Source organism: Streptosporangium sp. NPDC023963 (assembly GCF_040639135.1).
In the GTDB taxonomy this organism is placed as follows: Bacteria; Actinomycetota; Actinomycetes; order Streptosporangiales; family Streptosporangiaceae; genus Streptosporangium.
Genome location: NZ_JBEZZK010000012.1, coordinates 114,961 through 171,165, shown reverse-complemented (window position 1 = coordinate 171,165; position 56,205 = coordinate 114,961). Strand labels below are relative to the sequence as shown.

General features: G+C 71.6%; 52 protein-coding genes (2 of these 52 cut by a window edge). 20 read left to right on the top strand and 32 right to left on the bottom strand.

Annotated features, from left to right (window positions below; translation table 11 throughout):
• From AB0F88_RS30420 to AB0F88_RS30395, 6 genes are all read right to left on the bottom strand, one after another.
• Window positions 1–891 carry the beginning of a hypothetical protein gene (locus AB0F88_RS30420; protein ID WP_362691642.1) on the bottom strand. It extends 1,413 nt beyond the left edge of the window, so 891 of the gene's 2,304 nt are visible here — the first part of the coding sequence; its start codon is at window positions 889–891; the stop codon falls past the left edge of the window.
• A gap of 4 nt (window positions 892–895) precedes the next feature.
• Entirely contained in the window at window positions 896–3,223 is a 2,328-nt protein-coding gene (locus AB0F88_RS30415; RefSeq protein WP_362691639.1) for an AAA family ATPase, read from the bottom strand.
• Between the two features lie 100 nt (window positions 3,224–3,323).
• Entirely contained in the window at window positions 3,324–4,946 is a 1,623-nt protein-coding gene (locus AB0F88_RS30410; protein WP_362691636.1) for a hypothetical protein, read from the bottom strand.
• Window positions 4,927–8,400: an AAA domain-containing protein gene (locus AB0F88_RS30405; protein ID WP_362691633.1), complete on the bottom strand. Its 3,474-nt coding sequence runs from the start codon at window positions 8,398–8,400 to the stop codon at window positions 4,927–4,929. Before AB0F88_RS30405 ends, AB0F88_RS30410 begins: the two co-directional genes overlap by 20 nt.
• Window positions 8,397–9,767 (bottom strand): hypothetical protein, encoded by a 1,371-nt coding sequence (locus AB0F88_RS30400; RefSeq protein ID WP_362691630.1) that lies wholly within the window; start codon window positions 9,765–9,767, stop codon window positions 8,397–8,399. Before AB0F88_RS30400 ends, AB0F88_RS30405 begins: the two co-directional genes overlap by 4 nt.
• The gene (locus AB0F88_RS30395) at window positions 9,764–10,429 is read right to left on the bottom strand and encodes a VWA domain-containing protein (RefSeq protein WP_362691627.1); all 666 of its coding nucleotides are present in this window, start codon (window positions 10,427–10,429) and stop codon (window positions 9,764–9,766) included. The genes AB0F88_RS30400 and AB0F88_RS30395 overlap by 4 nt, the downstream gene beginning before the upstream one ends.
• Before the next feature lie 537 nt (window positions 10,430–10,966).
• Here AB0F88_RS30395 and AB0F88_RS30390 point away from each other — a divergent pair.
• Window positions 10,967–12,604 (top strand): alpha/beta hydrolase, encoded by a 1,638-nt coding sequence (locus tag AB0F88_RS30390; RefSeq protein WP_362691624.1) that lies wholly within the window; start codon window positions 10,967–10,969, stop codon window positions 12,602–12,604.
• Between the two features lie 48 nt (window positions 12,605–12,652).
• Here AB0F88_RS30390 and AB0F88_RS30385 read toward each other — a convergent pair whose 3' ends face one another.
• The 6 genes from AB0F88_RS30385 to AB0F88_RS30360 all read right to left on the bottom strand — a co-directional run bounded on the left by AB0F88_RS30385 (window position 12,653) and on the right by AB0F88_RS30360 (window position 18,094).
• The gene (locus AB0F88_RS30385; RefSeq protein WP_362691621.1) at window positions 12,653–13,810 is read right to left on the bottom strand and encodes a winged helix DNA-binding domain-containing protein; all 1,158 of its coding nucleotides are present in this window, start codon (window positions 13,808–13,810) and stop codon (window positions 12,653–12,655) included.
• 197 nt (window positions 13,811–14,007) lie between these two features.
• Window positions 14,008–14,316, bottom strand: coding sequence for a transcriptional regulator (locus AB0F88_RS30380; protein ID WP_362691618.1), 309 nt, complete (start codon window positions 14,314–14,316; stop codon window positions 14,008–14,010).
• Entirely contained in the window at window positions 14,313–14,798 is a 486-nt protein-coding gene (locus AB0F88_RS30375; RefSeq protein WP_362691615.1) for a hypothetical protein, read from the bottom strand. The genes AB0F88_RS30380 and AB0F88_RS30375 overlap by 4 nt, the downstream gene beginning before the upstream one ends.
• Before the next feature lie 73 nt (window positions 14,799–14,871).
• Window positions 14,872–15,687, bottom strand: a complete 816-nt coding sequence (locus AB0F88_RS30370; RefSeq protein ID WP_362691612.1) for a helix-turn-helix transcriptional regulator — start codon at window positions 15,685–15,687, stop codon at window positions 14,872–14,874.
• Window positions 15,688–15,812: 125 nt separating this feature from the next.
• The gene (locus AB0F88_RS30365; protein ID WP_362691609.1) at window positions 15,813–17,177 is read right to left on the bottom strand and encodes a HAMP domain-containing sensor histidine kinase; all 1,365 of its coding nucleotides are present in this window, start codon (window positions 17,175–17,177) and stop codon (window positions 15,813–15,815) included.
• Window positions 17,171–18,094, bottom strand: coding sequence for a helix-turn-helix transcriptional regulator (locus tag AB0F88_RS30360; protein ID WP_362691606.1), 924 nt, complete (start codon window positions 18,092–18,094; stop codon window positions 17,171–17,173). Before AB0F88_RS30360 ends, AB0F88_RS30365 begins: the two co-directional genes overlap by 7 nt.
• Window positions 18,095–18,500: 406 nt before the next feature.
• Between AB0F88_RS30360 and AB0F88_RS30355 the strand changes: the two genes are divergently transcribed.
• Together AB0F88_RS30355 and AB0F88_RS30350 are read left to right on the top strand one after the other, a co-directional pair.
• Window positions 18,501–19,424 carry a histidine kinase dimerization/phospho-acceptor domain-containing protein gene (locus AB0F88_RS30355; RefSeq protein ID WP_362691603.1) on the top strand — a complete coding sequence of 308 codons (924 nt, stop codon included), beginning with the start codon at window positions 18,501–18,503 and terminating at the stop codon, window positions 19,422–19,424.
• 83 nt (window positions 19,425–19,507) lie between these two features.
• Entirely contained in the window at window positions 19,508–20,395 is an 888-nt protein-coding gene (locus AB0F88_RS30350) for a helix-turn-helix transcriptional regulator (RefSeq protein WP_362691600.1), read from the top strand.
• On the opposite strand, the gene AB0F88_RS30345 is transcribed toward AB0F88_RS30350, so the two are convergent.
• Entirely contained in the window at window positions 20,366–20,752 is a 387-nt protein-coding gene (locus AB0F88_RS30345; protein ID WP_362691597.1) for a hypothetical protein, read from the bottom strand. The genes AB0F88_RS30350 and AB0F88_RS30345 overlap by 30 nt on opposite strands.
• Before the next feature lie 213 nt (window positions 20,753–20,965).
• Between AB0F88_RS30345 and AB0F88_RS30340 the strand changes: the two genes are divergently transcribed.
• Window positions 20,966–21,157 (top strand): hypothetical protein, encoded by a 192-nt coding sequence (locus AB0F88_RS30340; protein WP_362691594.1) that lies wholly within the window; start codon window positions 20,966–20,968, stop codon window positions 21,155–21,157.
• Between the two features lie 211 nt (window positions 21,158–21,368).
• Here AB0F88_RS30340 and AB0F88_RS30335 read toward each other — a convergent pair whose 3' ends face one another.
• The gene (locus tag AB0F88_RS30335) at window positions 21,369–22,106 is read right to left on the bottom strand and encodes a MerR family transcriptional regulator (RefSeq protein ID WP_362691591.1); all 738 of its coding nucleotides are present in this window, start codon (window positions 22,104–22,106) and stop codon (window positions 21,369–21,371) included.
• A 206-nt stretch (window positions 22,107–22,312) separates the two neighbouring features.
• Window positions 22,313–23,731 carry a serine hydrolase domain-containing protein gene (locus AB0F88_RS30330; protein ID WP_362691588.1) on the bottom strand — a complete coding sequence of 473 codons (1,419 nt, stop codon included), beginning with the start codon at window positions 23,729–23,731 and terminating at the stop codon, window positions 22,313–22,315.
• A gap of 139 nt (window positions 23,732–23,870) precedes the next feature.
• Here AB0F88_RS30330 and AB0F88_RS30325 point away from each other — a divergent pair, with 139 nt between their 5' ends.
• Window positions 23,871–24,032 (top strand): WYL domain-containing protein, encoded by a 162-nt coding sequence (locus AB0F88_RS30325; RefSeq protein WP_362691931.1) that lies wholly within the window; start codon window positions 23,871–23,873, stop codon window positions 24,030–24,032.
• Window positions 24,033–24,174: 142 nt separating this feature from the next.
• Here the strand turns inward: AB0F88_RS30325 and AB0F88_RS30320 are convergent, their stop codons facing one another.
• The gene (locus tag AB0F88_RS30320; protein ID WP_362691585.1) at window positions 24,175–25,032 is read right to left on the bottom strand and encodes a class I SAM-dependent methyltransferase; all 858 of its coding nucleotides are present in this window, start codon (window positions 25,030–25,032) and stop codon (window positions 24,175–24,177) included.
• Between the two features lie 64 nt (window positions 25,033–25,096).
• Complete coding sequence (locus tag AB0F88_RS30315) at window positions 25,097–25,339, bottom strand: hypothetical protein (protein WP_362691582.1); 243 nt, start codon at window positions 25,337–25,339, stop codon at window positions 25,097–25,099.
• Between the two features lie 137 nt (window positions 25,340–25,476).
• Here AB0F88_RS30315 and AB0F88_RS30310 point away from each other — a divergent pair, with 137 nt between their 5' ends.
• Window positions 25,477–26,400 (top strand): LysR family transcriptional regulator, encoded by a 924-nt coding sequence (locus AB0F88_RS30310; protein ID WP_362691579.1) that lies wholly within the window; start codon window positions 25,477–25,479, stop codon window positions 26,398–26,400.
• Between the two features lie 98 nt (window positions 26,401–26,498).
• Entirely contained in the window at window positions 26,499–27,113 is a 615-nt protein-coding gene (locus tag AB0F88_RS30305; protein WP_362691576.1) for a hypothetical protein, read from the top strand.
• 118 nt (window positions 27,114–27,231) lie between these two features.
• Here the strand turns inward: AB0F88_RS30305 and AB0F88_RS30300 are convergent, their stop codons facing one another.
• The 4 genes from AB0F88_RS30300 to AB0F88_RS30285 all read right to left on the bottom strand — a co-directional run bounded on the left by AB0F88_RS30300 (window position 27,232) and on the right by AB0F88_RS30285 (window position 30,091).
• A complete protein-coding gene (locus AB0F88_RS30300) occupies window positions 27,232–27,420 on the bottom strand; it encodes a DUF6203 family protein (RefSeq protein WP_362691573.1) in 189 nt (62 codons plus the stop codon).
• Between the two features lie 194 nt (window positions 27,421–27,614).
• Window positions 27,615–28,511, bottom strand: a complete 897-nt coding sequence (locus AB0F88_RS30295; protein WP_362691570.1) for a cytochrome c biogenesis protein CcdA — start codon at window positions 28,509–28,511, stop codon at window positions 27,615–27,617.
• 36 nt (window positions 28,512–28,547) lie between these two features.
• Complete coding sequence (locus AB0F88_RS30290; RefSeq protein WP_362691567.1) at window positions 28,548–29,183, bottom strand: redoxin domain-containing protein; 636 nt, start codon at window positions 29,181–29,183, stop codon at window positions 28,548–28,550.
• 116 nt (window positions 29,184–29,299) lie between these two features.
• Window positions 29,300–30,091, bottom strand: a complete 792-nt coding sequence (locus AB0F88_RS30285) for a TetR/AcrR family transcriptional regulator (RefSeq protein ID WP_362691564.1) — start codon at window positions 30,089–30,091, stop codon at window positions 29,300–29,302.
• Between the two features lie 76 nt (window positions 30,092–30,167).
• Between AB0F88_RS30285 and AB0F88_RS30280 the strand changes: the two genes are divergently transcribed.
• The 4 genes from AB0F88_RS30280 to AB0F88_RS30265 all read left to right on the top strand — a co-directional run bounded on the left by AB0F88_RS30280 (window position 30,168) and on the right by AB0F88_RS30265 (window position 34,882).
• Entirely contained in the window at window positions 30,168–32,597 is a 2,430-nt protein-coding gene (locus tag AB0F88_RS30280; RefSeq protein WP_362691928.1) for an excinuclease ABC subunit UvrA, read from the top strand.
• A 140-nt stretch (window positions 32,598–32,737) separates the two neighbouring features.
• A complete protein-coding gene (locus AB0F88_RS30275) occupies window positions 32,738–33,193 on the top strand; it encodes an ATP-binding protein (protein WP_362691561.1) in 456 nt (151 codons plus the stop codon).
• A 256-nt stretch (window positions 33,194–33,449) separates the two neighbouring features.
• The gene (locus AB0F88_RS30270; protein WP_362691558.1) at window positions 33,450–34,043 is read left to right on the top strand and encodes a WHG domain-containing protein; all 594 of its coding nucleotides are present in this window, start codon (window positions 33,450–33,452) and stop codon (window positions 34,041–34,043) included.
• Window positions 34,040–34,882 carry an alpha/beta fold hydrolase gene (locus tag AB0F88_RS30265; RefSeq protein ID WP_362691555.1) on the top strand — a complete coding sequence of 281 codons (843 nt, stop codon included), beginning with the start codon at window positions 34,040–34,042 and terminating at the stop codon, window positions 34,880–34,882. Before AB0F88_RS30270 ends, AB0F88_RS30265 begins: the two co-directional genes overlap by 4 nt.
• A gap of 175 nt (window positions 34,883–35,057) precedes the next feature.
• On the opposite strand, the gene AB0F88_RS30260 is transcribed toward AB0F88_RS30265, so the two are convergent.
• A complete protein-coding gene (locus tag AB0F88_RS30260; protein ID WP_362691552.1) occupies window positions 35,058–37,949 on the bottom strand; it encodes an RICIN domain-containing protein in 2,892 nt (963 codons plus the stop codon).
• 728 nt (window positions 37,950–38,677) lie between these two features.
• On the opposite strand from AB0F88_RS30260, the gene AB0F88_RS30255 reads away from it, so the two are divergent.
• Window positions 38,678–39,442 carry a Mut7-C RNAse domain-containing protein gene (locus tag AB0F88_RS30255; RefSeq protein WP_362691549.1) on the top strand — a complete coding sequence of 255 codons (765 nt, stop codon included), beginning with the start codon at window positions 38,678–38,680 and terminating at the stop codon, window positions 39,440–39,442.
• A 331-nt stretch (window positions 39,443–39,773) separates the two neighbouring features.
• Here the strand turns inward: AB0F88_RS30255 and AB0F88_RS30250 are convergent, their stop codons facing one another.
• Window positions 39,774–39,986 carry a DUF4287 domain-containing protein gene (locus AB0F88_RS30250; protein WP_362691546.1) on the bottom strand — a complete coding sequence of 71 codons (213 nt, stop codon included), beginning with the start codon at window positions 39,984–39,986 and terminating at the stop codon, window positions 39,774–39,776.
• Between the two features lie 214 nt (window positions 39,987–40,200).
• Between AB0F88_RS30250 and AB0F88_RS30245 the strand changes: the two genes are divergently transcribed.
• Window positions 40,201–40,983: an SAM-dependent methyltransferase gene (locus AB0F88_RS30245; RefSeq protein ID WP_362691925.1), complete on the top strand. Its 783-nt coding sequence runs from the start codon at window positions 40,201–40,203 to the stop codon at window positions 40,981–40,983.
• Between the two features lie 88 nt (window positions 40,984–41,071).
• Here AB0F88_RS30245 and AB0F88_RS30240 read toward each other — a convergent pair whose 3' ends face one another.
• Window positions 41,072–42,508 (bottom strand): FAD-dependent oxidoreductase, encoded by a 1,437-nt coding sequence (locus tag AB0F88_RS30240; protein ID WP_362691543.1) that lies wholly within the window; start codon window positions 42,506–42,508, stop codon window positions 41,072–41,074.
• 73 nt (window positions 42,509–42,581) lie between these two features.
• On the opposite strand from AB0F88_RS30240, the gene AB0F88_RS30235 reads away from it, so the two are divergent.
• Window positions 42,582–43,499, top strand: coding sequence for an AraC family transcriptional regulator (locus AB0F88_RS30235; protein ID WP_362691540.1), 918 nt, complete (start codon window positions 42,582–42,584; stop codon window positions 43,497–43,499).
• A gap of 118 nt (window positions 43,500–43,617) precedes the next feature.
• Window positions 43,618–44,604 (top strand): NAD-dependent epimerase/dehydratase family protein, encoded by a 987-nt coding sequence (locus tag AB0F88_RS30230; RefSeq protein ID WP_362691537.1) that lies wholly within the window; start codon window positions 43,618–43,620, stop codon window positions 44,602–44,604.
• A gap of 96 nt (window positions 44,605–44,700) precedes the next feature.
• Here the strand turns inward: AB0F88_RS30230 and AB0F88_RS30225 are convergent, their stop codons facing one another.
• Window positions 44,701–46,032, bottom strand: coding sequence for a hypothetical protein (locus AB0F88_RS30225; RefSeq protein ID WP_362691534.1), 1,332 nt, complete (start codon window positions 46,030–46,032; stop codon window positions 44,701–44,703).
• A 169-nt stretch (window positions 46,033–46,201) separates the two neighbouring features.
• On the opposite strand from AB0F88_RS30225, the gene AB0F88_RS30220 reads away from it, so the two are divergent.
• From AB0F88_RS30220 to AB0F88_RS30200, 5 genes are all read left to right on the top strand, one after another.
• Window positions 46,202–46,849, top strand: a complete 648-nt coding sequence (locus tag AB0F88_RS30220) for a glycosyltransferase family 2 protein (RefSeq protein WP_362691531.1) — start codon at window positions 46,202–46,204, stop codon at window positions 46,847–46,849.
• Window positions 46,846–47,508 (top strand): TIGR04282 family arsenosugar biosynthesis glycosyltransferase, encoded by a 663-nt coding sequence (locus AB0F88_RS30215; protein ID WP_362691528.1) that lies wholly within the window; start codon window positions 46,846–46,848, stop codon window positions 47,506–47,508. Before AB0F88_RS30220 ends, AB0F88_RS30215 begins: the two co-directional genes overlap by 4 nt.
• 201 nt (window positions 47,509–47,709) lie before the next feature.
• Window positions 47,710–49,002 carry a molybdopterin-dependent oxidoreductase gene (locus AB0F88_RS30210; RefSeq protein WP_362691525.1) on the top strand — a complete coding sequence of 431 codons (1,293 nt, stop codon included), beginning with the start codon at window positions 47,710–47,712 and terminating at the stop codon, window positions 49,000–49,002.
• On the top strand, window positions 48,999–49,532 hold the full coding sequence (locus AB0F88_RS30205; protein WP_362691522.1) for a hypothetical protein: 534 nt from the start codon (window positions 48,999–49,001) through the stop codon (window positions 49,530–49,532). Before AB0F88_RS30210 ends, AB0F88_RS30205 begins: the two co-directional genes overlap by 4 nt.
• A gap of 323 nt (window positions 49,533–49,855) precedes the next feature.
• Window positions 49,856–50,425, top strand: a complete 570-nt coding sequence (locus AB0F88_RS30200; protein ID WP_362691519.1) for a methyltransferase domain-containing protein — start codon at window positions 49,856–49,858, stop codon at window positions 50,423–50,425.
• Window positions 50,426–50,508: 83 nt separating this feature from the next.
• On the opposite strand, the gene efeB is transcribed toward AB0F88_RS30200, so the two are convergent.
• The 7 genes from efeB to AB0F88_RS30165 form a co-directional block, all read right to left on the bottom strand.
• Window positions 50,509–51,768, bottom strand: a complete 1,260-nt coding sequence (efeB, locus tag AB0F88_RS30195) for an iron uptake transporter deferrochelatase/peroxidase subunit (protein ID WP_362691516.1) — start codon at window positions 51,766–51,768, stop codon at window positions 50,509–50,511.
• A gap of 35 nt (window positions 51,769–51,803) precedes the next feature.
• Complete coding sequence (efeO, locus tag AB0F88_RS30190) at window positions 51,804–52,958, bottom strand: iron uptake system protein EfeO (protein WP_362691513.1); 1,155 nt, start codon at window positions 52,956–52,958, stop codon at window positions 51,804–51,806.
• Between the two features lie 21 nt (window positions 52,959–52,979).
• A complete protein-coding gene (gene efeU / locus AB0F88_RS30185) occupies window positions 52,980–53,876 on the bottom strand; it encodes an iron uptake transporter permease EfeU (protein ID WP_362691510.1) in 897 nt (298 codons plus the stop codon).
• 263 nt (window positions 53,877–54,139) lie between these two features.
• Window positions 54,140–54,793, bottom strand: coding sequence for a TetR/AcrR family transcriptional regulator (locus AB0F88_RS30180; RefSeq protein WP_362691507.1), 654 nt, complete (start codon window positions 54,791–54,793; stop codon window positions 54,140–54,142).
• Window positions 54,783–55,568, bottom strand: coding sequence for an SDR family NAD(P)-dependent oxidoreductase (locus AB0F88_RS30175; protein WP_362691504.1), 786 nt, complete (start codon window positions 55,566–55,568; stop codon window positions 54,783–54,785). The genes AB0F88_RS30180 and AB0F88_RS30175 overlap by 11 nt, the downstream gene beginning before the upstream one ends.
• Before the next feature lie 52 nt (window positions 55,569–55,620).
• Window positions 55,621–55,824: a hypothetical protein gene (locus AB0F88_RS30170; RefSeq protein ID WP_362691501.1), complete on the bottom strand. Its 204-nt coding sequence runs from the start codon at window positions 55,822–55,824 to the stop codon at window positions 55,621–55,623.
• Window positions 55,821–56,205: the final stretch of an inorganic phosphate transporter gene (locus tag AB0F88_RS30165; RefSeq protein WP_362691498.1), read on the bottom strand. It continues 770 nt past the right edge of the window; only the last 385 of its 1,155 coding nucleotides appear in the window; its start codon lies off the right edge, out of view — the gene reads right to left on this strand; its stop codon occupies window positions 55,821–55,823. Before AB0F88_RS30165 ends, AB0F88_RS30170 begins: the two co-directional genes overlap by 4 nt.

Below are 56,205 nucleotides of genomic sequence, written 5' to 3'. Positions count from 1 at the left end.
CAGGTCCTTCCACGTCTCGTTCGCCACGACCCCCTCGATCAGGTCGAACAGCTTGCCCTGCTGCCGCCACGGCCGGTCGACGGCGTCCGCGACGTAGCGGTCAAGGTCGCTGAACATCTCGTCGATGCGCGCCACGGCGTTCAGCCGGGCCACGACGTCACCCCAGAGGTGGTCGACCAGCCGGGCGGCGACGCGGTTCTCGTAGAAGTCCAGGTTCTGCTCACGCGAGGACGCGAGGACCACTTTCGGCTCGACGCCGTCCGGCCGCAGCCGGTTCCAGTCCTCGCTGTGCCCCGCCAGCCGGGTGATCGTCGCGGGCGTGATCCGCCGTGCCAGGCCCACCGGCACCAGCCGGTTCACGACCCGCAGCCGGTCGGCAGGGTCGTGGCACACCGCGCGCAGCGCGTCGAGATGCTCGCCGATCTCGTCGTCCATCCTGCGCCGCCGCAGCCGTGGCCCGATCTCGGTGTCGCCGAGCAGCGGGCTTTCCCGCAGCCACCGATCGGCCGGTTCGGCGCCGAGCCGCTCGAGTCCGGCCGCCACGCCGAGGACGGCGTGTTCGGTCACCTCGTCGGGCAGCGCGCACGGGTCGCAGGCACCGTGCGTGGCCTGCCGCCGGTCCTCGTCCCACAGCGTCCAGTCGCCGATGGCGACGAGATGATCGCCGGACCGGACGCGACGGCCCGCCAGGGACAGGTCGCGCCCGCCGGAGGGACCGCGCGGGCCGGAAACGCCTCGCCCGCCGGAAGGCCCGCGCCTGCCCGAGGCGCTCCCGCCGCCCGGCGCGCCCTGCTCGGCGCCGACGAAAACGTATCGCCCGATCGGCACCGGCCCCGAGGGCGGCGGGTCGGCCTCGCGGTCGAGGAGCCGGTCCCAGAGCCTCACCCGCATGGCGTCACGCCTCCCCTCGGTGGTGCAGCTCGTCGTTGAGCAGCTCGATGGCCCGGACCGGGCGGTCGGGGTCGCCCTCCGCGGCGGGCAGTTCGGCCCAGAACTTCGGAAGCTCGTCGCGGAGGGCCCTGATGGTGTCGCTGCGGAACTCGTAACGGCCGCGGACCTTCCGCAGCACCTTCATCGCCAGCGCGTGGTCCGCGGCCTCCCGGACGGTTCCCCCGGCGTCGACAACCACGGGGACGAACCACGAGAGCTGCTTGACGCCCCGCGGCCCGGTGGAGATCCGGAAGTCCCGCCGCAGCCTGTCGCCCAGGTCGCCGCCCAGGAGGGCGCGCACCAGATGGGCGGACCGCTCGTGCCGTTTCCGTGCCGCGGCGAAGGCCCGGTTCAGCGCTTTGAACGAGAACGGCGGGAACGGCTCGGTCCGCTCGTACTCGAAGTGTTCCGGTTGCGCGGGCAGCTCGATGACGTTGGACCGGTCAAGCGTCTTCTCCGCGAAGCCCACCGTGGTCTCGTCCTGATTGGCCGTGCCGATGAACCAGACGTTCCGCGGCAGGGGCAGTCTGATCCCGTCGACCAGCCCGCGCGGCGCCGGCTCGACCCTCGCCGTCATCAGGTCGAGCCCGATCTGCCCGCCGGCCGTCCGCGACCTGAGCTCGAGCACGTGCAGCACATCGCTGAAGTACTGCTCGGGGTGGGACAGGTTCATCTCGTCGAGGACGATGAGGAACGGCTGGGACCGGTGCTCCGGGCAGTTGGCCCGGTAGAGCGCCTTGGTGAACTTCGACTCGTGGAACCGTCGTTCGAAGGCGTTGTAGTAGCCGGTCAGGTCCTGCGGTGTGCGCCAGTCGGCGCCGACCGGCACGGTCTCGGCATGCGCCTGCAGGGCCTTGGCGAACGCCAGCGGAAGTTGCGTCTTGCCGATGCCGCTGGCGCCCTGCAGCAGGTGCAGGCGGGTGGCGGCGAGCCCGGCGAGGAAGATCCGCAGGTCGGACTCCGCGTAGAACAGCCTCTCCTGCTGGGCGATGACGTGCCGCAGCCGGTGGACGAACTCGTCGATCGGCGGCAGCTCGTCCACCAGATCGTCGCGTTCCCCGGCGTGGAGCGCGTCCATCTCGGCGCACGCGGGGAAGGGAGACTCGCTCTCCTTGCTCCGCCTGAGCCCTTCGGCGTTCTCCTTCAGCCGGGCGACCTCGTCCTTGTAGGCCTCGACGTTGGCGGCCAGCGCCTGCTTGACCAGCTCCTGCCGCTCCAGCTCCATCGCGGTGATCTGGTACGCGGAGAGCTGCCGCTGCAGGCCGGAGTTCTCCTGCATGAAGAAGGCGTGGTCCTCCTGCCAGCGCTGCTCGGCCTCGCGCAGCCGGTTCAGCTCGGCCTTGACCTCGGCGGGCGGCCGGTGGCCGCGAAGAGTGGTGTTCTCCTCCTGCAGCCGCTGAAGGTCCGCGACGACGTGTTCGGGCTCGCGGCCACCGAGCGCCAGGCGCAGCCGTTCATGACCGGCCAGCCGCTGCTCCAGCAGCTTGTAGTCCGCGACCATGTCGTCGTGTCGTCGCTGCAGCGCCTGGAGCCTCAGCCGGTCCTGCTCGGCGAGCTGCTCGGCGGACCGTTCGATCCGCTGCTCGACGAGCTGCCTGGAATCCTCGAGGTCCTCTCGCTCGATCTTCAGGCGCCGTTCCTCGGCGCGCAGCTCGCCGCGCTTCTCGTCGAGTCGCGCACCTTCCCTGTCGAGTTCGGCGCGGGCGTCGGCCAGCGCGGCGCGGACGGCGGCCCCGGCCCTGCTCCGAGCCTCCTCCTCCTGCCGCGCCGCCCGCAGTTCGAGCTCGGCCAGGCGTTCCTCGCGCTCACCGCACTCGACCAGCCGCAGGCGCAGTTCCTCGGTCATCCTGGCGATCCTGGCGGCCCCCTCCGCCTCGCGGCCGGCGATGCCGCGTTCCCGTTCGTCGAGTTCGCACCCGCGTTCACCGATCGCCTTCTCGGCTGCCCGCAGTTCGTGCCGCGCGTCCTCAAGGTCCTGTTCGGCCTTCTCGAGCGCGTGTCGCGCGTTCTCGGCCCGGCCGGTGGCGGCCTCGTACGCCCTCTTGACCTGGTCGATCTGCCGCCACAGCCTGTCGACGGCGAGGTAGTCGGCGTCGGCGGGCGGTTCGGCCGGCTCCGGCAGGTTCTCGGCACCGCCCACCGCTTCGGCCGCCTCGGCGGTCACCTTGGGCAGGGCTTCGGCCAGTTCCCTCCGGTTGACCGGCCCGGCGGGTCTGCGGGTGGTGTTCGCCCTGCCGCCGGCCACCGTCCCCATGCGCTGTGCCTGCGCCTTCGACCCTCTGCCCTTGCCCATTCAGTGCCCCTTCGTGAAGTCTTTCGAGCCGTACGGGTGCTGTGCGGCCCGTGAGTGCTGCCGATGTGTGCGTCCCGGGTGCCGCCGGCCGGCGTGCCGGTCACGAGACGGGAGGGAGCTCCAACAGCTCCGAGGCCGCCTGCTCCCCGAGTTCCTTGCACCACTTCAGGTCTTCGGCGACGGACTGCCTTCCGAGCCGGTGCAGCTGGCCGTTGCGCATCTGGCGCAGCTGGTCGTAACCGAAGAGCACGTCGCTCCGGTGTGCGATCATGCGGCGCATCGGGTGGTCGTCCCGCGCCTCTGCGCTGATCAGGGTGGCCGCGATGAGCACCCCGATCTTCGTTCCGTCCGGCGGCCTCGGTTCGCCGGCCAGCTCTCCGAGGGTGTCCGACCCGGTGTTCAGCACGGAGTAGGGGACCTCGAAGGCCCCGATCCGTTCGGCGGCCTTCCTGATCGTCTCCTTGGCCACCGGCGCGGTCCACAGCGGATCGGGGCCGTCACGCCGGCGACGCCGCCGCTCCGCCGCCCGCCTCCGGAGCGGCTCGGCGTGGTGCGCCGGCATCGGGTACGCGATCGTCAGCCGGTGGAACAGTTCCTCGAAAAGCGAGAACGCCGCCCACACCGCCATGCGCAGCGCCTGATCGGTCTCGCCGTCGTAGGACGCGGTCCGCAGGTCGACGAGTTTCTCCAGCACACCGGCGTCCTCGCGGACCCTTGCGCCGAACTCCATGACCAGCTCCGCCTTGGCCTGCGCGCGGGCCCGCTTGGTGGCACCCTTCAGATCCGCGCCGACCGCCTCTCCCTGTGCCTTGAACAGCCGGTCCAGCCGTTCCGCCAGTTCCGGGCGGCTGGTGGCCCAGTGCTCGACAAGCCGGCCGAACATCGCGTTGGTGGTGACGCCGAACGGGTCGTGTGCGACCCAGCCCTCGCCGGGCAGGTCGGGTCCGGCGGCCTCGATCACGCCGAGGATCTCGACCGGCTCCGGTTCTCCGATGAGGGCGACACGGGCGAGTTCGGCGAGCGGCTCTCCGGTGGCGACGCGGCCGCCGTAGACCGTCTGCTCCTCCTCCATGTCCTGGAGTGCGGCCAGGTGGTGTTTACGCGCGAATTCCTGGGAGCGGGCGTTGATCCGGGCCATCCGGTCGCGGCGCACGACTTCCATGATCTGTTCCGGGTGCGGCGTTCCGGGACGTTCGCCGTCGGCCCCCATACGCAGCGCCGGCACCTTGGCGGGCCGCCCGGCCGTCCCGAGATCCATGACCACGTCGTCGGCCTCCCGGTGGACGACGTACACGTCCGGCAGCCGCTCGGCGGTGCGCGGCCACAGGTCTCCGGTCGCCGGGTCGTGGAAGACGTAGCGCACCGCCCACTCGGTGTCCTCGTCGACGGCGCCGGTGCGCAGCGCCACCCGTCCCCGCTCGGTGGGCTCGCCGCCGCGGTCCAGCAGGTCGTCGCGCTTGGCGGTGTCGATGATGTACGCGCACAGCCGCGCGTGCAGCCCTGTCAGCTCGCTCACCCCCTGGGGGGTGCGCACGCCGGTCTCGCACAGTCCGAGGACGACCCGCTGGAAGAGATCGAGACCTCTACGCGGGACGAGAGGGGCGGTGACCCGGTAGGCCCAGGCGGGGACGGTGACATGGATCCGCCTGTCCTTGTCCTGGCGGATCAGCGGGCCGTCACCGATGAACGACAGGAACCTGGGGTTACGAAACGAACCGGCCATGGTCTCCTCCCTCACGGCACAGCAGCAGGAAGTCGGTGAGCGGCGCCACCCCGTCCGGTGCGCGCGGTTTCTCGAACATGGCCGCGTCACCGACCACCACCAGCAGCCGGCGCTGCCGGCTCATCGCCACGCAGAGCCGGTTGGTCAACGTGAGGTGGCCGTAACGGCGGCCCACCCAGCGCCGGTGCATCGCCGGATCCGCGGGCGGGGTGTCGTCGCCGGGGGGCGCCGATCTGGTGGCGGAGAGCAGGACGATGTCGAACTGCTTGCCCTGGAAGGAGTCGACACTGCCGATGTGCAGCCGGTTCAGCGGCCTGCCCCGGCTGTCGTGGCGATACCGTTCGGCCGCCTCGTAGTGCCCCTTGTCGTTGCGGGCGGCCACGCCGAGGCGCTGCAGGGCGTCGCCGATCTCCTGCACCTGACGGGTGTAGAACGACATGACTCCGATCCTGAGGTCCGGGGCGGCCTCGAGCAGCGCGGGAATCCGCTTCACCAGCCAGTCCCTCTCGGCGGGGCGATGGGTGCTGCGGGTCCGGAACTCGCCGCCCCTGTCGGCGGGGACGTCCGCCCACACGGCGACCGCCTCGCCGTACTCCGGCAGGCCGTGCGCGAAGCCCTCGGTGCCGCGCGGAGACCCCAGGGTGTTCCTGTAGAAGTTGCGGCTGACGAAATCGCCCAGGACGCTGTGCATCCGGAACTGCGCGTTGAGGGTGACGACCCGCCGGACCGGCGAGCCCTTGTTGTCGTGCGCGCGGAACAGCCGTTCGAAGAGGCTCTGCCGCAACACCTCCTGGGTCGACCCGTCCTGCCGCACGAGCGCCCGTTCGACGTCGGGCTCCAGCAGGGGCGGGAGCTGGAGATGGTCCCCGACCAGAACGATGCGGCGGGCCGCCAGCGCCATGGGGATCATCAGGTCGAGGGGGTTGGCGCGGGCCGCCTCGTCGATGACGACGGTGTCGAAGACGACGTCCTCGTCGGTGTCCACCTGCTTGGCCTCGACCACCTTCTGGGAGGCAGCCTGCTGGCAGGTCGTGGCGTACGAGGCGGTGTAGGCCCGCAGCGTCCACTCGACGGCCAGCGGGTCACCCTGCAGGGCCTCGTAATAGTCGGCCAGGGCCAGCGTCGCCCCCATGTCGGGGGTGCGGCGCAGAGACTCCTCCATCTCCGCCACGGCCTGGTTGAGCAGGTCGTTGACCGCCGGATCGGCGGCGCGCACCGGCTCGGGCCCGGCCTGCGGCAGCAAGCGGTCGATCAGGCGGTCGCGCAGCGCGACCAGGTCCTCCTGCGGCACCGGCGGGTGATCGGGATCGCTGTCCGCGACCCGTTCGAGAAGCGTGAGATCCGCCGCGGGGGGACCGCCGTCCGCGTCACCGTCCGCGGTCGTGATCGCGCGTAGCCGGCGCAGCGCCTTGGCCGCCGCCTGCGGGCCGTCGTCGGCGAAGGCCTCCGGCGTCGTACGCAGGGCGCGTACGGCCATCAGCGCGAGTTCGTGGGTTTCGTCCACCGGCCCGTTCCACCCGCCCGGCGGTGCGGCCGCCAGGGTGATCCGCAGCTCGTCGCAGGCCGCCCGCAGGCGCTCGGCCAGCGCGACGGTGATGTGCGCGCGGGTCCGCTCGTGCACCTCCTCCAGCAGTTCCACGGTGCCGTCGGGAGCCGGTGGCGTGAGCCAGTAGCCGGCGACGAGGCCGCTGAGCCGGCGCAGCGTCAGCACCGCCTCGCCCGGCTCGCCCAGTCGCTCGGGGAGGTGCGCGGCCGCCGTGTCCCGCAGCCGGTCGCGGAGCACGGCCGCGCCCCGGTCGGCTCGGTCGATCTTGTTGGCCGGGATCCCGAAGACCATGGACCGCTCCGCCATCTCCTCGACGGCGGCGTGCTGGAAGCTGGTCAGCAGGATGCTGCCGCGCACGTGGGCGTACGACCTGCCGGACTCGGCCAGCCGGGTCTGGATCGCCGATATGACCTCCGTCTTCCCGGTGCCCGGCGGCCCCTGGATGATCGCGATGTCCGGGGTGTTGAGCGCCACGTCGATCGCCTGCTGCTGGCGCTCGGTCGGGGTGCCGCCGAAGATGGCCCAGGTCGCCTCGGAGCGTGGCTCGATCCGCTCCGAGGGATTCGCCACGACCTGCTCGCCTTCAAGGAGTGCGAGCAGGTTGGGGATGTTTGTCCCTCCGCGCAGGATTCGTTCGTACGCCGTCCTGCGCCGGGCCAGTTGCCTGCGGTCGCCGCGGAACGAGCGGAACAGGAATCCCCCATGTTCCGGCTGGACGGTCTCGTCGCCGCCGACTCCCGCCGGGCCGCGGCGCTGCAACTCGGTCCGCCTGATGTCGATCGTGCCGTCGGCGACGTCCACCGCGACGACGGTGCCGCTGAACAGATGCTTCTCAAGCCGCTGCTGGACCACCTCCCAGTCGTCGGCCTCGGCGGCCTCCTCGTCGGTGCCGGGGTCGGTGCCGGGGTCGGTGCCGGGGTTGGCCAGCACGGGCGGCAACCGCTTGGACGCCTCCAGTTCCAGGGTGTCGCCGTCCTTGAGCGCCTGCCGTGCCTGCTCCAGCAGGGAGCGCCGGTGGCCCGTGGGGTCGTCGGTGGCGACGACCTCGAACCGGTAGACCTCGCCCGCGAGCCGACTCCAGCTCCGGTAGGTGACGTGCCCCGTCTCCTCCACCCGCCGCAGCAGATGGCGCGCCTCCAGCCGGTTGTACTGGTTCCACAGCGCCAGGAGGCCCTTGCCCTCGGTGAGCCGTTCGATCCATCGCTCCATGTCGGCGCGCATCTGGGCGACATGGGAGACGTCCGCGAAGTCGACGCCCGTGGTGACGAGCCGCAGACGCCGGCCCAGGTCGGCGTTGGCGGTACGCCTGATCCGCTGCATGCGGAGGCGGCCGTCCCTGGTCCGGATGTCGGCGACGAAGCCCCTGCCGTGGAGGCGGTAGCCGGTCGGCGCGCCGTGCTCCCCGACCGCCGTCGAGATGATCACACGTCCGGGCGTGCCCGCCGGCGCGCGCGGCACCGCGGGCAGCAGGAAGCACTCTCTCAGCCAGCCGATCGTCCGATCGGTCTGCGTCGCGTAGGCCTGGCTACCCTCCCACCTGGCCACCGTCCTCGCGATGTCGTGGTCGACGGCGATCTCCTGCGCCGGCAGCGTCCCGCCCGCGTCGTACCGGTAGAACGTCACTCCGAGCCGTGCCGTCCGGGACCTTCCCCTGGTCAGTTCGCGCGACTCCACAACGATCGCGACATAGTGCGCTCCGCCGCGTCTGACCGACTCCAGCTTCTCCCCGTCCTCGCGCTGCGTGGGCGCCACCGGAGCCTCCGCGGCGTGCGTCCGGGCGAAGGTCCGGCGGTCCGGCGCCCACCACAGCCTTATCTCGTCGCCGGGCCTCGGGCGGTCACCGCTCTGCCAGTCGAGCCAGACGAGGGCTTCGGCGCCCGGCAGCGGAGCCGTCTGCGCCCGCTTCACGACCGGGCCGCCGATCGCCGTACGCGGGCGAACCGCAGCATCCGGTGCGGGCTTCCCGGCGGGCCGAACCGGATGATCCAGCGCGGCGCGGCCTGATCCGCGGGCACTGCCAGTTCGTCCGAGGGTTCGATGACCAGGCCCTCGTCCTGGTCGACCGCCGATGTCAGCCAGACAGGCACCGGCCCCGGGTTCCTGATCGTCAGCCGGTGTCCCGGCTGCCAGTACAGCCATGCCACCGGGGTGGTGTCGTACTCCACCCCGTCCATGCGCGAGGTGCGCCCGGTGATCGGGAGCCATGCCCCCGGCGGTACCGCCAGCGTCTCACCGGCGGGCGCGGGCTTCGGCATCCCCGAGCGGACGAATTCCACCACGGCGACGAGGGGGTCGGGGGCCTGGAGGCCGCACCAGGGACAGGCGGGCGCCCGCATGTCGACCGACTGCGGGCAACCGGCGCAGGCCAGGGTCAGATCGGCGGCCGAGCGCAGCGCCGTACGCCACTCGGCGACCGTGGGGCGCGCCCTGACGTCGCTCAGCCCGTCCTGGAACGCCCGGCGGGCGAGCTCGCCCAGCTTCGGCGTCAGCAACCGCCCGCGCGGCAGGCCGTACCGCGTGCGGTTCGACGGGTCGTCCGGGTGGTCGATCCACGGCAGTTTTCCGCTGTAGGCGTGTTCGAGAATTCTCTCGTCGCCTTCCAGGACGGCGTCGCCGATGAACGGATGCGTCAGGGTGAGGACCTCGAAGGCGATCACGGCGAAGGCGTAGGCGTCGGTGGCACCGGTCACCCCGGACCGTCCATCCAGCACCTCGGGCGCCGCATACCCCGGGGTCGCGACGGTGTCCGGCACGACGGACTCCGACCGCACGAAGTCGACGTCGACCAGGCGGACCTCCTCGTGCCGCGAGGTGTCGGAGACCATCACGTTGCCCGGGGAAGGGTCGGCGTAGACGACGCCCTTGGCGTGCAGCGCGGCGAAGGCGTCCGCGGCGCGGCTCAGCAGCCGGAGCCGGCGCCGCAGTCCTCCCGTTTCGGCGTACCAGTCGAGCAGGTCACGGTCGCGGGGCGTTGACACCAGCGTCTCGACCGCGACCATGTCGCCGAGGAGTTCCATCGAGTACCCGACGTGCGGTGCGGCCAGCATGGCCAGCGGGCGGGCGATCGGCACGCCGCCGAGATCGAGCCGCCTGATCACACCGATCCGGCTGCGCAGCCGCTGCGCGACCCGGGGCGTCCGGGCATGCATCAGCTTGACCGCCACCCTTCCCTCCGAGGCCCACACCTCGGCCTGGCCTCCCGCCCCGATCCGGCGCAGCAGCGGAAGCGGCCGTCCCTGCTCGTCGCGGACGACCGGACGCCCGGCGTCGTTCATGCCAGGAACTCGTCGAGTTCGTCGAAATCGATCTCCGCGGAGGACTGCCGGCCCACGCGTGCCTGCCGGCTGACGCTCATGGTGAGCCAGGAGAAGTAGCGGCTCAGAAGATGCACCTGGTCGGCGCGTTGCGGTTCGATCGACGGGTCGGCGATGAACGCGCGCAACACCTGGAAGTCGTCGTCGTCCATGTCCTGGCCGATGCCGACGGCCAGCCTGATCGCCTTGCCTCCGCGCGGCGAGGCGAGCAACCTCCGAAGCGGCTCCTCCCACTCGTCGGTCGGTTTTCCGTCGGACACGAGGATCAGCGTCGGCATGAACGCGTTCCGCGGGATCACCTTCTCATCGGCGAGCAGCTCCGTGAGCAGGTCGAGCGCGGCGCCGAGGGGGGTGCGGCCGCCGGCTCGGAGATCGCTCCACTCCAGGTCGGCGGCGGGAACAGGAGGTTGGTGCAGTACCGCGCCCTGCCAGCCGAAGGCCACGACGCCGACCTGGATCTCGCCCCGGACGGGCCGCTCGGCGGCGAAGCTCCGGATCATCGTGGCGATGGACTCGTTGAGCGTCTCGAGCTTGCGCAGCTGCGTCATGCTGCCGCTGACGTCGGCGAGCACGATGACGGGCAGGGCCCGGGGCGGGGCGGCGCTGGGACGTGAGAGAGGCACATCGGGGGGTGTTGCCTGAGCCAAGGTTACCTCGCCAATTCATGTTGATCAGCTGAAAAAGCAGAGCCTTACAGGCTGTCGACGTTCATACGGAAAGTCAAGATCTAATCAATAGATAAAAACGGACATCATCCCTGCAATCCGACTTTCTTTTAGTTTTGTCGCATAAGCCTCGGCCAATACGTGACCGCGAGTGGTCGATAGCCGGCATGTCACCCACGAGATCCAAGCGCCCTGCTCGGCAGGCGGCGCGCGTCCCCGGCTCGACCGGCTCGACCGGTCCGTACGGCACGGCGGCACGGACGGCTCGCACGCCACTCCGCCCCCGCGAATCAGCCGACAGGCCACTTCCACTCCTGCCGACAGCCGCCCGGCAAGCATTACGAAAGCGGCCTGCAACTCGAAATGCCTACAAAGGTAGATAGAAGCGGAAGGATCTTCATTTTCTCACCCCGAAGTTCTTTCCTGCCGTCCGGTGATCCTCGACTCCACCCGCAGGTGGGGCGGACCGATCAGGACCGACCCGAAGGAGAGAACATGAACGGCGAGAAGCCGATGGGAACGGCGAGGACAGGCGGTGCCCGGCGCCGATGGGCCGGGGCCGTGGTGGCGCTGGCCACCGCGGCGGCGGCCACGGCGGGCCTCGGTGCCGGTCCCGCCTTCGCCGACATACCGAACGGCGCGGCGAACACGTCCGGCGCCAGGACCCTCGCCGCGGCTCCCGGCTCCGCGTCCGGCGCCCTGTCCGGTCCCCCGTCCGGCGCCCTGTCCGGCGCCACGGCTCCCGGCCCCGCGTCCGACGCCCGCCTGGAACGTTTCATCAGGAAGGCGCCGAAGTGGAGACGGTGCGGCCTGTTCAGATGCGCGACCCTCACCGTGCCCGTCGACTACGCCGATCCCGGCAACGGCAGGACCTTCACCCTTCCCCTGATCAAGGCCCCGGCGAGCAGGCCCGACCAGCGGATCGGGACGCTCGTCGCCGCGGCCGGAGGGCCGGGACAGTCCGGCACCTGGATGGTGCGCACCTTCCACGAGACCTGGCCCGCGCAGATCCGCGAGCGCTTCGACGTCGTCGGCTTCGACCCCCGCGGGGTGGGCGGCAGCAGGCCCGCCATCGACTGCAGCCTGCGGGCGGGCGACAAACCCATCGGGAAGCCCCGCGCCGACCTGCCGCTGGTCGGTGAGGTCGCGCCGTACTACCGGCTCGTCGTCCAGGCCTGCGCCCGTGGCACCGGCAAGGACGTCCTGCCCCACGTCGGCACCGCCAACGTCGTCACCGACCTGGAGCTGCTGCGCGCGGCGCTGCGCCAGGACACGATCAGCTTCCTCGGCTACTCCTACGGCACGAACATCGGCCAGCGCTACGCCGACCGCTTCCCGCGCCGCGTCCGCGCCATGGTGCTCGACGGCATCGACACCGCGCACCTGAACTGGGACACCGACTCCCTCCACGGCGCCAGGGCCCACACCGCGGCGCTGCACTCCTTCGCCCGCGCGTGCGCCCGCGATCCCCGGATGGCCTGCCCGGCCGGCAGCGCGAAGGGCGTTCTCGCCGCCATCGACAAGGTGATCGCGCGGGCGAAGGCCACGCCCCTGCGCGGGGGCAGGTACGACCTCGACGCCGACACCGTGAGAGCGGTGATCGGCGGCACCCTCATCGACCCCTCCTCCTGGCGGGAGCTGTCCACCGCGCTGGGCGCGGCGGCCGACGGGGACGGAGCCCCGCTCGCGGACCTGCGGGTCCGGCTCGGCGCCCCCTCGGTGTCCCTGCCCGTCGACGAGGTGACGAGCGTGGTCAGCTGCCTCGACCGTCCCCATTCCAGGGACCTGAGGGACTACGAACGGCTCGCAGGGCAGATCCGCCGCATCGACCGTCTCTCCGACGGCACCAACCTGACCTGCGCCTTCCTGCCCTCACCCGCGGTCGCGCCCACCCCCGCCCGCGCCAGGGGCGCCGGGCCCATCGTGCTGATCAGCCACACCCGGGACGCGCGCACCCCGTACCGCTGGGCCAGGGAGGTCGCCGGGAACATGCCCTCGGCCGTGCTGCTGACCTACGACGCCGACGGGCACACCGTCTACGCCACCGGCGTCTCCTCCTGTGTCGACGACACCGTCACCCGCTACCTCGTCGACCTGACCCCGCCCAGGAACGGAGCGCGCTGCACCCGGTGAGCGGGAACGCGGCGGACCCGGGATCGTGCGCGGTGGCGCCGGAGGGACTCAGCGCTTCCTGCCGGTGAGCCTGCCCGTGGACAGGGTGGCCTCGGCACCGTAGAAGCGGCCGACGCGCTCGACCTCCCTCTCCAGCTCCCTGGTCCGGCCGGAGTCGAGCTCGACGAACGACTCCAGCCTGATCTCGACCTTGCCGCCCTTCTCCCTGCGTTCCCACATCCCGGAGACGACCCCGTCGACCAGCATGATCTGGTGGGCGACCGCGCCCTCGTACCTGCCCCGGCCGTGTTCGAAGACGCGCGCGGCGGTGTCCTTGGGCACGACGACCTCCTTGGGACCGCTGCCGAGGACGTACGCCTCGTACTGCGGCAGCAGCCGGAGGCAGCCCGGGCCGGACGGCCAGTGGCCGTCGTCGGCGGCCAGGACGTACGCCTCGCGCCCCTCGACCTCGACCCGGGCGACCTCGTCGCCGAGCGACTCCAGCGCCTCGCGCGCCTCGGGCGGCCTGAGCGCGAACCAGCGGGCCAGGTCCTGGTGGGTGGCGGGGCCGTACGCGCGCAGGTAGCGGCGCACGATCTCCATCGCCGACTCCTCCGGGTCGGGCTGGTCCCCGACCTCGGTCTTCAGCCCCGCCCACCGGTCGGGCCTGACGTAGGTCACCTTGGCGCCCCGTACCGGCCCGAAGCAGAGCACGCCGAGGTAGGCGACGGGACGCAGCAGCTCGCCCCAGTTGGAGGCGAGCCTGTCCCTGGCCCACGCGCCGACGCGCCCGGAGACCTCCCCGGCCAGCTCCTCGCGGGTCAGGCACTCGCCGTCCAGCGCCTCGCGGACCGCGTCGACGAACGCCGCGCCCTGCTTGGCGGTGAGCCCGTGGTAGGCGTGCCAGCCGCCCTTGGCGCGCCAGTAGGGCTTCCAGCGCATCGCCGCCATCCACAGCGCCAGCTCGTCGGCGGCGTGCACGTGCAGGGTGCCGCGCAGGCTGTACGTCTTGACGAGGCGCTTGCTGTCGTACAGCTCCGCGCGGACCCGCTCCCGCGTGGCGTCCTTCACCCGCGACCCGATGGCCAGCTCGGCCGCGGCGGCGACCTGCGACTGCACCCCGCACACGTCGCGCACGGGTTCGCGCGGGTCGCCGGAGACGGGTTTCACGAGATGGTGGCGGGCCAGCCGCCGCGCGTGGACCTGATCCCAGGTGAGTGGATTCATGGTCCCCGCCTCTACCCCGTGGGGTGGAGGCGAACCCGGACGCCTGCGGCCCGCCCCCACCCGGTCACGCGCGCCCGTCGCCGCGCGTCCGGACCGTCCGGGACGGGCCGGCCGGGACGGGCCGGCCGGGACGGGCCGGCCGGGAGAGGGGACAGCCGGGAGGGGACAGCCGGGGGCCGGTTCCGGCGGATTCCGCCTCAGCCGGGGAGGACCGAGAGGCCGGACCGGGCGACGATGGCCTGGAGCGCGGCGACGTGGCCGGCGTAGGCCGCACGCCCCTCGCGGGTGAGGCTGAACCACGTTCTCGGGCGCTTGCCGACGTGCCCCTTGCGAATCTTCACGTAACCGGCCGCCTCCAGGGCGCTCGCGTGCTTGGACAGCACCGAGTCGCTGACGCCCAGGTTGTCGCGGACGAAGGCGAACTCTGCCTCGTCGGCGGCGGCCAGCAGCGAGACGATCTGCAGCCGGGTCGGCGCGTGGATCGCCGGGTCGAGTCGCGGGGTCATCGCTTCGCCATCTCCGCCCGCCTCGCGGTCCGCCCGGACATCCACCTGGCCAGCAGCGGCGAGGTGATCGCCACGATCGCAGTCATGATCACACCCATGAGGGTGCGCGGGTAGGCGAGGCCCAGATCCGTGAACCACAACGCCAGCGGGGCGGACGCGACGACCGTGACGAGCACCCAGCCGGTGAAGCCGGCCCATGCCCACGGGTCCACCACCGAGGAGTGCGGGCGCAGCTTCGCGTCCCTGACGTCTCTCACGAACTTGAGAACGGCGAGGACGAGAGCGGCCGACAGGGCCGGCACGGCGATCCCGATCCACCAGGCGGGCGGGATCTCGGTGACGAACTGGATGCCGGTGACGAAGGCCCACACCGCCACCGGATACCAGGCGGGGAACATCGGCGGCGCGGCGCGCAACACCTTTCGCTGCGTCTCGTGGACCTGGGCCAGCGTCCGCGCGGCCTCTTCGGGGGTGATGTCCATGCCCGCTCCTTCTGTTTTCCTATCTGGAAAGTACTTTCTCCTTTCCGTACCGTCAAGTACTTTCCGGGACCGGTCAGCCCGTGTCGAGACCGCTCAGGAAGGTGAGGGACTCCTCGGAGGGGCTGCCGGGCTCGGCCTGCAGGAGGAGGAGCCGCTGCCCGGAGGCATGACCGACGTCGTAGGTGGTGCCGGTCACGTCCAGCTCGCCCACCATGGCGTGCCGGACGCCCTGGGGCGTGCAGATCAGGTCACCGGCGTCCCGGCGGGCCCAGAGCTTGCGGAACTCCTCGCTCTTCAGCGACAGCTCGCCGACGAGCTCGGCGAGGTAGGGGTGTTCCAGGTCCGCGGCGGCCACGAGGTGCAGCCACGCGACCCGTGCCCTGGCCAGCCGCTCCCAGTCGAGGTAGAAGGTCTGCGCCGCGGGGTCGAGGAAGATCATGCGCAGTAGGTTGTCGCGGTAGTCCATGCCGTCGTACAGCACGGCGCCCGGCCGGTTCGTCGCGAGCACGTCCAGGAAGCGCCCGCACACGAGCGCGGGGGTGGTCGGCCAACTCCCGATCAGCGTGATGAGCCCGGGGCTGACCGTTTCCGTGGCGCCGCCGCGCCGGATCGGGCACCGCCGCGCCAGCTCGTACAGGTGCCGGGAGGCGTCCGGCCCAAGGTCGAGCACCCGGGCCAGCGCGTCGAGCACCCGCCCCGACGGGTGCCGTTCGCGCCCCTCCTCCAGCCTCGCGTAGAAATCGGTGCTGACACCGGCCAGCATCGCCACCTCCTCGCGGCGCAGCCCCGGCCCCCGCCGGGAGCCGGAGTCCGGCAGCCCCACCTGGCGAGGAGAGGCGGCCTCACGCCGTTCGCGAAGAAAGTCGCCCAGCAGGCAGATCTCGTCCATAAAATCACCGTATTTCGGAAATGTGAGGTTAAGGTGACCGGGTAACTACCACCCATCCAGGCCCCGCCCCGCCCCGCCGGCGGACGGCGCCGTCGCCGTGCGCACCGGCGCCGCCGGGGAACGGCTCATCCCGTTCGGGCGGACGGAAGGGCGTCGCGCGCGGGAAGGCGCAGGACGAAGCGCGCGCCCTGCTCGCTGTCCTCGACGGTCAGCGCGCCTCCGTGGGCTTCGGCGATCTCCCTGGCGATCGCGAGCCCCAGCCCGGTCCCTCCCGCGTCCCGGTTGCGCGCGGCGTCCAGCCGGGCGAAGCGGTCGAAGACCGTCTCCCGGTGTTCGGCGGGGATCCCGGCGCCGTCGTCGGCGACTTCCAGGATCACCGACGCCCCCTCGACCCGAACGCTCACGGTGATCCGCGAGGTGGCGTGGCGTTCGGCGTTGTCGAGCAGATTGCCCAGCAGCCGGGTGATCCGCAGCCGGTCGCACTCGATGTGGGCGTTCTCCGCCAGGTCCTCGACGATCTTGTGCCGGCACGGCCGGCGACTCAGCTCGGCGCCGACCAGCCGGCGCAGATCGGTTGGATCGCGGCGCAGGAGGGGGCGCGCGTCCAGGTTGGTCAGGGTCAGCAGGTCGGCCGCGGTCACCTGGAGCAGATCCACCCCGGCGAGCACGGCGTGGGTCATCTCAGGCCAGTCGGTGTCCTTCGGGTGCAGCAGCGCCCCCTCCAGATGGGTGCGCATGGCGGTGATCGGGGTGCGCAGCTCGTGGGAGGCGTCCGCGGTGAAGCGCCGCAGCCGGGTGTAGGCGCTTTCGAGACGGTCCAGGGTGTCGTTCACGGTTTCCGCCAGGAGCCTGATCTCCTGGTAGTCCGCGGGGACCGGGACCCGCCGGTCGAGGGCGGTGAGGGTGATCTCGCCGAGTTCGGCCCGGATCGCGTTCACCGGGGCCGTGGCCTTGGTGAGGTCGCGGAAGGACCACACCGTCATCAGGGTGGTCACGGCCAGGGACGCGCCGACGACCAGCAGGAGGTCCGCGGGCGCGCCGTACCAGGGCACCTGCGGGGTCGCCACGTAGAGCAGCCAGACCCCCTGCGGCTGGTAGACCTTGTAGGAGGTGACGGCCATGCAGCCTTCCAGCCCCCGCGGCGGGCACAGCATCCGGGTGGCGCGCACGTTCCGGTCGTCGGCACGGAAGGTCGCGATCGGCGGCCTGCCGGCGAGTTCGGGGGTCGACGCCACCACCCGGCCGTGGGCGTCCAGCACCTGGATCGCCTCGACCTCGCCCTTGGGCAGGACGGGCGGGAGCGGGCCCTGCCGGATGAGGGGGACCACCCGGTTCCAGGCGTCCGTGACGTGAGCCTGGGCGAAATCCGTCTCCCTGCCGCCGGTGAACAGCAGGAAGAGCAGGCCGACGCCGACGCACACACACGCCGCGACGACGGCGGTCGCCACCGTCCTGCGGGCCCGGAGCGACGGCAGGTACCGGCTCAGCATGACGCCCTCCCGGAGACCGGGCGCCCGCTCCCCGCGTCGGAGCGCCGCGCGGGACGGCCGGAGACGGGATCGCGTTCGCGGGCTCTCCGGCAGAGCACGGCGAGCGCGCGCGCCGAGGGGCTGCCGGGGGCGGCCTGGATGGTGACCAGTTGCTGGCCGGGCGCCTCGGCGACGGAGAACATGTCGCAGTCGGCCGTCAGCTCCCCGACGAGCTCGTGGCGGAAGCACACGACGTGACTGATCTCTTTCCGTACGTCGTGCCGGGCCCACAGGCGGCGGAAGTCGCCGCTGCGGCCGGACAGCTCGTCGACCAGCTCGGCCAGGCGGGGGTCGTCGAGGTCCCTGCCGGCGGTGGCGCGCAGGTGGGCGACCGCGTCGTGCGCGGTGGACTCCCAGTCGGGGTAGAACGTCCGCGCGGCGGCGTCGAGGAAGATCGTGCCGAGTACGTTGTCGCCCACCTCCAGCCCCGCGTGCAGTCCCTGCCCGTAGAAGGCCGCGGCCAGCGGGTTGACGGCCAGCACGTCCATGAACCGGCTCATCACGAAGGCCGGTGTCTGCCAGGTGTGCATCAGCCGGATCAGGTGCGGGCTGACCCGCGCCGCGGCGCCGGCCGGCACGCGTGGCCCCCGGTGGACCGGCATGTCCGTGCGCGCCAGCGCGTACAGGTGCGCCGTGGCGTCCGCGCCGAGGCCGAACACCTCCGCGAGGGCGCCGATCACCTGGTCGGACGGGTGGCGTTCGCGTCCCTGTTCCAGGCGGATGTAGTAGTTGGTGCTGACTTCGGCCAGCATCGCGACCTCCTCCCGTCGCAGACCCGGCGTCCGGCGAAGTCCGGTGTCCGGTAGTCCGACCTGGCCGGGAGTGGTGATCGCGCGCCGGGCGCGCAGGAACTCGCCAAGCAGGCTTTCGCTCGCCATTGGGGAAGCATATGTCCGACTTATCCGATTTGCCTGGGTGTGTTACTACCAGCCAATCCGTCCCGGGAAGCGGCGCGGCGAGCGGGACGGGCGCGCCCGGCGAGGACACCGGTCCGCTCGCATCGCTCGTGACCTGGCCCCGGGTGGGGCGGGTGCCTGGGAGTGCCACGGTCAGCCTGGGCGAGCGATCCCAATTTATGGTGACGAGCATGAACGGCAGCAGGTATCTCAGCGATCTCCTCCGGGCCCGGTCCTGGGCGCTCGCCCTCCCCCCGGCCGGAAGCACCGGCTCTCACGGGCGACAGCGGGCCGGCCCGCGCCGGCTGCTCGCGCGGCCACAGCGATCCGAACGCAGCCACCCGTCCGCACCTCGCCGGCCGCGGACCCACGTCCCGCCGGAGAGAGCATGACCATCATCCGCCGTCCCCGATCCATCCGCGGGCGTTACACCGCGGCCACGTCCCTGCTGGTACTGATCATCCTGGCCGGGCTCAGCGTGAGCGTCTGTCACGTCCTGGGTTCCGGCACCCGCACCCAGGCCGGGCAGGCGACCGGCCCGGCCGTTCCCGGCCTGCCCGGGGGGTACGGGCTCGAATGCCTCATGGCCCTCCTCGTCCTGATCCTGACCACCGGCACGGGCGCCGCCACCTGGTGGCTCCTCGGCCGCGCGCTGCGTCCCATCCAGGCCGTCCGCGCCCATCTGGACAAGGTCACCGTGAACGATCTCGGCCGCCGCATGCCGGTCCCGCCGGGAGACGACGAGATCGCCGAGCCGGCCCGTACCGCCAACCACACCCTCGCCCGTCTCGACGAGGCCGTCGCCCGGCAGCGCGGCTTCGTCGCCACCACCTCCCGCGAGCTGCGCAACCCGATCACCGGATTGCGCGCCGAACTCGAGGACGCCCTTGATCATCCCGAGGACACCGACTTCCACCACACCTTGCGTACGGCGCTGACCATCGCCGACCGCCTCGACACCATCATCAACGGCCTGCTCTCCCAGGCCCGCACGGAGGCCGCCCGCGGCACGAGCTCCCCGGCCTCGCCGAGGTCCTCACCCGGGAAGGCGTCCGCCGGCGCGTCCTCGAACGCCTCACCCACCCCGACGACGCCCGTCGCCTCGGTGGCGGCGACCTCGGCGATCACCCGCGACGCCGCCCACCGGCACCGCGGCGGCCTCGCCCTTGAGGACTCCCCCGCCGGCGCCCGCCTCGTTCCGCGCACCCCGCGACCCGGCCCTCCGGCCGCCTCTCCCCCGCGAACCGGTACGCCCCGACATCACGCCGAAGCGGTCCGCGGCGAGCCGGGCGGGCCACCCGGCGGAAGGTGACGGCCCCGAGGTGAGAACCTCGGCCGATCAGCGGCGAAGTGCCCTGCCAGGGTAAACGGACAATAGTGACATATAGTGATAAAATGGACAACGGTACCCGCAACCTGCTCGGCGAGTTCCTGCGCGCCCGGCGCGAAGCCACCAGTCCAGCACAGGCGGGCTTCCTGCACGCCCCCTCCTCCCGCACGCCGGGACTGCGGCGCGAGGAGGTCGCCATGCTCGCCGGGGTCAGCGCCTCCTACTACATCCGGCTGGAGCAGGGACGGGAACGCAACCCCTCCCCCCAGGTGCTGGGCGCCCTGGCACGGGTGCTGCGCCTGGAGCCCGACGCCACCGGCTACCTCTACTCGCTCGCCCATCCGGGGGTCCGCCCCCGCGTCGACGTCGGCGCCGTGGAACAGGTCAGTCCCAGCCTGCTCCGGCTCATCCGCCTCTGCTCGGACGCTCCCGCGATGGTGATCGGCCGGCGCCTGGACATCCTGGCCGTCAATCCGATGATCAAGGCCCTGTACGAGGGTATGACCAACATCGACAACTGCCTGCGCATGATCTATCTCGATCCGCGAGCGGCCGATTTCTACCCCGACTGGGAGAAAGCCGCCCGCGCCAAGACCGCGCAGCTGCGCTCCGCCGTGGCGGCCACCCCCGACGACCCGTACCTGCACGGGCTGGTGGAGGAGCTCACCACCCACAGCGAGGAGTTCCGCCACATCTGGGCCCGCCACGAGGTGCAGACGCGCGGCAACGAGGCCAAGGGGATGCGCCACCCGACGTTGGGCGACCTCACCCTTTCCTGGGAGGTGCTCTCCGTCAGCGGCACCGGCCAGAAGTTCGTCGCGCTGGTGGCCGAACCGGGGAGCGACTCCGAACGGGCGCTGAAGGACCTGGCGGGCACGGTCGCCCGGCAGACCGTCCACCGGACCGCGACGGAGACCGTACGGTCACCGGCCCGGCAGAAGATCCGGTCGTGACAAAACGTCCGGATCCGCCCCGGACGGACCACCTCCGCGGACGCCGGGGGCCCTTCCTCCGTCCGCGCGCCTCCAGCCGAGGTGCCAGGCGACGGAGGCCGGGGGTTCGGCGATTCCCCGGCCGGCCGTCTCGTAGGTCACGTCGAACCGGATCTCGAACCGCTTCCAGATGGGGCCGGTGATCCCGCCGATGGCCGCGAAGTCGGTGCCGTCCACCCGTTCGGCCCAGAGCGCGTCCAGGATCCGCCCGTCGTGCACCATCGCCAGGATCTTCATCTCCGATTCGGCCCTGCGAGCCGTCCCGTCGGCCTCCAGTTCCGCCAGTGGCCTTCGCTGCTCGGGCGCGGCCGCGGCCATGCGGCGCAGCCGCTCCTCTTCCCCGTCGAGCGGCTGTATACGTACGCCGGGTCGCGGGGCTTCGGGTGGTGGGATGGCGTCTGAGTGGTGCCGCCGGCGATGTCCTCCGGGGAGAGCACCATCGGCCGTCCGGTTGCCGCCCGCGTTCCCGGGGTAAAAGCCGGCTCACGTTGCCGCCGCACGGCCGCGGTCCCGCGTGAACTGCAGGGCCGGGTGGGCAGCGTCAACACCGTCCGCGTCTACGCCGGTCCGGTGGTCGGCTCGTTGATCGGCGGTGTCCTGGCCACCCGTTTCGGTGTCGCGGCGCCCTTCCGGTTCGCCTTCGCCGGTTCGGCGGTGTTCGTGGTCCTGCCGTGGCGGCAGCTCATGCTCATCGCCCACGACCGAGATGTCCGGTGGACGTGAGCGCCCGGTCCGGTCGACGACACCGCGGCTCCGCACTTGACCGCGGCGTTCACCGGCGGCCTCGACTCCATCGTGGAGGACGCCTCAGCGTGAGGTGGCGCTCGAGGGCGACGCTCGCGGACGCGGGATCGCCGCGCGTGGCGTCATGCGTCGGGGTCCCCTGGCAGGCGGTCGGTGACCCGGTGTCCGGCGTCGAACCCGAGGCCACCTCTCACCCGCCCGCCTCGCGCTCCTTGACGATCTCGGCGAGCCGGCTCCAGGCCGGCGACGAGGCGCCGACCGACATGGCGACCAGCCGGGCGACGGCCGAGTCCTGGACCGGCCCCTCCGCGCTCTCGGACCCGTCGTGCCGGGTGGCGAGCCACCGCCGCGTGCGGTCGGCCAGCGCGTGAAGGCGCGGATCCTCCGGGGACCAGTCGAACGCCGCGTCGTGGTCGAGGTAGATGGCGCGGAACTCCGGATCGCCGATCGCGTCGCGCTTGTCGGCGATCCAGGCGGCCGCCTCGTCCGGGGAGAGCGACTGCGCCAGGATCCAGCCGTCGCGTTCCATCTGCACCATGCGCCGGCTTACCCCGAGCTCGTGCAACCGGTCGAGATAACCGGCGACCTCGGCGGAGACGAACAGCAGGTCACCGGCGCCGAGCTGGGCGATCCGCTCGCGGGCGCGCAGGATCTCCTCGGCCCGTTCCTGCAGGTTGCGGTCGATGTCGGCGATCGCCGTGGCGAACCGGCCGGGGTCGGCGGCGAGCAACTCCTTGATGCGGGCGAGCGGCACGCCGGCCCCGGCGAGCGTCTTGATCTTGATCAGGTCGATGGCGTGCTGGACGCTGTAGCGCCGATAGCCCGACGAGTCTCGCGGCGGCTCGGCGAGCAGGCCGCGCCGGTGGTAGTGGCGGACGGCCTTGATCGTCACGCCCGCGTAGTCGGCGAGCCGGCCGATGGTGATCATATGCTTCGGTCTCCTTCGAGCGACTCGCCGTCCGAGCGTTCATCATGTCAGCGGGCACCGCGGCGGAACACGGCGGAACACGGCCTCGAAGCCCGCGGGTAGCCCGCGGATGGCCCGTGTGCGCGCCGCCGACCGCGGGTTCACCCGCGCGAGAGCGGCCACCGGGCTTCACTCGCGGAACCGGGCTTCACTCGCGGAACCGGGCTTCACTCGCGGATCGGCGGAACCCGGTTGGCCAACCGCCCGGCGAGGTCGATTCCGACGACCGCGCCGCCGGCGTCGCGGGTGAAGAAGCCGCGCTGCCCCTCCAGTCCGCCGCCGGTCACGATGTACTCGTCGGTGTCGCCGGGCAGCAGGCCCATCGCGGCCGGCGGGAGGTCCGGGGGCAGTTCGGTGTCCATCGCCGCACGGACCTCCGGCCTGATCCCGCATTCGATCGTCAGCCCGGCTCCGTCCGTGGCGATGGTGAGCGTCATGGCGTCGTTCTCGTACCTCCCGACGATCTCCCGGGCCCGCGCGCCGTCGTAGGGGAGCGGCTCGGGATCCCGGTCGACCGCCCCGAGATAGTGCGCGAGCGCCCATCGCACGACGGCTCGGTTGAAGGCGAGCCCCTCGTCCGGGCCGGCGTTGGACACCGCGACGACGGCGAAGTCGCGTTCGGGCGCGATGAGGAGCTCGGCGAACTGGCCGTTGGCCGAGCCGCCGTGCCCGGCGGTGCGCACACCGTCCACCTCCCGCAGGAACCAGCCGATCCCGAGGGCGTCGCCGAGCGAGCTGGCCCGCAACGCGACCGTCGGCTCCCTCATCCGCCGCGACAACTCGGCGGGCAGGATCCGCTCGCCGCCTTCCGCACGCCCGTCACCGAGGTGGAACCGGGCCCAGCGCAGCTGGTCGGCCACCGAGGAGGCCAGGCCGCCGCCGGGGTTGTCGGCGCGCCAGTGCTTCCAGGGCCGCGCGACCGACAGCGTGCCGCCCTCGCCGCGATCATGCCCTGCGGCGAAACGCCGGGTCATCACCTCCGCGGGCGCGAAGAAACTGTTCGACAACCCCAGCGGTTCGAGGACGAGCGAGGCGATGGCCCGCTCGTAGGGCAGGTCGGTGACCTTCTCGACGACGCGCCCTGCGAGGTTGTAGCCCGCCTGACTGTAGGAGGCCCGCTCACCGGGCCGGCCGATCAGCTCCAGGCCGGCCATCTTCGCCACGTAGGCGGCCAGCGCGTCGTCTCCCTCACCGGTGTCGACGATAATCCCCCAGTCCAGGCCCGCGGTGTGGTTGAGCAGGTTCGACACGGTGATCCGTGCCGCGGCCCCCTCGTCGATGAGCGCGAGCTCGGGAACGTAGCGGCGCACCGGCGCCTCCAGCTCGACCCGCCCCTGGTCGACCAGGCGCATCAGCGCGGTCGCGGTGTAGGTCTTGGTGACCGAGCCCAGCACGAACACCGTGTCACGATCGACCGGCAACGGGTTGGCAACACTCGTCACCCCGTGACACGCGTACCCCTCCCGGCCGTCCGCCCACACCCCGACCGCGACCCCGGGGACGCCGAGCTTCACGGCCGTCGCCTCGACGAACCCCGCCAGCGCCTCGTGTGACAATCCATTTCCCGGGTTCAAACTCATGTCCATACGCACATGCTCGAACCCTGCCCTTGGGTCAAGGTCAACCCCTTGCCGCGACTTCTCAGCGATCACGGCGTCACGGGATCGAAGCTGAGAATCGCATCCCGGTCGCGGCGGGCGCCGCGGGCCCACGTGAGCACCTGTCCTGCCGGCCCGGCGTGGCTCTCGCCGGATCGAACCCCATCACCTGGTGATCTGGGCCGGAAGGTGGTACCTCGTCTCCTGGGACGTCGCCGACGGTAACCGGCGGCCGGGAACCCCTTCGGGCACGGCAAATTCGGGCACGGCAAAGCGCATCGGGCCTTGAGTGACGGTGTGCCGACACGCCGGGAATGAGAAGGCGGGGCCGGCCGTCCGGGTCGCCGCGGACGAGCTCGTGACGATGCGGCCACTGTCACGGAGCCGTGGCGTTGGCCGGCTGGACGTTCGGGTCGGATCGGGTGCGGTGGTCAGTGACGGCGGGCTGTGATGATCCAGGCGCGCGAGTCGAAGTACACGCCGCTGCCGGTGTCGTGGGCGGCGAGGGTGGCGCGTAGCCGCGCGCGTGCTTGCTCGGCCGTCGCGGTGTCGAGGTCGGCGAGCAGGTCTCTGTAGTCCCGTAGGCGGAGCACGTTGTCGAAGGCGGTGGCGGTGTCCGGACCGTAGAAGACGGGCTCGTGCACGTCGGTGAAACTGACTCGCGTGAAACCTGCCGCCGCCAGGATGCCTTGCGTGACGGCCGGATCGGCGAGTGAGAACGGGCCTGGACCGCCGGTGGGCGGGGCGGGAGGGGCGGGTGTGGCCGTCGCGGCGGTGAGGCTCCGGCGGACCGCGAAGGCCCATTCATTGCGGTCGCGATCTTGCCAGACCAGCAGCACGAGGCGCGCTCCGGGGCGCAGAGCGCGCCCGATATTGGTGAACGCGGCGACCGGGTCCGCGAAGAACATCACTCCGAACCTGCTGATACAAAGGTCGAAACGCGTCGACGGGAAGCGGTGAACCTGCGCGTCCGCCTGCTGGTAGGTGATGTTGGGCAGTCCCTGGTCGTCACTGAGCTGACGGGCCCGTTCGAGCATCGGAGCGGAGAGGTCGACGCCTACCACGCTTCCGGCGACGGCGGCGCGGGCGGCCTCGCGTGTGGACTGCCCCGCGCCACAGCCGATGTCGAGCACACGGTCGCGCGAGCCGACGCGGGCAGCGGCACGGAAGAGTTCGTTGTGCAGGCGCAACTCCGCGTCGTAGTCGAACAGGTCGGCCTGCCTGATCCCGTGCTCCCCCGCGGCCGGCTCGCAGTTCGGCCGCATCTCGGTACCCCGCTGGTCGGACATCACCGTCACCGGATCCTCTCGATACCGATTCGACATGTTGGCCGGTCGTGCGGATGTCGATGTCTCAAAGCTCTGCAGGGCCCTTCGCGGAGTACACCTCGCAGCTGGTCCGGCGACCCCGTTCCCGGCGATCGTGGTAGAAGCTCACGAACGGATCCGCGCTGCCGGTCAGACCGCCATCGCGCCCGGCCTGCTCCTCCACCGCGCTCCGGCAGATCGCCACGCCCGCCACCGTCCGGCCGGTGGGGCGTTCGCCCGGCAGGACGCGGACGACGTAGACGATCGCCGGCGCGGCCCCGACGAGCACGAGAGGGCTTCGACCTTTTCGGTGCGACGGCGGTCACTGTCATGCAGGCCACGCTAGGAGCCGGGCTCCATCGTGAAAAGCGATTGTTTCCGATCATGTTGATCGCTAAGGGCGATGGCCGGGAGTACGCTGGGCCCGTGACCGATCTCGAACTGAGGCACCTGGCCGCGATGGCCGCCGTCGTCGAGGAGGGCTCCTTCGGCCGGGCAGCGGCCCGCCTCGGCTACACCCAGTCGACCGTGAGCCAGCAGATCGCCGCGCTGGAGAGGTCTGTCGGCGGCCTGGTGTTCGATCGGCCGGGTGGGCCCAGAACGGTACGGATCACACCGCTCGGCGCCGTCGTCCTCGAGCACGGACGCGAGCTGCTGGCGAGGGCGGCGGCCCTGGCCAGGGCCGTGGACCGGTTCCAGGCCGGTGACGGCCGGATCGACATCGGCACTCTCCAGAGCGTGTCCACGGTGATCTTGCCGGTCGTCGTACGCCGGCTCCGCGACGAGCACCCCGGCTGCGACATCCGGCTGTCCGAGGAAGAGCCGGAGGCACCTCAGATCGGCGATCTCGACCTGTTGTTCTACGACGGCCCCCTCGGCGGCGACGTCGAGCATGTCAAGCTGCTCGACGATCCGTACCTGCTGGTGGCCAGGCGAGGCACCTTCTCCGAACATTCCGTTTCGCTGGACCGGCTCGACGGCGCACCACTGGTGGCCTGGCCGTCGACCTGCGACCAGCCCAGGATGGAGGAGGCGTTCACCCGCGCCGGCACGAACCCGAAGATCGTCTTCCGTACGGCAGGCAACGAGACGCTGCTGTCGATGGTGCGAGCCGGGATGGGATCGGCAGTGCTGCCGTGGCTCGCCATCCACGCCGCCGACGCCGAGTCCGACGACCGGCTCCGCGTCCACGAGCTACACCCGGCCATTCCCCCGCGCGAGATCCACCTGCACTGGCGGGCCGGCCGCACCCACTCCCCCCTGGCGGCCCGAGCGATCGAGATCGCCGTCGAAGTCGCGTCCGACCTGACCGGCGAGCCGGCCCTGGAGTACTCCGGTCCGACCACGTGAGCAGAGGTGGCGCGGCACCCCGCGCCGGTCACTCGGGTCACTCGGCGGGTAACACGCCGGGCACGTCTCCGGCGACCCGGACGCCACCCGGGAGTCACATGATCTCGGACGAGACGCCGCTGCTGCCGGACGCGGTCCGGGCCTACCCGTTCTCCTGGGGCTCGGGCTTCGCCTGGCCACCGGAGACGGAGGAGCGCGAGGAGAACCTGGCCTACGCGCGGGCCGTGCTCGAAGCGTGCCTGCCCCGGGTCCCGCTCGCCTCGCCCGAGCCCCCGGAGGAGCCGGTCGTCCGGGATCACGAGGACGGCGCGTACCCCCGGTGGACCGGGATCCGGGCCGTTCTACGTGAACACATGCCCTACGCCCGGCACGTCACCGCCGGGCGCATGGCCGGCGCCAGGGCCGAGTGCGCCCGGCGCGGCATCGACACCACGGACTTCGAGGAGATCTGGACCCGGCGCATCACCGCCTGGATAGCCGAGCAGACCCTGGTCTGGTGCGGCCTCATGGTCGATGACGAGAAGGCGCTCACGCCCTGGCTCATGGACCTCGCGGAGCTGTACGCGCGGCGGGGAACGGCCGTCGAGAAGGCCGTGTGGGCGCTCCTCCACACCAGGGCCGTGCCCGAGAGCCGTGCGGCCCTGACGCGACTGGCCGCGTACGAGGGACTGCCGGACGAGATCCGCGCGCGGATCGCGGACGAACTCCGCTGACGCCCCGGCCGTCCCCTCGCCCGTGAGAGGGCGGTTGACCTCCGCCGGGGGCTCCGCGGCACGAGCGGCGCCGCCCTCTCGCCCGTAAGCCGCCCTCTCGCCGGTAAGAGGGCGGGGTTCAGCGCCGGCCGGAGCGGGGCGGGCGCCCGCTCCCCCGCGTCACGTATCCCCGCCCACTTCGCCCGGCCTGCTCCTGCTCACGCTGCCTGCGCCGCCGTCCCAGGAACCAGCCCACCCCCAGGATCGCCAGCCCGAACGGCGTACGGGCCAGCCAGCGTGCCACCACGACCTTGAAAAACTTCTTCATGAGGCGTTCCTGCCCAGCAACGGTTCGATTAGGCGACCGCGCGGCATCCGGCTTCATGCCGGCCTTCTCCGGGCCCGGAGAAGGCCGGCATGAAGCCGGTCCGCGGCCCGCCCGGCGTGGCGATCGGCGCGTGGCGGGAGATCAGGGCCTGCCGCGTTCCACCGTGATCATCAACCGAAGGGGGACCCGCGCGCTCACACCGGCGGCGACTCGACCGGCACCTCCGGCACCGGTGCCCGGCGAGCGTGCCGCCGCCGCACCGCGCGCAGCGCGAGCGCGCCCAGAGCCAGCAGGGCGAGCGCGAGGGCGATCCAGCCCGCGCCGACAGACGCCAGCCACCCCGCCAGGACTCCCTGCACGGCCGTCGCGGCGCCCACGATCCGGTCGTCGGCGGCCCCGCCGGAGAAGACCCGTAGCTCGTACCAGCCGTAGTACACGACGTACAGCCCGGCGAGCAGGAGCAGTCCGCCGCCGGCCCTGGACACGTACGGCAGCAACCGCCGCAGCCCGGCCACCGCGGCGCCCCGGGCGAGCACCACCGCCAGGGACAGGACGGCGACGACCAGGCCCATGCCGAGCGCGTAGGCCACGAACGCCGCCACGCCGCCGAGGAGGCCGGCGCCGGACAGCGAGGCCGAGGTGACGGCGAGGAACGGCCCCACCGTGCACGACAGCGAGGCCACCGCGTACGACATGCCGTAGCCGTACAGCGACAGAGGTGAGGTGGCGGGACGGCCGGAGGCCGTCCCGGGAAGTCGGAGCAGCAGCTCGCGGCCCGCCAGCAGCCACACGCCGAGTCCCGCCAGCAGCACGCCGATGACGATCGTCACCCACGGCAGGTAACGGCCGACCGACACGGCCAGAGCGGTGACGATCACCCCGAACAGGCCGAAGACCGTGACGAAGCCCGCGGTCATGGCGGCCGACAGCAGCAGCGCCCGGGCGATCGGCCCGCCGCGGGCCGGCCCGCCGTCGGCGATCAACAGGGTGAGATAGGCGGGCAGCATCGCGAAACCGCACGGGTTGAACGCGGCCACCGTGCCCGCGGCCAGTGCCAGGGCGAGCGGCACCTCGGCGACGTTCACGCTCATATCTCCAGATTGTCGAAGGACATGGCGGTACGTGCGCTACCGGCCGAGCAGCCGCCGGACGTGACCGTCCAGCGCGTCCTGGTCGAGCGGGCCTGAGACCTTCGTGGTGGAGCCGTCCGGTTTCATGAACACGAACGTCGACTGCTGGCTGACGCCCAGTTTGGTCCACACCGCGCCTTTGACGTCGGCGAGGTGCGTGATGTCGCCGGTACGGGTCATCTGGACGAACTCCTTCATCGCCGCCTCGGTGTCCAGGCCCGCCACGCCGACGAACGCGACCTCGCCGAACGTGGCGGTCGCGGCCTTGACGGCGGGTGCCTCGGAAACGCACTTGGGACACCACGGCGCCCAGAACCAGAAGACCACCGGCTTACCTGCCAGGTTCGCGCCCTGGAACGACTCGCCGTCCAGTGTCCTGGCGGAGAAGGCCAGCGCGGCCGGTACCGCCGCCGGCGTGACGGCGTCGGCCGAAGCCGTCGGTGTCGCCGGCGCGGATGCCGACGGGGGTGCCGACGGGGGTGCCGACGGGGGTGCCGACGTGGATGGCGCCGCGGCCGGCGGCGGCGCGGTGCCGCGTGCGGGATCGGCCGTGTCGTCCCCTCCGGCGCCGCCGCACGCGCATGCCAGCAAGGCCACCGAGATCAGGGCAGTTGCCGCTCGCACTTTGATCATGCGCTCAGCGTAGGGGCAGGCGCCCCCGCGATTTCTTACGAGCTCGTGACGGCGGCGCCCCCGTGACAGCGCCTCCGTGACAGCGCCCCCTTGACGGAGCCCCCGTGACGGCGCCCTCAGACTCCGGCCCCGCTCACCGTCGCCTCGATCCCGTCCAGGAGGATGACGAGCCCGGCGGCGAAGGTGTCCCTTCCCTCCTGTTCCATGTAGGGGACGGTCTCGTCCTGGGACTCGTAGGCGCCCTCGCCGGCGAGCCAGGCCGTCGTCGGGAACCGCTCGGCGAAGTCGGGCGCGACCTCCGTCAGCAGGGCCGAGCGGGCGTACCACCACTCCTCGTCCGACATCCCGGTCGCCGCCGGGGCCTGCCGCGACTCCGCGACCGTCTGCGCCGCCCCGCGCACGAAGTAGAACAGCGTCCCGACGACATACCGCAGCGCCCCGGCCTTCAGCCCGGTCTCGCGGAGGATCCGCAGCGCCTCCTCGATCATGACGTACTCGTTGGGGCCCAGCACGGGGCGCGCCTGCGACACCTGCAGCACCCACGGATGCCGTACGTAGAACTCCCAGGTCTCCCGCGCCCAGGAGGTCACGGCCGCCCGCCAGCCGCCGGTCAGGTCGTGGCGGGTGGACAGCTCGGCGAGGGCCCGGTCGTACATGAGGTCGACCAGCTCGCTCTTGCTGGGGACATAGGTGTAGAGGGCCATGGCCGTGCGCCCGAGCCGCTCGCCCACCGCGCGCATGGAGAGCGCGGCCATCCCCTCCGCGTCGGCGACGGCGATGGCCGTGTCCACGATCAGGTCCACGCTCAGGGCCGGTTTGGGCCCGGGACGTGTGTCATCGGACCCCGTGGTGCGCCACAGCAGCGCCATCGAACGGCGCGCGTCGCCCTGTCCGGCGAAGACGACCACTTGCAACTCCTTACGGCATAAACTAACTTTACCGGGCCAACTCTTTACAGCATAAGGATATCAAGTGAGAAGGTTCGTGTTCCCATCCGCCACACCGGCCGGCGATCGCGGCCCGCGGCGCGGCCGGGCCGCCGCGGACAGCCACGACGTGATCGAGGTCCGCGGCGCCAGGGAGAACAACCTGGCAGACATCTCGCTGGACATTCCCAAGCGGCGGCTCACCGTCTTCACCGGGGTCTCCGGCTCGGGGAAGTCCTCCCTCGTCTTCGGCACCATCGCGGCGGAGTCGCAGCGCCTGATCAACGAGACCTACACGGCCTTCATCCAGTCGTTCATGCCGAGCCAGGGACGTCCCGACGTCGACGCCCTGCGCAACCTGAGCGCGGCGATCGTCGTCGACCAGGAGCGGATGGGCGCCAACTCCCGTTCCACGGTCGGCACGGCGACCGACGCTCAGACGATGCTGCGGATCGTCTTCAGCCGGATCGGCACCCCCCACGTCGGCACCTCGACCGCCTTCAGCTTCAACAGCGCCGAGGGCATGTGCCCGCAGTGCGAGGGACTCGGCCGGGTGTCGGACGTCGACGTCTCCCAGCTCGTCGACGTCGACCTCTCGCTCAACGAGGGCGCGATCACCGTCCCCAACTTCACCGTGGACTCGTGGTACTGGCAGGGCCTGGCCCACGCCGGATTCTTCGACCCCGACATGAAGCTGAGGGACTACACCCCGGCCCAGTGGGAGGACTTCCTCCACAAACCCGCCACCAAAATCAAAATCGGCACGATGAACACCACCTACGAGGGGCTCCTGGTCAAGGTACGGCGGCTCTATCTCGCCAAGGACCGGGAGTCGCTGCAGCCCCACATCCGGGCGTTCGTGGACCGGGCCGTGACGTTCACGAGCTGCCGCGCGTGCGGCGGCAGCAGGCTCAACGCCGCAGCGCTGGGCTCGAAGATCGACGGTCGCAACATCGCCGACTGCGCGGCCATGCAGATCAGCGACCTGGCCGAGTTCGTCCGGGGCATCGAGGATCCGTCGGTGGGGCCGCTGGTCGCCACCCTGCGCGGCACGCTGGAGTCGCTGGTCGAGATCGGTCTGGGCTACCTGAGCCTGGACCGCGAGTCGTCCACGTTGTCCGGGGGCGAGGCCCAGCGGGTGAAGATGGTCCGCCACCTCGGCTCCAGCCTGACCGACGTCACCTACGTCTTCGACGAGCCCACGGTGGGGCTGCACCCGCACGACATCGAGCGGATGAACAACCTGCTGCTGCTCCTGCGCGACAAGGGCAACACGGTCCTGGTCGTCGAGCACAAGCCGGAGACGATCGAGATCGCCGACCACGTGGTCGACCTGGGCCCGGGGGCGGGCTCGTCCGGCGGGCGGGTGTGCTTCACCGGTGACGTGGCCGGGCTGCGGCGCTCGGACTCCCTGACGGGCCGCCACCTGGACCACCGGGCCCGGCTGCGTGAGAAGGTACGGTCGCCTCGCGGGCAGCTGTCGATCAAGGGCGCCACCCTGCACAACCTCAAGGACGTGAGCGTCGACATCCCGCTGGGCGTGCTCACCGTCGTCACCGGCGTCGCCGGGTCCGGCAAGAGCTCGCTGATCCACGGCTCGCTCCCCCGCAGGGAGGGCGTCGCCGTGGTCGACCAGACCGCGATCCGCGGGTCCCGCCGCAGCAACCCGGCCACCTACACCGGGCTGCTCGACCCGATCCGCACCGCCTTCGCCAAGGCCAACGGGGTCAGGCCGGCCCTGTTCAGCGCGAACTCCGAGGGTGCCTGCCCCAACTGCAAGGGCATCGGCCTGGTCTACACCGACCTCGCCATGATGGCCGGGGTCGCGTCGGTGTGCGAGCAGTGCGAGGGCAGGCGGTTCACCCCCGAGGTGCTCACCCACAAGCTGCGCGGCAAGGACATCAGCGAGGTGCTGGGCATGTCGGTGACCGAGGCCCGCGACTTCTTCGCTCCCGGCTCCGGCGCCGGTACGGGTTCGGGGGCTTCGGGTACGGCTTCCTCGAACGCGGCCTCGAAGGCGAGCTTCGGCGCGGCGCGGGCCGTCCTCGACCGGCTCTCCGACGTGGGCCTGGGCTACCTCGGCCTCGGCCAGCCGCTCACCACCCTGTCCGGCGGCGAGCGGCAGCGGCTCAAGCTGGCCATCCGGATGGCGGAGAAGGCCACGACGTACGTGCTGGACGAGCCGACCACCGGCCTGCACCTGGCCGACGTGGACCAGTTGCTCGCCCTGCTGGACCGGATCGTCGACGACGGCAACACGGTCGTCGTCATCGAGCACCACCAGGCCGTGATGGCCCACGCCGACTGGATCATCGACCTCGGCCCCGGGGCCGGGCACGACGGCGGCCGGATCGTCTTCACCGGCACCCCCGCCGACCTCGTCTCGGAAGGCGACTCCCTCACCGCCCGGCACCTGCGTACCTATCTGGGCAAGAACGCCGACCGGCAGGACCTCACCGGAGCAGGAGCCACCACGGCGAACGTCTGAGCCCGAAGCGGCCGGATGGTGATGCTCGTGGCGAGCACCCGCAGACGGGTGAGAGCTCCCAACGCGACGGGGGCTCTCACCTCAGGCGGCCACCGGTCCCCACCGGGCCGCTGGCCGCTTGTCATGAAACTCCCATCTCGGTGGTCTCGCGAACTCAGGGGCGTCGGAGTTCGCCGCGTTCGATACCGCCGGTGAAGGCGTCGTACTCGGCGTCGGTGAACAGGTGCGGGGCCTTACTGCCTCTGGACGCAGATGTGCTCGACGAGCTGGAGATCGTCGTCTCCGAGCTGGTCACCAACGCCACCCGCTACGCCCCCGGCCCCTACGAGCTCCGCCTCCTGCACGACCACGGCCTGCCCGCCCGCGCCGAGGTCGTCGACGCCGGAGCCGGAACCACCCTCATCGACCACCTCCTGCACCGCCCCCCGCCCGTCCCCGAGCGCGTCGACGACCTCGAACTCGGCGGCCGGGGCCTGCGCATCGTCGCCGAACTCACCCACGGACGCTGCGGCACCCAATGGACCCGCCTGTGCGGCACCGGCCAACTCGGCACCGCCGTCTGGTTCGACCTCCCCACCCAGCACCACAGGCCCTGACCTCCCCGACCTCCGGGGCAGCCGGGATCGTCCCCCGATCCCCCCGACCCCGGAGCCGGTCCACGCCCACGGCTCCCCCGTGCCGGGCGTGGACCGCACCCGGAGACCGGCGTCCACGGACCCGATCCCACCCCTGGCCCGGGACGTCGGCCTCCCTCGTCCTGGCCTCGCTCCGCTTTGACATCCTCGGGCCACAAGGTTCATCCTATGGGCATTAGTTTTTTCCTAATGACCCTAGGATGAAGGTGGGACGCACATGGCGCGGGCCGGGTTGACGCCGGACCGGGTGACGCTCGCGGGCGCCGAGCTGGCGGACGAGGTCGGGCTCGACCACGTGACCATGTCGGCGGTGGCGCGGCGGCTCGGGGTGAAGGACGCGAGCCTGTACGTGCACGTGCGCGGCCTGGAGGACCTGCGCGGGCGGATCGCGCTGCTGGCGGCGGACGAGAAGACCATCCGCATCGCCGAGGCCACCGCCGGGCAGGCGGGGCAGGACGCGCTGGTGGCGTTCGCGAACGTCTGGCGGGCCTACGCCCACGACCATCCCGGCCGGTACACCGCGACACAGATCCCGACGCAGATCGACCCCGAGCTCGCGGCACGGGCGCCCGGGCCGCGGCGCGCGGTCGAGCTGACCTACAGCATGCTGCGCGCCTACGCGCTGGCCGAGCCCGACCTGACCGACGCGGTCCGGCTCGTGCGCAGCACGCTCCACGGCTTCGTCAGTCTCGAGGCCGCCGGCGGGTTCGCGCACGCGCGCCCGGCCGAGGAGTCCTGGGCCCGCTGCCTCGACGCCCTGCACTCCCTCCTGGAGCGCTGGCCCGCACCCCGTGAAGGAGACCCCTCATGACCGACCCGACCACCGGCCGCCTGCGCGTGGACGGCGCCACCCTGCACCACGAGGTGCGGGGAAGCGGCCCGCTCCTGCTGCTGATCCCCGGCGGCGCCGGCGACGCGGCTTCCTACGACGGCATCGCCGACGACCTGGCCGCCGATTACACGGTCGCGTCCTACGACCCGCGCGGCCTGTCCCGCAGCCCGCTGGAGGACCCGCAGGCCGCTCAGCAGGTCGCGCGGCATGCCGACGACGCGTTCCGGCTGCTGCGACTGCTGTCTCCGGACGCGCCCGCGCGCGTGGTCGGCTGCAGCTCAGGGGCGATCGTCGCGCTGCACCTGCTCACCGCCCACCCCGAGCGGATCGAACGCGTGGTGGCGCATGAGCCGCCGATGGTGGAGGTGCTGCCGGACGCCGCCGAGCACCGCGCGCTGCTCGCCCGCGTCCAGGACACGTTCCGCCGGGACGGCCTGATGCCCGCGGTGGCCGAGTTCGCGGCGGGCCTGCGGCGGCCGGGTGCCGAGGAGCCCGTCGCCGCCGAAACGGCCGTCGAGCTGCCGCCGGGGGCGGCGGCACGAGCTGAGCGGACGATGGCGAACCTGCCCTACTTCCTCGGTCGTATCGTGCCGAGCTTCATGGCCTATGTCCCGGACGTGGATCGCCTGGCGGCCCTGTCGGACCGGCTCGTGCTCGCGGGCGGGGCGGAATCGCGCGGTGAACTGCCCTACCGGCCCGCCGCCCTCCTCGCCGAGCGGTTCGGCACGGAGCTCGTCCACTTCCCCGGCGGGCACACGGGCCTCAGCACGCACCCCACCGAGTTCGCCGAACTGCTCCGCAAGGTGCTGGGCGCCTGAGCGTGCGCGGCGGTCGTGTCCCGGGAGATGCTCCGGCGCGGCGACGACCGTGGGTCCCGCCGGTCACCGATGACGCCGGACGGGTGCTGCTCGCCAAGCTCGCCGACAGCGGGGTTGAGGAGATCGGCGACTACGCGAGCGACACCCTGCGACGGAACGCGGCCGGATCCCCGTGTCATACGGCGACGATCTGCCATTCCTGGTTGGCGCCACCCTTGTCGGCCCATTGGATGACTCGGGCGCCGTCGGCTGTGGAGCCCGCTTCGACGTCCGCACACAATCCGTTGCCGACGTTGATCAGCCGGTAGTGGCCGCTTGTGGCCGCGGGGACGAGTTTCCACCGCTGGTTCGCGCCGTTGTTGTCGGTCGTCTGGACGAGGGCGGCGCCCTGGTTGGCGTTCGGGCTGCTGAGGACCTTGCCGCTGCCGACACCGGACAGCCGGAACGAGCCGTCGGAGTTCTGCGACATCCGCCACTGCTGGTTGCTTCCGCCGTTCCAGGGCCACTGGACGATGGCGGCGCCGTCGGCGGTGGAGCCGCCGGAGACGTCCAGCACCTTGCCGCTGTTGCGGTTGACCAGGCGGACGACGCCGGTGGACGGGCCGCCGGCCCCCAGGCCGACGGTGATCTGGGTCGTCGTACCCGCGGTGAGTGACACCTGGCGGGCGTGGCTGCCCAACGGCGAGGTGGCGACGCCCGCGCCGGTGGTGACGGAAACGATCCCGCGCCGGCAAATGAGCGTTACGGTCTGGGTGATGTCGGAGGTGACGGTGGCGGTGACGGTCCGGGCGCCGAGGTCCCAGGTGAGCGACGCGATCCGGATGCGGTTGCGGCCGCGCACGCCGGTGATCGTGCCCTTGGCGAGCTGGTCGGGCAGCGCGGGCAGCAACTCCAGGATGCCGGGCCTGGTGTAGATCAATGCCTCGGCGAGAATCGCGGGCAGCGAATTGGCGGCATCGGCGTTGTAGATCGCCAGGTTCGGGTTGTGGGAGGTCATCAGCGACCGGAAGATCATGTTTTTGCCCAGGATCTTCCGCAGGTTGCCGTACACGCCGGCGCCGTCCTTGAGCCGGGCTCGGGCGAGGCTGCGGTGGATGGCGCCGTGGGCCTCTCCTGCCTCGTCCCCTCGCAGGTCCAGGGCGCGGCTCGCGTAGCGGATCAGGTCGGGCTTGTCCTCGGGGTTGATCTCGTGCAGCGGCCAGAGGGGGTACATGTGCTGTACGTGACGGTGGTTGTACCGGTCGGTCAGGCTGGGCCACGACCATTCGGCGAGCGCCCCGTCGCCGTTGATTCGATAATCGGGCATCTTGGTCAGCAAGGCGGTCCAGCGTTGCACGCCTTGGCCTGAGCCCTGTTCGGTGCCGAGGAAGTTCGCGGCGTCGATGGCGGCCTGCAGCGCGTGCTTGCCTGCGGCGATCTCGCCGGTCGCATTGATCGACAGCTGCCTGCCCGTGTTGCCGGGGCTGTTCTCCATGGAGAAACACGGCACGAAGATGACCTTGCCGTTGGCGTCGGTGCGGGTGAGGAAGTCCTCGTAGAACAACGCGAGCTCGATCAGGACCGGAGCGAGCTTGGTGCGGTAGAAGGTGGCGTCACCGGTGACCTGGTAGTACTCGAGCAGCGGATAGAGCAGCCAGTCGGCGCCGCCGATCCAGGTGTGGCCGGGAAACCCGCCGTCGAAATGCAGCATCTTGCCGTACTCACCGTCGGTCCGGGATGGAGCGAGCAGGCCGCGGGTGCCGTAGAGGTTCCTGGCGTTGGTGCGCCAGTCGTTGATCTGGCCGAGGATCAGGGTGAAGTAGCCGTCCATGGCTTCGGGGAGGGACAGGATGTTGCCGCCGGCGACCTGGAAGTTGACGTTGGCGTCGGTGGTGAAGTCGCCGGCCCACGCCGCGTCCCAGGCGCCCGTCCACAGGCCGGTCAGCCGCGGCGGCAGGACGCCGCTGGAGGAGAGGAACAGGTAGCGGCCGGAGTCGTACATCCGCTCCAGTAACGCGAGGTCGATGACGTTGCGGTTGGAATTCTGCCGCGCGATCAGCTCACCGGTCGACAACTGCCGATCGGCGGCGCTGACGTTCAGATCGAGGCGTGAACGGTCGTACAGCTCGGTGTGCAGGGCGGTATGCCGCGTGAGCGACGCCGCGTAGTCGGCGCTCAGCGCGGCCAGCGCCGTGTGCAACGGTTTCGCGTCCCACGCGGTGGACGAGTCGTAGCGATCGAGTTTGGTCAGCAGCACGAGTTTGGTCGCCGCGGCCACGACAATGGCCGACCCGCTCACCCGTACCGAACCGCCGGTCGCGACCACCCGGGTGACGCCCTCGTAGCCGAACGCCCCCTGCCCCGCCGGGTATCTGCCCCGCAGGTTCACGTAGCCGTCACCGTTGCCGACCGTGGCCAGCGTGGTGAAACCGACGGACCCCGGCACGCCGCTCAGGGCCGTGTTGACGCTCAGCGTGGTGTCGATCGTCCGGCCCGGCGCGGGAGTGAGCTCGTGGATGATCACCCGGTCGGCTCGGGAGGCGAAAGCCCGCCGGGTCCACGTGCCGTAACCGTCGGTCCACGTCGAGGTGACCTCGCCGGTCCTGAAATCGGTGATCCGGGCGTAATCGCCGGCCGTCGTCATCCCCGGGGTGCTGATCTGCAGCTCATAGCCCGGATGGAAGGTCTGCGTCCAGCGCAGCGACCAGCCCGAGGTGAAGTCGCCGGTGGCACCGTTGAAGTCACCGGCGAGCGCCTTGTCCCTGACTCCCGCCAACCGGCCCGACAGCACCGGCGGAGTCACGTTACGGGTGCCGTTGGGCAGAACGAACCGATGATGTGTGAAGATCACCTTCTCCAGGGTGGGCGCGCCGTAGAGCATGGCCCCGTACTCACCGTTGCCGGTCAGGAAGGCATCGGCCCAATTCGCCGCGGCTACCGTGTCGTAGATGCCGCGTTGCGGCAGCGTCACCTGCGGCGGCACGGCGGCGGCCGCTCGGCCAGCGAAGATCGCCGAAGGCAGCGCGGCAGCGCCGACGGTCGCCGCAGTGGTCGCGATGAAGCGTCGACGGTTCAGCGGCATGTTCATCGAAGCTCCCGGTGACGAGGTTGGAGTGATCGTTGCGGCCAAGTGCCGCCTGTGCCGCCTGTGCCGCCACGGCTGGTCCATCGCCGCGAGGCAGCCGCCATTCGACGGGACGCCCCGCGGTAGAGAACTCGGTTAAAAAAGTGCCTCTGACGGCAAACACGCCAGGCGGTTTGCCGGAAAGACATCCCATGAATAGTGCTCGCGAAACGTATGACGTTCTACGTCTTACGTCAAGAACAAGTGTGAACACCGCGTAACCTCTGGCCCCGGTTTCCAGTACGGCCGACGACTCTCCCAGGAGTTCGGTGTAACTTTCATCAGAAGGAAGACCGGGAGCCGGGACGGTGACGGCGAGGTTGTGTGCCTACGCCGGTTACTTCCTTTGTTTCATCCATCCATGGGCGCGCCGTGGCCATCGGGAGTCATCCATGGTGTGTGCTGCCCGAGGTGGGCGGGCGCACGTTGCTCGTCTCGGCGGGTCAGGGCTCTGCGGATCCGGCTTGCTCGTTCCCTGAAGAAATGTCTCCTTCGGGGACGCGTCCTCGAAGCGGAGGTTGGTGGCCGAGGAGAGGCCGACGCGGCGGGCGACGGTGTCCAGCGGGAGGTCGGATGACCGCCGCCGTACCGCGACAGCCCGACGAACGCCGCCCCGACCTGTGTTCGAACGGCCCCGTGAGCCGTCGTTCAATGCGTGTCGGGGCGCCTGGGGCGGATGGCATGCTGACGCTGTGAGCGAAGAACCCGATGTCAGCCTGCATATCGCCACCGAGTTGCTGCTGTTCCTGCCCGCGCGGCGGCGGCACGAGTGGCAGCGGGTGGCACCCGACGGGACATCGACGCTGGGTCACGTCGTGGAGTCGCTCGGCGTCCCGCTGCCCGAGGTGGGGCCGCTGATCGTCGAGGGCGCGGAGGTCGGCAGGTCCTACCAGCCCGCCGCCGGTGACGTGGTCCACGTTCACGCCGTACCCCGCCCCCAGCGGGTGCCCCTCGAACCGGGGCGGGACGCGCCCCGGTTCCTGCTCGACGTCCACCTGGGCACCCTCGCGCGACGGCTCCGGCTGCTGGGCGTGGACGCGACCTACCACAACGACATGGACGACCCCTCGCTCGTCGTCGAGGCGAACAGCGAACGCCGCGTGCTGCTCACCCAGGACCACGGCCTGCTGTTCCGCCGGGCGCTCTGGTTCGGCGCCTACGTGCGAGGCACCGGGGCGGACGACCAGCTCCGCGACCTGCTGGAGCGGTTCGCGCCACCGCTGCGGCCGTGGACCCGCTGCACGGCCTGCAACGGGGAACTGGCCCCCGTCGACAAGGCGGAGATCGACCGTCTGCTGGAGACCGGGACCAGGCGCTCGTACGACGTGTACGGCCGCTGCTCGGCATGCGGCCAGATCTACTGGCGCGGCGCGCACAGCGAGCGTCTGGAGGAGATCGTACGGTCGGCCATGAGCACGGTTCGCCCGGAGTCGCAGGTGGGCGGGGGGCCACGCTGAGGCGGGCCGGTCCCGTTCCGGGAGTACCGCGGGGTGCGGCACCTCCGGCGGTCACGGGAACGCGCGTCGGCGCGGTGTCGCCGTGACGTCCCGTCCAGGGGCGCTCAATCGTCAAGGACCGGCAGGTCGAGCCGGTCCAGCCGGTCGCGGTCGGACAGCACGTCGATGGCGAGGATCCTGCCGCCCTTGACAGTGAAGGCCATGACGGACAACGGCCGCCCGTGCGCGACGACGATCTCACGCTGACGGGCGAGATCGAGGTCGGGAACCGGGGCCTGTCCCCGTACCCGGCGGCGTCAACCGGCGGGGTTTCCCGCCGACCCGGGAGGCTTCACGCGCCGCCGGCCTCGGCGAGGGTGTGCGCGACGAGGGCGTTGGCGTGGCCGTGCCCCAGGCCGTGCTCGGTCTTGAGCCAGGAGACGAGTTCCATGTGCTTGGTCAGGGGCGAGGAGCGGATGAGCTCCTTCCACTCGGCGATCGGGCGGCCGTACTTCTTCTCGATCGAGGGGAAGTAACTCGCCGGGCCCTTCACAGCGTCAGTCATGTCCGCAGTATCCCATCTATCCCGATTAGTCCTCGCTCGATCCAGATAGGGGACGGACACCGTGGAAGCAAGATCATATGATTCGGGGTCAGGGTCCGCGGATGGGCGTAATCTCCCTGAAGGACACCGGAAGGCAGGAGATCCCCCCATGGCCGATGAGCCGACCGTCTCGACCCCGTCATCCCGTTCGCCAGAGGACGCGCGGCGGCCCGGGATGGAACGGATCGACGCCGAGGTGCCGCACTCGGCTCGCATCTGGAACTACCTGCTGGGCGGGAAGGACAACTTCGCCGTCGACCGCGAGGCGGGTGAGAGGGTGTCCGCCGTCTTCCCCGGCATGGTCGACGTCGCCCGGCACTCCCGGTACATGCTCGCCCGCGTGGTGCGCCACCTGGCCGGTGAGGCGGGTATCCGCCAGTTCCTGGACATCGGCACCGGGCTGCCCACCGTCGACAACACCCACGAGGTCGCCCAGCGGGTGGCGCCGGACTCGCGCGTCGTCTACGTGGACAACGACCCCCTGGTGCTGGTGCACGCCCGGGCGCTGCTCACCAGCACGCCCGAGGGCGCCACCGACTACATCGAGTCGGACGTGCGCGACCCCGAGCACATCCTGCGGGAGGCCGCGAAGACCCTGGACTTCGGCAAGCCCACCGCGCTGATGCTGATGGGCATCATGGGCCTGATCGGCGACCACGACGAGGCGCTCTCGATCGTGCGCCGGTTGATGCGGGACCTGCCCTCGGGAAGCTATCTGGCGCTCTACGACGGCGTCGACACCGATCCCGCGTACGTCGAGGCGATGCGGCGCCACAACTCGGGGAGCGGCGTGGTCGCCTACACGCCGCGCAGCCCCGAGCTGATCACCCGCTACTTCGACGGCCTGACGCTGCTGGAGCCGGGCGTCGTGCCGGTGCAGCGGTGGCGTCCGGATCCCACCCCCTGGGGAGACGTGCCCGAGGTGGCGTGCGCCGGCGGCGTCGCGCGCAAACCCTGATCATTCTCACCACGCCCACCCGGCACAGCACGACACGGCACGACACGGCACGACACGGCACAGGTGCCGGGGATTCCCGCCCACCCGCTCAGCAAGCCGGGGAGCCACCGCCGGAGGGTCGTTCGAACGGCTCGTCGGCGCGCACGATGGTGGCGAGCACCTCGTTGAACGCCTCGGTCGAGGTGGGATGGTTGTAGACGGCGTCGCGGAGTTCGGCCGCCTTGACGCCGTGCCGCATGGCGAGCGCGACCGTGTTGACGAGTTCCTGCGCGTCGACGCTGAGCAGGACGGCTCCGAGGATCTCGTCCGTCTCGGCGTCGATCACGAACTTCATGAATCCGCGGGTCTCCTCGACGATGTACGCGCGGGGCATCGCCACGATCTCGGCGACGGGCTTGCTCGCGATCCTCACCCGGTGTCCCGCCGCCCTGGCCTCCTTCTCGGTGAGGCCGACGGCCGCGAGCGGCGGGGTCATGAACAGGGTGCGGGGAACCGCGACACGGTCCGACACCGAGCGCCGGCCCTCACCGACGAGCTGGTCGAGGACGACGCGGCTGTCGTCGAGGGAGAGGTAGGTGTGCTGCGGCCCGCCGCGGACGTCGCCGAGGGCGTAGATGTGCGGCTGGCTCGTGCGCAGATGCTCGTCGACCTCGACCGCCCCGTGTCCGGTCGTGCGGACGCCGGCGGCGTCCAGCCCGAGGCCGCGAGTAGCGGGCGCGCGACCGGTGGCGGCGAGGATGGCGTCGGCTTCGAGGGTGTGCCGCCGCCCGTCCTTCTCGTAGACGACGGTCGCGCAGGTCTCGCCGTCGCGGACCTCCGTGACGCGCGCCCCCTTGACGATCTCGATGCCGTCGTCCGTGAGGATGCCCTCGGCGACGGCGGCGGCGTCGTCATCCTCACGGCCCAGGATCCTCGAGGAGGTTTCGAACAGGGTGACCCGCGAGCCGAACCGGCGGTAGATCGAGGCGAACTCGATGCCGATGTATCCGCCGCCCACGATCGCGAGCCGTTCCGGCAGGGTCGTCGTCTCGATCAGACCGGTGCTGGTCAGGGTGTACTTGCTCTCCCTCAGACCGGGAGTGTCGGGGATGATCGTCTCGGCACCCGTGTTGATCAGAATGGTCTCGGCGGAGATCGTGACACGTTCGCCGCCCGCCTCGACGCCGACGGTGTGCGGGTCGACGAACGTGGCCCGGCCGGTGACGACCGTCGCGGTCTCGATGCCGTTCAGCGCCTCGTAGTTGCCCCTGCGGAACACCGTGGTGAGTGCCTGCACCTCCTCGACGGAGCGCTCGTACCACTCCTGCGCCGGATCACTCTCCCGGCGCTTGCCGGCGCGGTGGACCAGCGCCTTCGTCGGCACACAACCGACATTGGGGCACGTCCCTCCGTACATCCGCTCCGACTGCTCGACGAGCACCACGCGCCTGCCGAGGCCGCCCATCGTCTTCGCGACGGCCTTGCCGCCCTTGCCGAAACCGATAACGAGAAGATCGGCGTGAAGAGTGTCGTTCGTGGTGTCCATAATTCCAGTTTCGATAGGTAAGATTGAGCTCACAAGGCGTATTTGTCTCATTTTTCATCGCGAGCGTCTCATCATGGATTCAGTCAGTCACCTCGTCCGCCTGGCGAGAGCGCAGGCGACCCTGGACAAGCGCTGCCTGCTGGCCGGCGCGACCGTCATGGATATTCCCGCCCGGGGTGACGGTGATGCGGCCTTCCACCTCCTGCTCGACGGCGCGTGCACGCTCGAGCTCCCCGATCGGCGCGTCGAGCTCCGGCCGGGCGACGTCGTGCTCCTCCCCCGCGACACGCCGCACCGCGTTCGCACCACCGGATCCGGACCCGCTCAGGGGGTGTCCGAAACTCCCGGCGGCGCGTTCTCCACCGTCCGCAGCCGAACGGGCGAGGGCGTGATCGACCTCTTCTGCGGGCACTACTCGTTCGGCCCCGGCGCGGGGGCCATGCTCCTCCGGAGCCTTCCCCACCCCCTACATGTGTCCTTCGCGGAATCCGGCGAGGTGAACGAGATCGTCCGGATGCTGGGCGGGATCATGCGGTGGGAGGCACGGGACGACGGGCCCGGCACCGCCGCCGTCCTCTCGGCACTCTGCGACGCGCTGCTCGCGATGGTGCTGCGGAAATCGGGCGGGCGGCTCGCCGAACCGGCGCTGTGGACCGCCGCCCACGACGAGCGGATCCGTGCCGTCATCGACGAGGTGCTTCGAGATCCCGGCGCCGACTGGCCGATCGCCCGCCTGACGCGCGTGGCGGCGATGGCGCGGGCCACGTTCATCCGGCACTTCTCCCGCAGCACCGGAATGACCGTCGGCGCGTTCCTCACGCACGTCCGGCTGATGACCGCGGCGGAACTGCTCGTCGACACCGAGCGTACGGTCGCCTCGGTCGCCGCCGAGGTGGGATACCGTTCCGAGTCCGCGTTCAGCCGGGCGTTCCGCCTGGCGACCGGGTCGACGCCGGCCCGGTTCCGCCGGAACCTCGAACGCGCGGTGTGAACGACTCCGGCGGCCCCGCGAGCCGCGCGGCGGCCGTCCGGCCCTGGAATTCTTACCGTCCGCGAACGTCCGTGTGCCGGACCGCCGTGACAGCGGCGTCGCCGCATACCCTCGCCGGGTGAAGATACTGCTCACCGGCGTGGCCGGGTTCATCGGAAGCCATGTGGCCGAAGCCCTCCGCGCCGCAGGCCACGACGTGATCGGCCTCGACCTGCGTACCGGCGCCGACGTGCGGGACGGCACGGCGCTGGACGGACCGCTGGGCCGGGTGGACGCCGTGGTGCACCAGGCGGCCAAGGTCGGGCTCGGCGTGGACGTGGCCGACCTGCCCGACTACGCGTCGGTGAACGTGTACGGCACCGCCGTGCTGCTGGCCGCGATGGCCCGCCACGGCGTGGCGAGGCTGGTGCTGGCCTCGTCGATGGTGGTGTACGGGGAGGGCGCCTACGACTGCGCCGCCCACGGCCGGGTACGGCCGGGGCCGCGGGCGGTCACGGATCTGGACCGGGGATCCTTCGAGCCGCGCTGCCCGCGGTGCGGCGCCCAGGCGGCGCCGGCCGCCATCGACGAGCACGCGCCGATGGACCCCCGCAACGCCTACGCCACCACGAAGCTCGCCCAGGAGCACCTGGCGGCGAACTGGGCGCGCGAGACCGGCGGCACCGCCGTCGCGCTGCGCTATCACAACGTGTACGGCCCGCGGATGCCACGCGACACCCCGTACGCGGGGGTCGCGGCCATCTTCCGGTCGGCGCTGGAGGCGGGGCGCGCGCCACGCGTTTTCGAGGACGGCGGCCAGCGCCGCGACTTCGTCCATGTGCGGGACGTCGCCAGGGCCAACGTGGCCGCGCTGGGGGGCGGGGAACCGGGCTCGCTGGCCGCCTACAACATCGCCAGCGGCGAGCCGCACACCGTGGGCGAGATGGCCGCGGCCCTCGCCGAGCAGCGCGGCGGACCCGTCCCGGTGGTCACCGGCGAGTACCGGCTGGGGGACGTGCGCCATGTCGTGGCCTCTCCGGAGCGTGCCCGCCGGGAGCTGGGGTTCGCCGCGGAGGTCGCCTTCGCCGAGGGAATGAAGGAGTTCGCCACCGCCCCGCTGGGATGACGCGCCCGCAGCCCCGCTGGGATGACCCGCCCGCGACGCTGTCCGAGGGTGTCGCAGGCGTGCCGCGGGAACGGTTCGCCATGGAGAGGGAACGGTTCACCAGGGCGAGAGGACCAGCCCCTGCAACAGCAGTCCCGTCACGACCTGCGCGGCCGGCCACCACCTGCCGGGCGCCAGGCTCGCGGCCAGGCCGACCCACAACGCGTAGGGCACCCAGATGCGTTCCACCTCGCCCCGCGTCACACCGCTGACGTCCAGCGCGAGCACCGCCACCACGGCGGCCGCCACCACGGCGCGCAACCCGCCCGGGCCGTGCCGCGCCAGGCCCGCGGCGGTGGCCGGCCCCGTGAGCATGGCCAGCACTCCCAGGTTGGCGAACAGGAAGTACAGGTAGGGCCGGGCGGCCCCCGGATCGGCCGCCCACTCGGCGTGGGTGGCCAGCACCCCGGCGGGCCACAGGAAGCCCGCGGCGGCGAAGGCGGCGGTCACCGCCGCGGCACCGGCCAGGACCGCGAGCACGGCCTCGCGCGGCACGCGGGCGGCGACCGCGACGACCACGGGGATCAGCAGGTAGGGGACCAGGCCGTAGCTGAGGTACGGCAGCGCGCCGAGCAGCACCCCGGCGCCGGCCCCCCAGCAGACCCTTCGCACGATCCGGCCGTGTCCGCCGAGCACCAGGAGTGCCACGCCCCACGCGCCCACCCCGGCGAAGAAGGCGTCCATGCTGGTGGCGATCCAGACCGAGGCCGGGGTGAGCGCCAGATACGGCAGCGCCCTCCGGGCCGCCCGCTCCCCGCCCAGCTCACGTACGGTCAGTGCGATCGCCACGGTCGCCGAGCAACCGACCGCGATGACCAGCAGCGCCGCCCACAGCGGTCCGGGAAGCCCGAGCGCGGCCAGCGACCAGAGCACCAGTACGGGCAGCGGGGGGTGCCCGCGCACGTGGGTGGGGTAGTCCGGCAGATGCCGGGTGAAGGTGGCCAGCCAGCCCAGCGGGTCGTCGCCCACCGCGGGCAGTACCGCCAGATACTCCTGCGGATGGGTCAGCGGGGCGGCCGGCCCGTCGGCGGAGATCGCCAGCAGCAATGTCCAGGCCAGCGCGCAGCCGTAGGACACGAGCAGGGCGCTTCCGAAGCCCAGCCGCGCCGCGAGGACGGGCAGGAACAGCACGGCGGCGCCTCCGAACGCGGCGGCGGGCAGCAACGCGAGGGGCGGCACGCGGAAATGCCCGTGCAGCGGCGGCAGGTGGTCGATGGTGAGCACGCCGAGCGCGTGCAGGACCGCGCCCGCCGCGAAGGACCCGGCGATCAGCAGTGCCCAGATCCGGAGCGCGCGTGCCGTCTCCCCGCCACGGGTGGGATTCGCGGCAGGGGCACCTCGCGCCACGACCGTTGCTTCGCGCGGCCATATGTCCGGAACATCCGGCATATCCGGAACATCCGGCGAGGAACCACTCAAAGGATGTTCCTCTCCGCTTCGATTCGCTGCCCTGAGTCGTCGGCCACTTTCCAAAGCTAGAGCTGAGCCGACCACTTGCTGGATATACGTCACCGCTTTGTAAGAGGTGATCGTCGCTCCCTGGCCTAACCTCGAGATCATGAAGATCGACGTGGTGCTGCCATGCCTGGACGAGGAGGCCGCGCTCTCCTGGGTGCTCGGCCGGATGCCGCACGGCTATCGCCCGATCGTGGTCGACAACGGTTCCACCGACGGCTCGGCCAAGGTCGCCGCCGAGCACGGCGCGCTGGTGGTGAGCGAGCCGCGGCGCGGGTTCGGCGCCGCCTGCCACGCCGGACTGCTGGCCGCGACCGCCGAGGTCGTGTGCTTCATGGACGCCGACGCCTCGCTCGACCCGGGCCAGCTGCCACGGGTGGCCGGCCCGGTCCTGGCGGGCGAGAGCGACCTCGTACTCGGTCGCCGGATGCCTCACTCCGGGCCCGTGCACGCCCGGGTCGCCAACGCCGCGCTGGCCGCACGCCTGCGGCGCCGCACCGGCGCACCGCTGCGCGACCTGGGTCCGATGCGCGCCTGCGAACGCGCCGGACTGGTCGAGCTGGGACTGTCCGACCGCCGGTTCGGCTATCCCCTGGAGATGGTGCTGCGCGCGGCCGCGGCCGGCTGGCGGATCACCGAGGCCGAGGTCGACTACCTGCCGCGCGTGGGACGCTCCAAGGTGACCGGCACCGTGCGCGGCACCCTCCGGGCGATCGCCGACATGCGCCGCGTCATGGAAGAGACGACATGAGCGCCGCGCAGATCGTGGTCATCGCCAAGGAGCCGGTGGCCGGGCGGGTGAAGACCCGGCTGACCCCGCCGTTCACCCCCGACCAGGCCGCCTACCTGGCGGCGGCCGCCCTGCGGGACACGCTGCACGCCGTGGCGGCCGCGCGGAGCGACCGGCGGGTGCTCGCCCTCGAAGGGCGTCCCGGGACCTGGCTCCCGGACGGCTTCACCGTCATCCCGCAGCGTGGCGACAGCCTCGACCAGCGCCTGGCCGCCGCCTTCCACGACGCCCACCGGCTGCACGGGCTGCCGGTGGTCCTGATCGGCATGGACACCCCCCAGGTCACCCCGGAGCTGCTGAACACCGCCCTCACCCTGCTGACCGCTCACGACGCGGTGTACGGACCGGCGGCCGACGGGGGCTTCTGGCTGCTCGGGCTGTGCCGCCCCGACCCGTCCCTGCTGCTCGGCGTGGCGATGTCGCGGCCCACCACCGGTGCCACCCAGCTGCAACGCCTGCACGAGGCCGGGCTGAACGTGGCCCACCTGCCGGAGCTGGACGACGTCGACACCGCCGCCGACGCCTTCCACGTCGCGGCGCAGGCGCCCGGATCCCGCTTCGCCGGAGCTCTGGCGGCCGTCCGGTCGTCCGTGCCGGTCGACGCCGGTCGACGCCGGTGAGCCGTCATGCCGGGCGACGAGCGCACGAATCCAGTGAAAAACGGGAAGAGGCGGGGCTTTGAGAGCGGAATTTTCCGATAAGGACCACCGGCGGGCGACGAAGTGGCCGTCCTACGCCGACACCGGCTTCGGGGGTGATCGGTGTCGGACGCCGCCCGCGGGCACGGTCATGTCGGGGACGGACCCGCAAGGAGCAGGGAAATGTCGCGGGTAAGGGCGTGGCTGCGGGGGGACGAGCGGCCGCCGGGCCCCTTCCGCCCGGAGTTCTGGCGCAGCCCGCTGCGGGGGCCGTGGCTGACGTCGGTGTTCGGCCTGGTGCTGCTGGTGGGAATCCCGATCGTGGCCCTCACGGGCCTGGTCTCCTATGCCGCCTACAATCCGCAGCTGCCCGGCAACGACATCACTCCGGAGAGAGGGCTGCTGGGCTTCTACCTCTTCGACTGGCCGACCAGTCCGGTCTGGCTGTACCGGTTCAACCAGGGAGTCCACGTCATCCTCGGGCTGACCTTGGTGCCGGTGCTGCTGGCCAAGCTGTGGTCGGTGATCCCCAAGCTGTTCGCCTGGCCGCCGGCCCGCTCCCCCGCCCAGCTGCTGGAGCGGGCCGGCCTGCTGCTCCTGGTCGGCGGCGCGGTCTTCCAGTTCACCACCGGCATCCTGAATATCCAGCTGCTCTACGTCTTCCCGTTCTCCTTCTACCCGGCCCACCTGTACGGCGCCTGGATCTTCCTGGCCGCGCTCGTGGCGCACGTCGTCCTCAAGCTGCCCCGGGCGATCACCGCTCTGCGATCTCGCGACTTCCGCCGGGAGCTGCACACCCGCCTGCGCGACACCCGCCCTGAACCTCCCGATCCCGACGGGCTGGTGCCCGTCGCCCCGGCGCCGCCCACCATGTCCCGGCGCGGCCTGCTGGCCTTCGTCGGCGGTGGTTCGCTGACGATGTTCGGCCTGTCCGTCGGCCAGACCCTCGACGGGCCGTTGCGCGGCACCGCGTTGCTGGCCCCGCACGGCCGTACGTACGGCCCGGGCCCGAACGACTTCCAGGTGAACAAGACCGCGTCCAGCGTGGGCATCAGGGAGGCGGAAACCGGTCCCGGCTGGCGGCTGGCCCTGACCGGGCCGCGTCCGGCACGGCTGTCGCGCGCGGACCTGCTGGCGTTGCCGCTGCACACCTACCCGCTGCCGATCGCCTGCGTGGAGGGCTGGTCCACCGAGCAGGAATGGACCGGTGTGCGGCTGGCCGACCTGGCCCGGCTCGCCGGGGCCGCCGACGGGAGCGGGGTTTTCGTCCGGTCGCTGCAGCGCGGCGGCGTGTTCGGCCACGCGTCGCTGAGCGCCCGGCAGGTGGCCGACCCGCGCTCGCTGCTGGCGCTGCGGGTCAACGGCGCCGACCTGTCGATGGACCACGGCTTCCCGGCCCGGATCATCGTGCCCAACGCTCCCGGCGTGCACAACACCAAGTGGGTGCGCGAACTCGACTTCCGGTCGTTCTCGTGACCCGCCGCAAGGGTGAGCCGCGCCGGTGGACGACCGCGTACGGCGCCGGACCGGGGCACCTGCTCGTCCTGGCCGCCTGCCTGGCGGTGGCCGGCTACGCCGCCACCCGGGTGGTCGCCGCCGGGATATGGGTGGGGTTCCTGCTGTGGTTCCTCGGCGCCCTGATCGTCCACGACCTGGTGCTGGTGCCGTCCTACTCCTTCGCCGACACCGCCCTCCGGTCACGGTCGCGGCCCCCGGGAGCCCCGTCCCGGCCGGCGCCCGGCGGCCGGTGGCCGCCGCCGGTCAACTTCGTGCGCGTACCGGCCGGGCTGTCGGGCCTGCTGCTGCTCGTCTGGTTTCCTCTCATCCTGCGCGCCTCGGAGCACAACTACCGGGAGGCGACGGGGCTGAGCACCACCCCCTACCTCGGGCGATGGCTGCTGCTGAGCCTCCTGTTCTTCGCCGCCTCGGGTCTCCTGTACGCGTTGCGCCGCCGTGCCGCCGGGCCGCCGGGCGGACGGCCCGGTGAGCATCAGGCCGATCGGTGACCACGCTCGATGTTTTCGCACCACGGGCCAATCGGCTTTTCGCACCACGGGCCAATCGACTCCGTGGCGCTTTCGACGCGTTCCTGACCGGTGGCGTAAACAGGGGGTACGCGTCATAGGTTTGTAATAGTTCACCTTGCCTTGTCGCGGTAACGTCGCACCATGATTTCCGCTTGCCGGTTTAATTTCCGGAAAATCCCTTGCGGCCACGGAGCCTCCGGAAGAAATATCGTACGACCCGACGAACATTTCGGCTTTTTCTGTGAAATCAGGAAATTTGCATGATCGGCGCCCTTTACGAAGACTCTCTGAGGGGAGAAAGCGTGGACGTCGAATATTCCGACGGCCGTGTCCGGCCACTCGCCTCCGAGTGCTGGCTGCGGCCCATGGAGGGGGACGAGCACATCCTGGCCCGATGCGACGGACCGACCCTCGACGTCGGTTCGGGGCCCGGCAGGCTGACCGTGGCGCTCACCCGGAGGGGAATCCCCGTCCTGGGCATCGACATCACCCCCCTGGCCGTCAGCCTGACGCGGCGCGCCGGCGGCCTGGCCCTGCACCGAAGCGTCTTCGATCCCCTTCCCGGCACCGGCCGATGGTCCAGGGCGCTGCTGGCCGACGGCAACATCGGTATCGGCGGCGACCCCGAGACCCTGCTGCGGCGCATGCGGGAGCTGGTCAGGCCGGGCGGTGCGGTGATCGCCGAGCTCTCCCCGCCCGGGTCGCGGAGCGAGGTGGAGCGCCTGCGCCTGCGCCAGGACGAACGGGCCGACGACTGGTTCGCCTGGGCGACCGTCTCCGCCGACGACATCGGCTCGCTCGCCCGGCGCTGCGGGTTCCCCGCCGCCGAGCACTGGCAGGAGGCCGGGCGGTGGTTCGCGACCCTCTCGTGAACGCCCCTGCCGCAGATCGTGACGACGGCACGGACGGCCGTGGGTGAAGGCTCCCACCCGATTGGCGCGAGGGCCGGGAGAACTCAGGAGAACAGGGCGCGGCCCCAGTAGTCGCCCGCGTCGCGCACGCCCGGCGGGCAGGCGAACAGGCCGCTGGAGACGTGCTTGATGTACTCGTTGAGGGAGTCCTTGCCCGCCAGGGACCTCTGCACGGCGACGAACTGCCGGTGGGGGTCGCGCTGGTAGGCGATGAAGAACAGCCCGGCGTCCAGGCGGCCCAGCCCGTCGGAGCCGTCCACGTAGTTGTAGCCGCGGCGCAGCAGGCGCGCGCCGCCGTTGTGGGAGGGGTGCGCCAGCCGTACGTGCGCGTCGTCCTTGATCAGGGCTTCCCCGTCGGGTCCCTTGGCGTCGAAGTCGATCGCGTCGAACTCGGCCTTCCCTCCCAGCGGGGCCCCCTCCCCCTTGTCCCGGCCGAAGATCTGCTCCTGCTCGGCCAGCGGCGCCCGGTCCCACGTCTCGACCAGCATCCGGATCTTGCGGGTCACCAGGTAGCTGCCCCCGGTCATCCAGTCGGCGCCGTCGCCGGCTCCCACCCAGAGCTGCTCCTTCAGCAGCGCCACGTCCTCCAGCTTGAGGTTGGCGGTGCCGTCCTTGAACCCCATCAGGTTGCGCGGCGTCGCCTGCGCGCGCGAGGTCGACGACGTACGGCCGAAGCCGAGCTGGGACCAGCGCACCGAGACCCGGCCGAAGCCGATGCGCGCCAGGTTGCGGATGGCGTGCACCGCCACCTGCGGGTCGTGCGCGCACGCCTGCACGCACAGGTCGCCGCCGGAGATCTCCGGCAGCAGCGCGTCACCGGGCAGGTGCGGCAGGTCGGCCAGCGCGGCCGGCCTGCGGGAGGCCAGCCCGAACCGGTCGTCGAACAGCGACCCGCCGAAGCCGACGGTGAGCGTCAGCCCGGAGGCGGGCAGGCCGAGGGCCTCGCCGGTGTCGTCGGGCGGCGCCTCGGGCTGGCCGCCGACCGCGCCGAACGCGCCCGCCTCCTGGCCCTGCGTCATCCGGGCCGCGGCGGCGGTCCACTCCTGCAGCAGCTCGGCCAGCTCTGCCTTCTTCCCGGTCGTCACGTCGAACGAGACGAAGTGCAGCCGGTCCTGGGCCGGGGTGACGATGCCCGCCTGGTGCTCGCCGTAGAAGGGGACCGGGTCGGAGGCCGAGGCGGCCCGGACGGGCGCGGGCGGGGGCTCACCGCCCGCCCCGCGCACCGCGAGGGCGCCCGCGCCGGCGGCCGCCACGCCCGCGGCGCCCATCCCGAACAGCTTCCTGCGGCTGATTTTCCCGCTCATCGGACCCCTCCCCCACGGTGGCGGCGCGCCATCCGCTACTTGGCCACCACTGCGGCGATCTTGCTGATCGGCTCGGCGAGCGCGTTGATCGCGTCCGACAGCTTCTTGAGGTCGTCCTTGGACAGCTCGGTGTGCAGCTTCCAGCCGTCGCCCTTGCGGTGTGCGCCGAGCGCGGCCTCGGCTCCGGCGAACTTCTCGTCCAGCGTCTTCACCAGCTCGGGGGCGCGCTCCTCCAGGACGGGCCGGAGCGCCTGCACCGCGGCCTTCGAGCCCTGCAGGTTGGCGTCGAAGTCCCACAGGTCGGTGTGCGAGTAGCGGTCCTCCTCACCGGTGATCTTGCCGGAGGCGACCTCGTCGAGCAGGCCCTTGGCCCCGTTGGCGAGCAGGACGGGCGACAGCTCGGCCGCGTTGGACTGTTCCACGATGGTCTTGATGTCGGCCATCAGCTTGTCGGCGACCGGCCCGTCCTCGCTGACGTCCTTGGTGACCCAGAGATCCTTCTCGATCTTGTGGAAGCCGGTCCACTCCTCGCCCTCGGCCACGTCGTTCTCGCGGGCGTCGATGGCCGGGTCGAGGTCGCCGAAGATCTCCGCGACCGGCTCGATCCGCTCCCAGTAGGTGCGGGAGACGGGGAAGAGCTCCTTGGCCCTGGCGATGTCCTCGGCCTTGACCGCGTCGACGAACTCCTGCGTCTTGGTCAGCAGCGTGTCGCTCTGCGACCTGATGTAGCGCTTGTAGCCGGCGGTCGCGGCGGAGAGCTGGGCGTCGTCGCTGAGCGGCTTGTGCTCGCCCGTCACCTTGAGCGGGCCGCGGACGCCCTTGCCGACCATGCCGGGCTTGCAGGCGGTCTGGTAGCTGCCGGCCGGCAGTTCCACGATCACCTCGCGGGTCAGGCCGGGCACGATGTTCTCCACCTCGCCCATGACCCGGTCACCGGCGGCGTAGACGTAGAACTCGGTCACCTTGGTGCCGCCGTTGGTGATCGAGAACGTCGAGGTGCCCGCGGCCACCTCGGTGACGGCGACCTTGCACTCGGTGTCGGTGGCGGCCACCGCGACGGGACCGCCCTTGGCGGGAGCGGCGGACGCTCCGGCGCCCGCACCCGCGGTGGACGCGGTGGGCTCGGAGGAGCAGGCGGTGAGGCCGGCGAGGGCCAGAGCACCCGCGGCGATGGCAAGGGAAGTACGCATGGTCGTCCTGTTCGAGCGGTTTCAGCCCGCGGGCTGCGGGTTGGTCGAGGAAGCCGGGGGATTCTGTGCCGCCGGGGCCGCCGGGGCCGCCGGGGAATCGGTGGGCGAGGCGGTGGGGCGGCTGCGACGCGGCCTCAGGAAGAGGGCGAGCGTCGGCACCGCGTAGGCGACCCACGCCACCGTCTCCAGCACGCTCGGCTGCGGGGTGATGTTGAACAGCCCGGCCAGCAGGGCGCCGTACCAGGAGTCGGCGGGCATCACGCCGCTGATGTCGAAGGCGTGGGTGGACAGGCCCGGCAGGACCCCGGCCTCCTGCAGGTCGTGCACGCCGTACTTGAAGATGCCGGCGGCGACCAGGATCAGCAGCAGGCCCGTCCAGGTGAAGAACCTGGTCAGGTTGATCCGCATCGCGCTGCGGTAGATGGCCCAGCCCAGCGCGACCGCGGTGAGCAGGCCCAGGGTGATCCCGACCAGCGGGACGGCGGTGGTGGTGGCCCCCTGCACGGAGGCGAAGAACAGCAGCGCGGTCTCCAGGCCCTCGCGCGCCACGGCGAGGAAGGCCATCACGACCACCGCGGTCGCGCCGACCTCCAGGGCCTGGCTCAGCCTGGCCCGCAGCTCGCCGGAGAGGGTACGGGAGGCGCGACGCATCCAGAAGATCATCCAGGTGACGAACGCGGTGGCGAGCAGCGAGGTGATCGCCTCGAACAGCTCCTGCTGCCGGTATTCCAGGCGGGCGACGGTGAAGGTGAGCAACGCGCCGAACGCGACCGACAGCACGAGCGCGGCGCCGACACCGGCCCACACGAGGGGCAGCCGGTCGCGCCGGTCGCTCTTGACGAGGAGCGCGACGAGCACGGAGACGACGAGCGTGGCCTCCAGGCCTTCGCGCAATCCGATGAGGTAGCTGGCGAACACCGTCACTCCATGGAAGGAAGCCTTACCTAAATTAGGGCAGGGCAACCTTACTCTCTGCAAAAGGGTGAACTCGCACCGGGGTAACGTCTCCGACCAGGGACAACGATCATGACGAGGACGATCGGCTCGCGTGTTTCCCGGACGACCGCGCCACGAGGTCCGCGGCGAGACGGCGTCACGGCTTCACAGCGTCACGGTTTCATGGCGTCACGGCTTCACGGTTTCACGGCGTCACGGCGTCACGGCTTCACGACGAGACGGCGTCACGGCGAGACGCCGGCTCGCAGGGATCGCCAGATCCGCTCGGGAAGCAACCGGCACGCCTCGTCCAGGTCGATGCCGGGAGCCCCCGCCAGCCACCGGCGGGCCGTCTCCGCCACCGGGCCGACGACCAGCATCTCCGTCAGCGCGTCCGGCAGCTCCACGACCAGCCCCGCCTCGGCGTACGGTCGCAGCCAGGCCAGGATCCCGGCCAGCCTGGGCTCCTTCTCCCGCGCGATCAGGGCGGCGTGCGCGGGAAGGAAGGCGGCGTAGGCGGAGGCGTGGACGAAGTGCGCGGCGGCCCGGTGCTCGCGGGTGAAGCCCAGATATCCGGTGACCACGGCCCCGATCCCGGCTGCGGCCCGCGCCTCGCCGTCCTCGCCGTCCTCGCCGGACCCCGCCCCCTCCCCCGGCGGCACCGCGTCGAGCGCGGCGATGACGGCGTCGAGCAGGCCGGACAGGCAGCGGGCGTAGAGTGCCGCCGCCAGCCCGTCGAAGCTGCCGAAGTGGTGGTAGAGGCTGCCGACGCTGACACCGCTCGTACCGGTCACCGCCGTCATGGTGAAGCCGTCCGCGCCCTCTCTCTCGTAGAGGTCCAGTGCCGCGGCGAGCAGCCGCTCCCTGGTCTCCTCGCCACGCCGGTGCCTAGGCGACACCGGTCAGCTCCGCGGCCTGCGCCCACAGCCTCTCCGCCCGCACCGGGTCGGCGGCCGCGGGGGCGAGGGGCGTCTCGCGGTCGACGTCGAAGTAACGGCCGGTGCCGGTGCGGTCGAGTGCCAGCCGCACGACGGGGGCCGCGCCGTCCGCCGGCGCCTTCCACAACAGCTTCGCGGCCTTCAGCAGCAGTCCCACCGGGCCGCCCCGGTCGCCGAGCCCGGTCCTGATCACCCCGGGGTGCACGGCGTCGATCGTGACGTCCCGCCGTTTCCAGCGTTCGGCCCACAACGGCATCAGCGCCAGGTTGCAGAGCTTGGTGTCGGCGTAGGTGCGCACGGCGGAGAAGTCGGCGCCGGCCGGGGTGCGCGCGGGGTCGGCCCTGCCCATGGCGTACAGGCCCGCGGTGACCTGGACGACCCTGTCCAGGCGGTCCTCCAGCAGGTGGTTGAGCAGGAAGGGCGCCAGGTGGTTGACGGCGAAGGACTCCTCGAACCCGTCCTCGGTGAGCCGTCGCGCCGACGGCCAGATCCCGGCGTTGTGGACCAGCACGTCGAGCTGCGGGCAGGTTCCGGCCAGCGCCTCGGCGGTGGCCCGGACGCCCTTCAGGGTCGAGAGGTCACCGGTGACCAGCTCGGCGCCGAGCCGGGCGGCCTCGTCCGCCGCGGCGGGATTCCTCGCCACGAGCACCACCCGGTGGCCGCGGCGGGCGAACTCCTCGGCCGTGGCCAGGCCGATCCCGCGGTTGGCTCCGGTGATGACGGCGGTGACTCTCACCCTGGAAGCGTAACCGATTCTAGAGAGTCTCTCTAGAATCCCGGGCGGACGGTCATTCGGCGAGCATGACGTAGAGGCCGAGGACGACGCCGGCGGCGACGACCAGGAAGCAGAGCCCGGCTCCCGCGCGACCGGCCGCCCGCCCGCTGGACAGGCCGACCAGGGCCAGGGAGAAGACGGCGACCAGGCCGGCGCCCGCCAGCAGCGAGGCGAGCAGGACCCTCCACAGCGCGTCCAGGTCGACGTAGCCGTTCATGCCGCGTGCTCCCTCGTCCCGGTGGCCGGGGCGAGCCGGCCGGTCCATTCGTCGTTGACGTTGCCGGCGTTGACCGGCCGGCGCCGCGAGGCCAGGTACAGCGCCGCCGACAGCGCCAGGGCGACGCCGAAGACGACGGCGACGCCCAGCGCGCCGCCGATCACGTTGGCACTCGCCCAGGCCAGCGCGCCGACCACGGCGGCTGCCGGGAGGGTGATCAGCCACGCGGCCCCCATCCTGGCCGCGAGGCTCCAGCGGACCTGGGCCAGGTGCTTGCCGATGCCGGAGCCGATCACCGAGCCCGCGCACACGTGCGTGGTCGACAGCGGGAAGCCGAAGTGCGAGGAGGCGAAGATGACGGCCGCCGAGGAGCCCTCGGCG

What these genes read in the sequence shown, in the direction of transcription:
- AB0F88_RS30415 (WP_362691639.1), bottom strand. Translation starts at nt 3,223, where the DNA reads ATGGGCAAGGGCAGAGGGTCGAAGGCGCAGGCACAGCGCATGGGGACG.
- AB0F88_RS30210 (WP_362691525.1), top strand. Translation starts at nt 47,710, where the DNA reads ATGTCGCGGGTAAGGGCGTGGCTGCGGGGGGACGAGCGGCCGCCGGGC.
- AB0F88_RS30375 (WP_362691615.1), bottom strand. Translation starts at nt 14,798, where the DNA reads ATGGACATCACCCCCGAAGAGGCCGCGCGGACGCTGGCCCAGGTCCAC.
- AB0F88_RS30365 (WP_362691609.1), bottom strand. Translation starts at nt 17,177, where the DNA reads ATGCTGAGCCGGTACCTGCCGTCGCTCCGGGCCCGCAGGACGGTGGCG.
- AB0F88_RS30300 (WP_362691573.1), bottom strand. Translation starts at nt 27,420, where the DNA reads ATGAAGAAGTTTTTCAAGGTCGTGGTGGCACGCTGGCTGGCCCGTACG.
- AB0F88_RS30170 (WP_362691501.1), bottom strand. Translation starts at nt 55,824, where the DNA reads ATGAACGGCTACGTCGACCTGGACGCGCTGTGGAGGGTCCTGCTCGCC.
- AB0F88_RS30335 (WP_362691591.1), bottom strand. Translation starts at nt 22,106, where the DNA reads ATGATCACCATCGGCCGGCTCGCCGACTACGCGGGCGTGACGATCAAG.
- AB0F88_RS30305 (WP_362691576.1), top strand. Translation starts at nt 26,499, where the DNA reads ATGATCTCGGACGAGACGCCGCTGCTGCCGGACGCGGTCCGGGCCTAC.
- AB0F88_RS30385 (WP_362691621.1), bottom strand. Translation starts at nt 13,810, where the DNA reads ATGAATCCACTCACCTGGGATCAGGTCCACGCGCGGCGGCTGGCCCGC.
- AB0F88_RS30235 (WP_362691540.1), top strand. Translation starts at nt 42,582, where the DNA reads ATGGATTCAGTCAGTCACCTCGTCCGCCTGGCGAGAGCGCAGGCGACC.
- AB0F88_RS30240 (WP_362691543.1), bottom strand. Translation starts at nt 42,508, where the DNA reads ATGGACACCACGAACGACACTCTTCACGCCGATCTTCTCGTTATCGGT.
- AB0F88_RS30360 (WP_362691606.1), bottom strand. Translation starts at nt 18,094, where the DNA reads ATGGCGAGCGAAAGCCTGCTTGGCGAGTTCCTGCGCGCCCGGCGCGCG.
- AB0F88_RS30295 (WP_362691570.1), bottom strand. Translation starts at nt 28,511, where the DNA reads ATGAGCGTGAACGTCGCCGAGGTGCCGCTCGCCCTGGCACTGGCCGCG.
- AB0F88_RS30220 (WP_362691531.1), top strand. Translation starts at nt 46,202, where the DNA reads ATGAAGATCGACGTGGTGCTGCCATGCCTGGACGAGGAGGCCGCGCTC.
- AB0F88_RS30290 (WP_362691567.1), bottom strand. Translation starts at nt 29,183, where the DNA reads ATGATCAAAGTGCGAGCGGCAACTGCCCTGATCTCGGTGGCCTTGCTG.
- AB0F88_RS30265 (WP_362691555.1), top strand. Translation starts at nt 34,040, where the DNA reads ATGACCGACCCGACCACCGGCCGCCTGCGCGTGGACGGCGCCACCCTG.
- AB0F88_RS30260 (WP_362691552.1), bottom strand. Translation starts at nt 37,949, where the DNA reads ATGAACATGCCGCTGAACCGTCGACGCTTCATCGCGACCACTGCGGCG.
- AB0F88_RS30215 (WP_362691528.1), top strand. Translation starts at nt 46,846, where the DNA reads ATGAGCGCCGCGCAGATCGTGGTCATCGCCAAGGAGCCGGTGGCCGGG.
- AB0F88_RS30320 (WP_362691585.1), bottom strand. Translation starts at nt 25,032, where the DNA reads ATGTCCGACCAGCGGGGTACCGAGATGCGGCCGAACTGCGAGCCGGCC.
- AB0F88_RS30410 (WP_362691636.1), bottom strand. Translation starts at nt 4,946, where the DNA reads ATGGCCGGTTCGTTTCGTAACCCCAGGTTCCTGTCGTTCATCGGTGAC.
- AB0F88_RS30225 (WP_362691534.1), bottom strand. Translation starts at nt 46,032, where the DNA reads ATGCCGGATGTTCCGGACATATGGCCGCGCGAAGCAACGGTCGTGGCG.
- efeO (WP_362691513.1), bottom strand. Translation starts at nt 52,958, where the DNA reads ATGCGTACTTCCCTTGCCATCGCCGCGGGTGCTCTGGCCCTCGCCGGC.
- AB0F88_RS30370 (WP_362691612.1), bottom strand. Translation starts at nt 15,687, where the DNA reads ATGGACGAGATCTGCCTGCTGGGCGACTTTCTTCGCGAACGGCGTGAG.
- AB0F88_RS30330 (WP_362691588.1), bottom strand. Translation starts at nt 23,731, where the DNA reads ATGGACATGAGTTTGAACCCGGGAAATGGATTGTCACACGAGGCGCTG.
- AB0F88_RS30250 (WP_362691546.1), bottom strand. Translation starts at nt 39,986, where the DNA reads ATGACTGACGCTGTGAAGGGCCCGGCGAGTTACTTCCCCTCGATCGAG.
- AB0F88_RS30350 (WP_362691600.1), top strand. Translation starts at nt 19,508, where the DNA reads ATGGACAACGGTACCCGCAACCTGCTCGGCGAGTTCCTGCGCGCCCGG.
- AB0F88_RS30245 (WP_362691925.1), top strand. Translation starts at nt 40,201, where the DNA reads ATGGAACGGATCGACGCCGAGGTGCCGCACTCGGCTCGCATCTGGAAC.
- AB0F88_RS30270 (WP_362691558.1), top strand. Translation starts at nt 33,450, where the DNA reads ATGGCGCGGGCCGGGTTGACGCCGGACCGGGTGACGCTCGCGGGCGCC.
- efeB (WP_362691516.1), bottom strand. Translation starts at nt 51,768, where the DNA reads ATGAGCGGGAAAATCAGCCGCAGGAAGCTGTTCGGGATGGGCGCCGCG.
- AB0F88_RS30345 (WP_362691597.1), bottom strand. Translation starts at nt 20,752, where the DNA reads ATGGCCGCGGCCGCGCCCGAGCAGCGAAGGCCACTGGCGGAACTGGAG.
- AB0F88_RS30390 (WP_362691624.1), top strand. Translation starts at nt 10,967, where the DNA reads ATGAACGGCGAGAAGCCGATGGGAACGGCGAGGACAGGCGGTGCCCGG.
- AB0F88_RS30400 (WP_362691630.1), bottom strand. Translation starts at nt 9,767, where the DNA reads ATGAACGACGCCGGGCGTCCGGTCGTCCGCGACGAGCAGGGACGGCCG.
- AB0F88_RS30380 (WP_362691618.1), bottom strand. Translation starts at nt 14,316, where the DNA reads ATGACCCCGCGACTCGACCCGGCGATCCACGCGCCGACCCGGCTGCAG.
- AB0F88_RS30355 (WP_362691603.1), top strand. Translation starts at nt 18,501, where the DNA reads ATGACCATCATCCGCCGTCCCCGATCCATCCGCGGGCGTTACACCGCG.